Genomic DNA, 56,163 nt, shown 5'->3' with positions numbered 1-56,163 from the left:
TACGCGGATCGACCAGCGTCTCGGTCAACACACCGGTTATGATACCGATTGGCGCGGCCGATACTATGAGGCCTATCGTCGCCAGAACCGTGCCTTCCTCCGCTTCGTCGAGACCCGGAAATTTCCGGAGATCGCATCGAGTTGCTGGGACGGCTACTGCGCGGCCATCGTCGCGGAAGCTGGCGCCAAAGCTTTGAACGAGGGGCGCAAAGTCGCAGTCGAAATGATCAATAAGCCGGAGTTCTATGCATGAAACTGGGTTTCGTATCCGACAGCCTTGGCGGCGTGCCATTCGATCAACTGCTCGATCACGCCACGCGCATGGGCCTATCCGGGGTGGAGGTCAACACTTGCGGATGGTCGACCGCGCCGCACTTCAATCTGAAAGCAATGCTGGGTAACCGGGATGCGCAGAAATGCTTTCTTCAGGGATTTGCCGACCGCGACCTTGAGGTGATCAGCCTGAACGCAAACGGCAACCCGTTGCATCCGACAGACCCTACGCAAGGTGAAGGGCTGAAGGATACGATCCGGGTCGCTGGCGAAATGGGAATTAAAACCGTCTGCACCATGTCAGGCCTGCCTGCCGGCAGCCCCAACGACACGATGCCGAACTGGGTCGTCTCGTCTTGGCCGCCAGAGACACAGGTTATCCTTCGATATCAGTGGGAAGAGAAGTTGCTTCCATTTTGGGAGGAGATCGTCGCGCTTGCGAAGGAGAATGGCGTCGAGCGGATTGCTCTGGAGCTTCATGGTAATCAGTGTGTGTACAATGTGCCGTCGCTCTTGAAGCTGCGTCAGGCCGTCGGCCCGACCGTCGGCGCGAACCTCGATCCCTCTCACCTCTTCTGGATGGGCGCAGACCCGTTGATTGTCGCCGAAGCTCTCGGCGATGCGATCTATCATGTCCATGCCAAGGACACTTTCCTCAACACTCCGAAGCAGGCTGTTACGAGCCTCCTCGAAAACGGTAGCCTGATGGATGTCCCTGCTCGCAGCTGGTCCTATATCACGCTGGGCTTTGGCCACGGGGAAGAGTGGTGGCGTCAGTTCTGCTATCGCCTGAAGATGGCCGGATATGACGGCTGGCTTTCGATCGAGCATGAGGATGTGCTCTTGAATTCCATGGAAGGCCTGGAGAAATCGGTTGCCCTCCTGCAAGGCGTAATGCCCAGCGCTACGGCTGACTTCAGACCTCAGGCGATCTAGGCACCCGGGCGCGATAGCCCGGCTTCTGCCGAACGGGTCGCGGCGACCGAGGCCGATGTGCAGATGTTCTGGGGCGAACCACTTGATGGCGTGCGACAGCGGATCGATCGGCTGAAGACGCTCAGCAACACACTTGATCGCGATCTGCCGCCACCGGAATTCGGCCGGAGGATCACCGCTCTTGTTCGCGACACGACGCAGCAAGCCTGGGCGGATGCGGAAGCGAAAGTTGCCAAAATGGCCAAAGGAGCGGCGGGAAGCTTGCAGGATCATCGCCATCAATCCGATCCGAACCCTCGCAGCAGGCGCCGGGCATCGGGCGCACAAAGGGCTCAATGATGCGGTCGAAGTCTCACAGGCCGACACGAAAGCGGGAGAAGATATTCGGCCGGTTCAAGTCACCACGGCAAGCACAGAGGTTTCTCACCGCCCACGACCAGATCAATCTGATCTTCCAACCCCGCCGCCACAAATCAACGCCTCGTCTTGCCGCCACGCCAACCGGGCCGAAGAGGATGTCGCTGGTCAGGGGCACAGAGATCATGTCGAGCGGAATGCTATCGCGCAGCCTTATGCCGGCGTCGAAACCCTCAGCCACAATATCGATCAGGACCCCTGCGAAACGATGTCTACCCAAAGGTCGGGATGCCGGGCTCGTAGCCTCGGGATGACGCGCGTGAGGAGCAGTTGCGGCCCTCGTGGGGGCATTGGTGCGGGGCGTTCCCTTCACCTCATCACGATAATCTCCGAGGTCATCAATAGCCGTTGTCATAGCGCAGCGTAGCTGCCTCGACCATGTCGCCATTGGCCGCCGCCCACGAGCACAATGCCTCAAACGGCTCCCGCAGGGAATGGCCCAGAGGAGTGATTGCATATTCTACGCCGATCGGCTGCGTTGGGAGCACGGTTCTCGTCACAAGGCCGTTTCGCTCAAGCCTCTTCAGGGCATCGGCCAGAGCCTTGTGGGTGATCCCATCGAGACGCCGCTTGAGTTCGTTGAAGCGCGCAGGCTTCGGGCAGATCACCGTCAGTATCAGGATAGTCCATTTGTCAGCGATCTTGTCGAGCACCGGGCGAACCTGCGCCATGTCGCAAAGTGCGCGATGAGAAAGGACTTCCAGGTCGGTATACTCGTCCATATCTAGGCTATTCCAGGTGCGTAATTGATATCAGATACCCACCGTATATCATCTCGAGACCATTCAGTGAAAGGATTTACGATGGCTCGAATGAATAACAAAGTGGCTTTGGTCGTTGGCGGCGCGAAGGGTATCGGCCTGGCAATTGCAGAGCGACTTTCTGCCGAAGGCGCACATGTCTTCATCACCAGTCGTAGAGGTGAAGATGCTGAAAAGGCGGCCAACGGCATTGGAAATGGCGCCGTCGGCCTGACCGCTGACGCAAGCTCTCCGGAAGACATGGTAGGTGCCGTCGAAACTGTGCGCACGGCATACGGTCGGATCGACGCGCTTGTTTTAAATGCAGGTCTTTCCGAGCCTTCGCAGATCGCCGAGATTACGCCGGAGCACTTCGACCGCCACTTCGACGTCAACGTCCGAGGAATGGTGTTCGGCCTCCAGGCAGCTCTACCCGCAATGATAGAAGGCGGCTCGGTCGTCCTCGTCGGGTCCATAGCCGGCAACGCGGGCTACTCGGGTTATGGGACCTACTGCGCAACCAAAGCGGCCGTTCGATCTTACGCTAGGACCTGGACGGCAGAACTCGCACCCAAAGGTATTCGGGTCAATGTCGTTGCCCCCGGCCCCACGGATACGGACATGATGGCTGCTGTGGCGGAGGACACGCGCGCGGCAATTGTCGCTCCGATCCCGATGGGTCGCATGGCCCGGCCTTCAGAAGTGGCTGCGGCCGCTTTGTTCTTATTGAGCGATGACGCAAGCTACATTGCCGGTGTCGAACTGTGTGTGGACGGCGGCCTGCGGCAGGTCTAAGGATCTGTGGAAAAGTTGTACCCGATCTCGAATAGGTCGGGTACAGCGAACGCGCTCGATGACAGGCTCCAGGTCGTGCCCCGTAGTGCTCCAAACATCAGATGCACCGGGCGCCTGTTGTTCAGATGGGTTTCCGATTACCAACCCTGGAGGTCTGATGATGACTCACTCGATGACCACCAGTTCATCCACGCGATCGCTCGACCTGTCGTCACTTTATGGAGCTGACTGCCTCAAGAATGACATCAGCTGTCTCCTGTGGGTGGGACATTTAGGCCATGTGACGTGATTTCACGTCGGTCACCCTCGTGGCTGTGCGCCCATATATCCGCCGTAGGAAGTCGGGTGAGAGGACCTTATCTTCGGTCGTCACGATGCCGAACGATGGCTTGTTGTCGTTTTGCAGTTAATCGGGGTCTTCCTCACTTTGTGTGATGGTGGAATTTGCTGTGGGTGAATGCTGGGCGCCGTACCGGCCAAAGAGAATTCCGGTGAAATAGCGGCCACTCAGAGATCAGATCAGTTGATTGAAGACGATCAAATGGGCGCTCAGAACTGGCCCGGACGAACGCATGCTATCGCTCAATTGACGGGGTCACCACAAAGTGAGGAGGACCCCGATTAAGTGCGAAATGACAACCCAGTTCGTCACCTTGTACTTCATCTTTCCAATGTGGTGACGAGCGGCATTAGGTTTGTGTGGCATGGGTGATCAATCAAGCTGCCTCGATCGCAGCCAAATAGGCGGAAACTGTGGAAATCTTATCCGTGCACCAGCGCCGCTGGATATGCTTGGAAGGATATGGTGGGACTTGGGACCTTACGGGCTACGGTCAGGCTGCCCAGCTGCGTTCCAGTACGGAGACCCAGTTCTCATAGGCGATCTTCTTCATTTCCGCATCGTTGAAACCGTTGCGGCGAAGTGCTTCGGCGAGGCGCGGCAGACCAGCGGCATCCTTCATCTCGGTCGGAATGGTCGTACCGTCGAAATCCGAGCCGAGCGCCACATGGTCGATCCCGATGCGCTCGGCAATATAGGCGACGTGGCGGACAAGCAGGTCGAGGCTGGTATTCGGGTCCCGGACGCCATCGTCGCGCAGGAACAACACACCGAAATTGATGCCGACCAGGCCGCGCGTGTCGCGAATCGCGTCGAGCTGGCGGTCAGTCAGGTTGCGGCTGTGCGGGCAAAGCGCATGCACGTTCGAATGGGACGCCACCAACGGTGCCTTGGAGATCTTCGCGATCTCCCAGAAACCGGCTTCGTTCATGTGCGACAGGTCAACCATGATCTTCAGCTCGTTGCAGGCGCGGACCAGGTCCCTGCCCGCGTCGCTCAGACCCGGACCGATATCCGGCGATGACGGGTAGCGGAAGGGAACACCGTAAGCAAAAATGTTCGGCCGGCTCCAGACCGGACCCAGCGTGCGAAGCCCGGCCTGATTAAGGACGTGAAGCGCATCGAGATCTGCGGCGATAGCTTCGGCGCCCTCGATGTGGAAAACGGCTGCAAAACTTCCGTTTTCGATCGACTGGCGGATGTCCGAGGCCGTTCGGCACACCGTCACCCCACCCTCTGAGCGTGCCTCGATATCGAACAGCATCCGCGCCATGGCGAGCGTTTCGTTGAGCGCTTCCGGCTGCGCCGGCGTCGGGAAATCGCCATTGGCATCCTTGGTCATGCTCGGCGACGGCACGTAGATGGCGCAGAGGCCACCCGCCAGGCCACCGGCCCTTGCGCGCGGCAGGTCGATATGCCCGACCTCCTCGCCTTCGAGAAAACGCCTGACCGGGTCCTCTCCGCCAGCGCGCCTGAGGCGCAGCAGCACGTCGTTATGGCCATCGAAGATCGGGAGCGAATTGTTCAGCATTTTCTGAAATGTCCTGCCGGAGCCTGGGAATTGCGTTTACCGTTAAGTACCGGGCGCGGCGGCCGCAAATGCAAACCGCGCATAACCCATTCGAAAAACGGAATTGGTCGCCTGAAATCGCGCCTGATAAGAGACCTGCATCTTTTTGCGGCAAAATCTTGCCGGCTTCCGGCATTCCGGAGGACCGGTCGTTCAAGGGGAATATAACAATGGTATCCAGACGCAATTTTCTGCTCGGCGGCGCAGCCCTGCCCTTCCTGTCCTATATCGAACTGGCAGACACCGCCTTCGCTGCCACGCCAAAGGATATCCTCGTCGTTGCCCAGCAGCTCGACAACATGACCAGCCTTGACCCGCATGAGGGTTTTGAGGCTGTCGGCGGCGAGGTGATGAGCAACATGTACCAGAAGCTGGTGCGTGCCAACAGCGACAATCCCGACCAGGTTCTACCCGTCGTCGCCGCGTCATGGGAAGCCGATGCCGACAATAAGGTGTTCACGTTCAAGCTCGCCGACGCCAAGTTCGCCTCCGGCGCTCCGGTGACCGGCGAAGACGTGGCGTTTTCGCTGCAGCGCGCCATCAAGATGAACAAGAGCCCCGCCTTTATCATCAATCAGTTCGGCTTCACCGCGGAAAACGTTGAGAGCCGCATCGTCGCCAAGGACGCAAAGACCGTCACGCTGACGACCGAACAGCCGACCGCGATTTCCTTCCTGCTGTTCTGCCTCTCGGCAAATATTGGCGCGATCGTCGAAAAGAAGGTCGTTCTCGCCAATGAGACGAATGGCGACCTCGGCAACGCCTGGCTGCAGAAGAACAGCGCAGGCTCCGGTTCCTTCAAGTTGCAGGCCTGGAAGGCTTCGGAGAGCATCACCCTGGCGCTCAACGAAAACGGTCCCTACAAGGGCAACCTGAAGCGCGTCATCATCCGCCACGTCGTCGATCCTTCGTCACAGATGCTGATGCTGCAGAAGGGCGACGTCGATATCGCCCGCGACCTGACCTCCGAACAGCTGAAGGCTCTGCAGTCGGACGACAGCATTGTTTTGGTACGCAAGCAGATCGCCTCGCTGGTGCTGATCTCGCTCAACCAGAACAATGCCAATCTTGCCAAGCCGCAGGTCTGGCAGGCCGTCAAGTGGGCCCTCGATTATGACGGTATGCAGAAGAACATCGTGCCCCTGACGCACGCCGTTCACCAGAGCATGGAGCCGGCCGGCTTCCCGGGCACGGTCACCGACACGCCATTCAAGCAGGATCTCGAAAAAGCCAAGGCGCTGATGGCCGAAGCCGGGCTGAAGGACGGTTTCGACATCACCCTCGACCACTATTCGGCGCAGCCCTATCCGGACCTCGCCCAGGCGATCCAGGCCAATCTCGGCGCGATCGGTATCCGCGTGAAGCTGCAGTCGGCCGAAAACCGTCAGGTCCTGACCAAGATGCGCGCCCGCGGCCATGAAATGGCGCTGTCGGCATGGGGCACGGACTACTTTGATCCGAATTCGAATGCCGAAGTGTTCTGCATCAACAAGGACAATTCGGACGACGCCAAGAAGAAGCCTTTCGCATGGCGCTCAAGCTTCAAGAGCGACGAGTTTACCGCCAAGGCGGAAGCCGCCCGCGACGAGAAGGATCCGGCCAAGCGTCTGGCTCTCTATGAAACGCTGCAGCGCGACTTCATGGCAAACAGCCCGTTCGCGGTGATGTTCCAGACCACCAAGACGGCGGCCTGCCGCAAGAACGTCAATGGTTTCCAGCTCGGCGTTCTCTCGGAAGGCAATTCCTACCTGGGGACCAACAAGGCGTGAACCGACGTTTCAAGAGTCTTGCAGCAACCCTGAGCAGCGTCCTCCTGACGCTGTTCGGTTTGACTGTGCTGACATTCCTCATCGGCCGGGTCATGCCGGTCGATCCGGTCATTGCCGCCGTTGGCGACAATGCACCGGAGGACGTCATTCTTCGCGCTCGCACCGAAATGGGCCTTGATCAGCCCATTCCGGTGCAGTTCCTGCATTATGTCTACCAGCTCGCCCACGGCGATTTCGGCATGTCGGTTCTGACCAAGAATCCGGTGGCGCAGGATATCGTGCGTTTCTTCCCGGCGACGTTCGAACTTGCCACGGCCGCCCTCTTGCTGGCTGCCCTGGTCGGCATTCCGCTCGGCGTCTGGGCCGCCGTCCGCCAGGGCTCGTTCACCGATCAGGCCATCCGCGTCGTCTGCCTTGCCGGCCATTCGGTGCCGGTCTTCATGCTGTCGCTGATCTCGCTCCTGGTCTTCTATTCGGCGCTCGACATCGCGCCCGGCCCCGGCCGCCAGGACATCATCTATGACGGGATGATCGACACGGTCACCGGCATCCTGACGATCGATACGCTGATCGCCGGCGATTTCGACGCCTTCCGGGATGCACTGGCGCATATGGCGCAGCCGGTCATCATCCTTGCCTATTTCTCGATGGCCTATATCGCCCGCATGACGCGCGCCTTCATGATCGATGCGCTGAAGGGCGAATTCGTCATCACCGCCCGCGCCAAGGGCCTTACGCTGGCCAAGGTCATCTGGGGCCATGCCTTCCCGACCGTTGCCGTCCAGCTCGTCACCGTCATCGCCCTGACCTATGCCGGCCTTCTCGAAGGTGCCGTCGTTACCGAAACCGTATTCTCGTGGCCGGGCATCGGCCAGTATCTGACCGTATCGCTGATGAATGCAGACATGAACCCGGTCATCGGTACGACGCTGCTGATCGGCCTGATCTATGTCGGCCTCAACCTGATTGCGGACATTCTCTACCGCGTCCTCGATCCACGGGTAAAATAATGATCGCCACCTTCCGAAACTGGGCGCTGGATGAAAGTCCGTCATCGCGCCGGCAGGCCGCCTGGGGCAACCGCTACCGTATCTGGCTGAACCTGCGCGGCAACGCGCTCGGCATGATCGGCCTGACCATCGTTCTCATATTCATCGGAATCTCGCTGTTCGCGCCGCTGCTGGCGACGCATGATCCCGCCGCCCAGGAACTCGGCAATCGCCTTGCCGCGCCGAGCGCCGCCCACTGGTTCGGCACGGACGAACTCGGCCGCGACATCTATTCGCGCCTGTTTTACGGCGGCCGCGTCACGCTTGGCATGGTCATCGCCGTCGTCGTGCTCGTCGCGCCAATCGGGCTCGCCATCGGCTGCATCGCCGGCTATTTCGGCGGCATCGTCGATACGATCCTGATGCGCATCACCGACATCTTCCTGGCCTTCCCGCGCCTTGTTCTGGCGCTCGCCTTCGTGGCAGCGCTGAAGCCCGGTGTCGAAAGCGCCGTCCTCGCCATCGCACTCACCGCCTGGCCGCCTTACGCGCGCATGGCCCGCGCCGAAACGCTGACGGTGCGCGGCAGCGACTTCATCGCCGCCTATCGCCTCACCGGTGGCTCTTCGTGGCGCATCATCTTCCGGCATATCATGCCGCTCTGCGTACCGACGCTGATCGTTCGTGTCACGCTCGACATGAGCTCGATCATCATCACCGCCGCCTCGCTCGGCTTCCTTGGCATGGGCGCCCAGCCTCCGTCGCCGGAATGGGGTGCGATGATCGCCACCGCGAAACGCTTCATCTTCGAACAATGGTGGGTTGCGGCCATTCCCGGCATTGCCATCTTCCTCGTTTCGCTCGCCTTCAACTTCCTGGGTGATGCCTTGCGCGATGTTCTGGATCCGAAGGGGAACTGACGGATGCTGGTCGAAATCAACAATCTCAAGATCGGTTTTCAGTCGCGTACCGGCTTGCATCAGGCGGTGAAGGGCGTCTCGATGACGCTCGGCACGGAAAAGCTCGGCATCGTCGGCGAAAGCGGTTCGGGCAAGAGCCTCACCGCCCGCGCGCTGATGAAGCTGCTGCCGAAGCAGACGGTCATCGAAGCCGACAAGCTCGCCTTCGACGGGATCGACATCCTGGCTGCCTCTGAAAAGCAGATGCGCTCGATCCGCGGCAAGCGCGCCGGCTTCATTCTGCAGGACCCGAAATATTCACTCAACCCGGTGAAGACGATCGGCAGTCAGGTGGCCGAATCCTGGCACACCCACAAAGGTGGCAGCAGGCGACAGGCGCTGGAAGCCGCAATCATGCTGCTGGAACAGGTGAAGATCCGCGATCCGAAAAAGGTCGCGGCCTCCTATCCACACGAGGTTTCGGGCGGCATGGGTCAGCGCGTCATGATCGCCATGATGCTGGCACCCGATCCGGAACTCTTGATCGCCGACGAACCGACCAGCGCGCTCGATGCGACCGTGCAGGCCGAAATCCTGCGCCTGATCGAGGAACTGGTGTCGGAACGCGGCATGGGTCTTCTGCTGATCAGCCACGATCTGCCGCTGGTCTCGCATTTCTGCGACCGCGTCGCCGTCATGTATGCCGGCCATGTGGTGGAGGAGCTGAAGGCGTCTGAACTACTCTCCGCCCAGCATCCTTATACGCGCGGACTTCTGAACTGCATGCCCTCGCTGATCCATCCGAAGGAGCGCCTGCCTGTGCTGACCCGTGATCCGGAGTGGCTGAAATGACGATCGAGATCGACAATCTGCGCATCAGCTTCGGTGACCGCGAAGTCGTCAAGGGCGTGTCCTTCAATGTCGCCAAGGGCGCCAGTTTCGGCATCGTCGGCGAAAGCGGATCCGGAAAATCCACCGTCTTGCGCGCCATGGCCGGCCTCAACAACGAATGGTCGGGCCGCATCGCCTTTTCCGGCGAGGACGCACCGCTGAAACGCCCGCCGGCCTTCTTCCGCAAGGTGCAGATGGTATTTCAGGACCCCTACGGTTCGCTGCATCCGCGCCAGACGATCGACCGTATCCTGTCAGAACTGCCGCTCGTGCACGGCATGGACAAGATCGACGACCGTATCGCAAAGGTCTTGTCGGCAGTCGCCCTGCCGCTGAGCGCGCGTTTCCGTTATCCGCACCAGCTCTCCGGCGGCCAGCGCCAGCGCGTGGCGATTGCCCGCGCGCTGATCGCCGATCCGGAAGTGCTGCTGCTCGACGAGCCGACTTCGGCGCTCGACGTGTCGGTGCAGGCGGAAATCCTCAATCTGCTTGCGGATCTGAGGGCCGAGCGAAACCTCACCTATGTGATGGTCAGCCACAATCTCAGCGTCATCGCGCATCTTTGCACCGAAGTCGGCGTGATGATCGACGGCAACATGGTTGAACAGGTGACCGCCGAGGATCTGAGACTTGGCAATGTCAATCATGCTCATACCCGCGAATTGCGCAGCCTGAGCGTGGAGCTCGAAGAACCGGCCTGACCTTAGAAGGGTCTGGCCACCCGGTCCGGTCAAAAGCAGTCAGTGGAGAAGAGCATGTCGATCACGACCTATTGGGAGGCGGCACAGGAAGTCGCTGGGAAATTCGCTGGCGGTTGGGGCGCCGACCAGCCTGGAGGCGCGGTGATCGGCTTCGATGCCAATGGCATCCGCTTTGCGGAAGTCGGCGGCGTCGGAAGTCTCTCCACCATGGCCCCGTTCTCGGCCGAGACGGTGGTGCGTTATGCCTCCGTAACCAAGCATGCCCTCTGCGCCATGATGTTGTCGCATCCGGATGTAATCTCCCTCGACGACACGCTCGGCCAGCATCTGCCCGAATTGCAGGAACCGTTGGCAAGCGTTACGGTCGGCCGCGCCCTCGACATGAGCGGCGGCCTGCCCGATACGCGCGAATGCCTGTCGCTGCTCGGCCTGTCGGTCTATACCGAAACCAAGGCCGGCCCCCTGATGGAGTTTCTCGCCCGCCAGACGCGCCTGAACTATGAGGCAGGCACGGAGATTTCCTATTCCAATACCGGCTACCGCCTCGTCGAGACCGCGCTCGAGCGCAAGGGATTGTTCTTTCGCGATTTCATCCGCAAGGCGGGTGCCGACGCCGGCGCGATCCTCGATGCCCCTGAGGTCTGGAACGACGCCGTCGACGGCCTCGTGCCCGGCTACTGGCGTGACGGAGACAAGTGGCAGCTGTCCGCCGCCGGCCTGCATATCTCCGCCTCCGGCAGCATGACCGGCAGCGCGATGAGCCTTGCCAACTGGTTGCGCCTCCTGCTTCGCGGCGATGCGCCCTTTGCCGGCATGCTCGACCGCCTCGCCGCGCCGCGCGCGCTGAAGGATGGCCGTGAAAGTGGTTATGGCCTCGGCCTGCGCCACACGCTTCTCGGCGGCCGGAGGTTTACCGGCCATGGCGGCTCGCATCCGGGCTACAAGTCCTATTTCCTCCTCGACCACGAAAGCAAAAGCGGCTTCGTCATCGTCTCCAACCGCGAAGACACGAACGGCAACAAGATTGCCCAGGAAGCCATGGCAGCCCTCTTGGGCCTTGCCCTGCCCGTCCCTTCCCCCACGCTCAACGACGGCATCTATGTCTCAGAAACCGGTCCCTTCTGGGCCGAGGTCAAGGGTTCGACCGTCACCTGGCTCGATTCCGACGATACGGTTTACCAGGATGACGGCGAGTTCGTATCGTCGTTTTCGGCCTCGTCGCCGATGCGCCTGAAGATGGATGGATCCGCCATCGTTGGCGAGATCGGCCATACTGTGCGCCGCCTGCTGCCATCAGTCGATAGCGGTGTGCCGGCCTCGCTCTCTGGACGCTGGTTTTCCGATGAAGGGGCTTTCTTCGAGATTACTGGCGATGTCGTCGTGATGGGCGTTGGGCCGGTGCGTCATCGCCTGCCGCTCATGGCGCTGGGCGGCGGCCGTTTTCTCTTCACGCTGAAGGATGGGCCGTGGACGAAGCGTGTCTGCCTTCACCTCCTGTCCGAAAATCGTCTCGAACTCGTCTTGGCTCGTGCGAGAATGATCGAATATAGCCGCGCCGGCTGATTGCATTTTTCCATCATTCAGACCAATGGAGAACCGCGGTCGGTTTCCAGTTGGAGCTTGTGGTGGAAGTCAAATGGCTTGAAGATTTCCTGGCGTTGGCCCAGGCGCTAAACTTTACCAAGGCGGCAGAAGAGCGCCACGTCACCCAATCCGCCTTCAGCCGGCGGATCCGGCAGCTGGAAGCCTGGGTCGGAACCAGCCTGATCGATCGCGCCACCTACCCGTCGCGTCTGACCGATGCCGGCGAACGCTTCGTGCCGATCGCCGAACAGACCCTGCAAAGCCTCTATCAGGCCCGCCGAAATCTGCAGCACGAAGAGGGTAGTGACGCGCGTACGGTCACCGTGACGGCGCTGCATACTTTGTCCTTCACCTTCTTCCCGAACTGGCTGAACGAGCTCAACGCGAAGCTCGGACCAATCGTTACGCATATGCGGCCCGATTCCGGCAGCATGGAGGAGAACCTCAACTCGCTCATCGACGGCGATTCAGATTTCCTGCTGACCTACCAGAACCAGCATGTGCCGATGCTGCTCGATCCGCAGTTCGAACATCATCAGCTGGGCGCAGAAACGATCATCGCAGTTAGCGCCCCCGACGCCTATGGACTGCACCAACACCATATCGAGCCGGGTTTCGCACATGTCAGCTATCAAAAAATCTCGTTCTTCGGACAGCTCGTCGCCGGCGCCATGGGGGATCGGCTGCCGGTGGAAAACCGTGTCCATGTCGGAAGCATGTCAGTCGGCCTGAAGGGCATGGTCATGGCGGGCTGGGGGCTTGCCTGGATACCGGAAAGCCTGGTTACCGCGGAACTTGCCGATGGCCGACTCGTCAGGGCGGCGGAGCCTGACTGGGATATCGATGTCGAGATCCGGCTTTATCGTTCAAAAGAAAACCGGCGGCCGATCGTCAAACGGATCTGGGACGTTCTGGCCGCTGGCTGATTTCATCAAACCGCGGTGCGGCGGGCGTTGTCCATGTATAACCTGCGTAAGCGCTTGAACATCGGACCAGCCTTGCCATCGCTGACCGGCTTGCCGTCGATCGAGGTGACAGGCACAATGAAGTTCGAGGCGCTGGTCAGGCAGGCTTCACGCGCAGCCATGGCTTCCTCAACCGAGAACGGGCGCTCTTCGATCGTCAGGCCCTGTTCGCGTGCGAGATCGAGCAAGGCAAGGCGAGTGCAGCCCGGCAGCGTGGCATTGCCGTTGCCGCGGGTGACGATCTTGTCGTCATGGGTGATGATATAGGCCGTCGACGACGCGCCTTCGGTGATGAAACCGTCCTCGACCATCCAGGCCTCGTCACAGCCTTCGGCCTTGGCTATACGCTTGGCGAGAACCTGCGGCAGAAGACAGACGGTCTTGATGTCGCGGCGTTCCCAACGCTGGTCCGGCACGATCTTGACCTTCAGGCCCTTTTCGACGGCGGCCACATGTTCAAGCGTCTTTGCCTGGGTGAAGAGCAGCAGGGTCGGCTCGAGATCGTCCGCATAGAGGAAATTGCGATCTTCGGCACCGCGCGTATATTGCAGATAGATCACGCCTTCGGTCAGCTTGTTTTCCTCGACCAGACGCTTTTCGATTGAAACGATCTCATCGGTCGAAATCGGCAATGTGCCGCCGATCTCCCGCACGCTACGCTCCAGGCGAGCCATGTGCAGCGGGCTGTCGATCAGCTTTCCGTCGAGAACGGCAGTCACCTCGTAAATCCCGTCGCCGAACAGAAAACCACGATCGAAGATCGAGATATGCGCGTCGTTTTCCGGCAGGAAGGCACCGTTGAGGTAAACGGTGCGGGGCATTTCGGCAGGCATGGGAACTCCAGTCTAAAAGTCAGCGGCGCTTGAGGGCGTCGAGGGAAATCGCGTGAATGGTCGAAGGCTTGTCGGTCCCGGCATTGTAGCCGTGCGTGGTCGCCGCCATCGTCATAGAGTTGAGAATGGCCTCCTCGCTCGCCTCGATGACGGCTTCGAAGAGCGGCGAGACGACGTCGTTGGAGAGAACGGGATAATTGGCGACCGCCTTGCGGCGCTCCGGCGTACGACGCACCTCTTCAGCCGTCGAGAAGGCGAGCGCATAGTCGCCGGACCCGTTACTGAGCGCCGCGCCAGTGCGTGCCAGACCGCCAAAACAGCGTTCGGCAAGACGGTTGAGGTTTCGCGAGCAGAGCGGTGCATCGGTCGCGACGATCATGACGATCGAACCGTCCTTGTCATGGCCTTCCGCCTCGTAAGGTCGGCCGGCGACGGTCAGCTTTCCACCGTAATTCGACTGAACGAGAATGCCGACCACATAGGACGTGCCAGCGACCGGCACGATGCGCGAGCTGGTTCCGATACCACCCTTCAGTCCGAAGGCGACCGTGCCAGTGCCGCCGCCGATTGCGCCTTCCTCGACCGGGCCGGCCTTGGCAGTGGAGAGTGCTTCCAGCATTTCATCGACGCTCGGACGCGCCGCGCGGATATCGTTCAGCCGGGAATCGTTGGTCTCGCCGACGACTGCATTCAGCGAAACGATGCGTTCGTTGCCGGTCTGTGCCAGCGTATGGCGGTTGATAGCTTCGATTGCGCGACCGACGCCCAAAGTATTGGTGAGCAGGATCGGCGTCTCGATCTCGCCAAGCTCGACGATCTGGGTCGAACCCGCGAACTTGCCGAAGCCGTTGAAGACGGCAAGTGCCGCCGGCACCTTGTCCTGAAACAGATTGCCGGCATGCGGCAGGACGGCGGTTGCGCCCGTGCGGATCCGATCGCCTTCGACGCAGGTGACATGGCCCACTGAAACACCGGCAACGTCGGTGATCGCGTTCAGCTTGCCCACAGCATAGTGGCCAACGGATATACCAAGCGAACGCAAAATGGCACGATTTTCGTAAGTCATTGAATGAGCTCTGATATCGAAGTTACCTGCAGGTTACTTCAGACGAAGCGGTAGGGACATGATAAAAATGGAATAGTTTCATGCCGGCTTTGCAATAGCCGCCGTGGTTGACCATCGCGGCCATCGACGCTGCCCGGCACATGCGACAATCCTCGGGGGATGTGCACAAAATCGCCATCAAGCCCCGTCCATTCCCTACCGGCGCTGGTCAAGAGGATTCGGGATAAGGACTGTGTCGTGTAAGTTGTCATCGTCTCATTGAACTCGGCTTCACCCTGGCGCAGCGACACAACTCTCATCTCCGGCCTTCGGCACGCCGTTGAAGCATAACAGAGATTGCGCATTAAGCGGGGATGACACTTCTGTTGCCGCCTTATCGCCAGTGCGCCATCGCATGATCCTCGCGACCCCGGAAACCAGCCGAGTGTACGAGCATGCAACGATGAGTTATGGCCATGAGACACCACTTGGAACCGGGGCAGCAATTACTTGCTCGATTGAGAACCGTCCGAGCCCGGCGCAACCGCAGTGTCCCCGGGTCGCAACTGCTACCACGCAAACAGCAATGCTCATCTCGAAGTTCGGCGCGTAGCTGACATCGGACCCCGAAGATTAAGTGTCCCATTGCGCCGATTAAACGTATTCACGCCTTGAACCGTGACGTGCGTCATCTTCGCAATGCGATTTATTCCCAGATCGGCGGGTGGGACGCACCCGCCTGATTAAAATGGTGACGAGAGATCAGACCGTCGGAAGAGTGCCGCCGTCGATGACGAACTCGGCGCCGTGAATCGCGGCAGCGCGATCCGAGGCCAGGTAGGCGATGAGGTCGGCGACCTCATGGGGGTCGGCCGGACGCCCAATCGGGATACCGCCCAGGCTGTCAAGAACGATTTGCCGCGCGTCCTCGATCGTACCGCCATTGGCGGCCTGCAGACGTTTCAGCAAGTCCTGGGATGACTCTGTCATGATCCAGCCGGGGGAAACGACGTTCACTCGCACGCCCTTGGGACCAAGCTCCTTGGAGATCGACTTGCTGTAGGTCTTGAGTGCGGCCTTGGCGGAGGCGTACGCGGTGGTCGCCTCTGGCAGGGGAAGGACGGACTGAATGGAAGTGACGTGCACCACCGCGCCGCTGCCCCGTGCGATCATCTGCGGGATCAGGAGACGATCCAGGCGGACAGTGGCCAAGAGGTTCAGGTTCAGTTCTGCCAGCCAGTGGTCATCTGTCAGGGCACCGAAACCGCCGCCCGGTGTCGACGATCCGCCGATAATGTGAGCCAGAATATCGATGCCGCCCATGCGCTCGAGCGCGGCCTTGGCAAGGGTTTCCCCGCCCTCGGCCGTCGTCAGGTCCGCCTGTATGAACTCGAGACCGTCAATGGGTTCCGGTGCTCCCCGAGCGGCGGTGATGACTCGGGCGCCGCCGGCCAGGAAACGGTCCACAGTGGCACGACCAGCACCCTTGGTGCCGCCGCTGACAAGCACGCGCTTTCCTGCAAACTCGGTCGGATCAGCTTTGATGTTCATGCCGTGATCTCCAATGCTTTGATGGTGTCGTTCTCGAGCGTGAACCGGTAGGTGAAACGGATCGGGCTGCCTTTGAAGTCGCCGTGGGCAGGACCCTCGACCACGACCTGATCATCCTCGTAACGAACGCTATCCGGCGTAAAGATCGCCTTGGCGGGAATCACTGCCTCTTCGAACAAGGTTCGCAGCTCGGCATGGCCTTCGTGACGGCCACCGTTATCCAGGACCACAGTATCGTCCGCGAAAGGCTTCAGCATGCCGTCCACGTTGAGTTGTGCATTAGCCTCGACATAGGCCGCTATGGGCTTGGGTAGTGCTGGTGTCATGATCGTTCTCCATTGCTCGGGATGACATTTAGCACTGGACAATTGTAGGGATAAGGAGGACGAAACGGCATGAAGTGATGAAACGGGACAATGGATCAGGCGACCCTAAAAGAACTTGAAGCTGCCATTGCGATCGCACGGCGTGGGACATTCCGCGCAGCATCCATCGATCTGGGGTTGTCGACCACGGCACTGAGCCACACGATCGGCAGGCTCGAGGCTGCGCTGGGCGTGCGACTGTTCAATCGCACCACGCGAAGCGTCTCCCTCACGGACGCTGGACGGCTTTTTATGCAGCAGGTCGCTCCATCACTTCAGGATCTGCATGCAGCACTCGGGTCGGTGCGCGAGCAACGTGAGACGCCTTCCGGCACGATACGGATCAACGCCGCGCCGTTTGCAGCACGCTCGATCATCAAACCGCTCGTGCTTGAATTCCTGCGCCGCTATCCCGACATGAATGTTGATATCGTCACCGAAGGGAAGATGGTGGATATCGTCAGGGACGGGTTCGATCTCGGCGTTCGAGTGGAAGGCCTCGTTCCTAGCGACATGATTGCCGTTTCGCTCGGCAGGCCTCAACGACATGCCGTGGTCGGATCCCCCGAATACGTCGAAAAGCGCGGGATACCGATAGTCCCCCCGGATCTCCTTGCTCACAGTTGCATTCGCGTTCGTCTGCCTGATGGCTCCCTGTTTCGCTGGCGGTTTGAGAAGGGCGGCGAGCAAGTTCAGATAGATGTTCGGGGGCAGATCACGCTGGATGAGGCCAGCCTCACGCGAACTGCGGTGCTTGATGGCGCCGGCTTGGGCTACCTCTTTGAGCAAGACATTCTTCCAGAGATCGAGGTCGGACAGGTTATTCGTGTATTGGCGGACTGGACGCCGTCTTATCCTGGGCTTTGCCTGTACTATCCCGGACGCCGAAATCTATCGGCCGGCGTGAGAGCTTTTCTAGAGCTGGCTCGTGAGCTTTCGCGTACGGGTGACACCCGTGCGAAATCCTGAACGATCCGGGCGCCTTGATGGGATATGGCTCGGCGACATATCAATCGAGCACCAGCCATCGACAAGCAATCATTGTCTTACGACGACTTGGCGCGTTAGCAGCGTTATGCCCGCCCGCCCCCAACCATGTAATTGAACGCAGCCATGGTGATCCCATGCCTCAACGGATACTAAACAGCCGCTTCGTCCCTCACGCATAGGACCTTAAGCGCAATCAAGCAGAAAAGCTCTTGCTCAGAAATGGCGTCAGCATTGCAAGAACCTCCTCGGGCGCATCTTCCGGCTGCAGATGACCACCCGATGTTGCTCCGCCGGTGACGTCGTCTGCCTACTGCCTCCACACTTCAATCGGACTCGTGCCGTCGGATTGTCTATTTCCTTTAGGGCAGGATACGAGAACAGGGCAGCGAAGTTTGCGCCCTTCCCTGCGATCAGCCCGATCATGTTCCAGGTCCTCACGCAGTGCAGATCGATAGTCTTCGACGATGGCGTGTCGTACGCTCCGTCGGCCGAACGCTTCGTGATAGGCATCAGTGACCTCCTGCTCCAGGAAATCACGCCGCTCTGTCATCCTTGCCAGAACGCGCTCGAGACAGCCGGGCGGATCCAAATCAAGCAGATGTTCAGCAAGGTCATCCGGTTGCGCGAACAGAAACCAGTGAAAGTTCTTCAGAGCGAACTCGGGATCGACGGAAGACATGGCATCAAGAGTGGGAACCACTGTCAGCGACGCAAATGCCCTAACTCGGTCCGGATGATCGAGCGCCAGGCGATAGCCAACGCGCGCGCCGCGGTCGTGACCGACCACACCGAACGTCTCATGGCCGAGCGCTGTCATGAGAGACGATACCGCCCGCGCCACGCGGCGTTTGGTGAAGCGTTCAGAGCGAGCGAGAATTATGCTCCTGCCATATCCCGGCAGGTCTGGAATGACGAGGCTGTAGTCGCGAGAAAGAGCCGGCGCCATGCGGCGCCAGGCAATATGTGTTTCGGGAAACCCGTGCAGAAGAAGGACCGGTGGCCCGGAGCCACCGACCACTCCACTGAACTGAACCGCGTCCGCCTCCATCTGGAGCGGCCGCCAACCTGGATAGAAGACGCAATCTCCAACGACGTCACGATTGCTCATCTCATCACCTTTTCTCCGAAGGGTGAATTCGTCGATATCGAAGCCATCGGCGCTAAGCGGGATGCCGTAAAAATGGAGCCGACATTTTCATACCGGCTCCTGATGCTACTTGCTGCCTTCGGCAGAAACCGCGAATTCGGTCAGATCCTTGTTGAACCGTGCCGCTTCCTCGAGGAAAGGCGCATGGCCGGAGTTGTCGTAGATCTTCGACTTGATCTGCCCGTTCAATGACTTCGCGCGAGTAATGCTCGCCTCAGGCCGTACCAGATTGTCTTTGCCGCCATAGATCAACAGAACCGGCACTTTTGCCTTGGGCAGGCCCTCTTCCGCCTGAACCGCGATCGACGGGACAGTGCGGGTCATCACCCACGATGCCGTGGCTGCGTTGGAAAGCAGCCGTTCGAATGTTGCCGGGTCTGGCTGCGTCTGGAAGCAGAGAGCCAGGAAGGTCCGCACCGTATCGAGATGTGTTCGCAGATCTTGCGACGCCAGCCCAGCGTAGACCTCCGGGTGTGGCGTGATGAGGTCGGGCTTAAGTTCGATGACACCATCGACATAAACGAGACCGCCAATCCCGGCGTCGCCATGAGCGGCAAGGTAATTAGAAAGTACCACGCCCCCCAGAGACCAACCAACCAGCACGGGGTTCTTGGCTTTGCTCTCTTTCAGAACCGCAGCAAGATCGTCTGCCCATCGGCGACCTTCCTGATAGGCCTCTGCATCATCCGGTTTTCCTGAAAGCCCGTGTCCCCTAAGATCATAAGTGATCAACCGAAATTTCTGCAGGTCAGGGTCGGTCGTCTGCTTGTCCCAGTTGATGCGGCTGCCAAGCAGTCCATGGACGAACACGATTGCCTGTCCCGCAGGATTTCCGGTTTCCTCCACGGCGATAACCACACCATCGGGCGATTTGACGGTGTATTCCTTGTCGGCAGCCGCAGCAGCCGACGCCGCCATCAGCAGTACGGCAGCCGCAAACATGCCCCTTGCTGTCCTAACGAAACAATTCCCGGTCACATCTTTCTCCTAATCATTATATTTAGTGATCACTACAAACTAGCCCCTTGATTTCCCGTGTCAAGCAGTCTTTAGTGATCGCTATGGATAAGCAGATCAAAAAGCGGCGCAGCCGGCCGCGTACGTTTAAGCGGGAAGAGGCGATCGACATCGCCATGCGACTTTTCTGGCGGTACGGCTATGAAGGTGTATCGCTCAATGACCTGACGGCCGCGATCGGGATTGCACCGCCGAGTCTCTATGCTGCGTTCGGGAGCAAGGCCCAGCTATATCGTGAGGCTCTGGACCGATATGCCGGAATTCCAGGCGCGCTTCTCAACCTCGATGAAGCGTCAACACTGGATGACACCGTTGCGGCCATCTTGCGTCAAGGTGCCGATGCCGTGACCGACCCTGGAGGAGAGCGTGGCTGCATGGTCTCAAGCGGGATGCTCCAATGCGCAGAGGAACACGCCGATCTCGCGTTGGTGTTGACCCGGCGCCGCGATGCGATGCGAGAGACGATTGCGGAAGCGCTCGGACGTTGGCTCGAGCCAGATCGAGCCCGTTCCCTCGCTCGCTTTCTGGTGGTCGTGCTGCAGGGCATGTCCGTCCAGGCCCGGGACGGCGCGACTCGCGAGGAACTCTACGCGGTCGTCAACGAAGCTTCAGAGGCTTCTCGGACTCACTAGTGCGGTACTGACCAGAGCAGCGCATTGCGTTTGGCCCGCGGTCCGTCGGTGTCATTGCTCCGACGCTCTGGCAGCCGTGGTGGCCTTCTTCCGACCACGCCAGTTCATCCAAACCCTGCGCTAAAGTGAGCACACTCGGCTCAATGTCCTCGATCGGATTGTTGCCACCTCTCCGGCGCGACCGCGATGAAATGTCCGCGGCCAATATGGACAGCCGCGTGAGTGGCCACCAGCGGCAATTCCGTGCCAATCGTCCTCAAATGTTCAACCGCGCGCGATGCGCCGACACCACCATAGCCAGGCGAGATAAAGGGCTGCCGGATCCACTCGTGACAGGTCTGCTCCAAAGCGTTCTCCAGAGCTGAATACGCCCGTTCGGTTAGCCTGCGAAATATCGCGTCGGCGTTTTCCCGAAGGTCTTCGTGAACATCACAATGCAGGCAGTGACGGACCGGTATCTGGAGACGCTACTGCTAACATGTTCCCGTCACGGGCGTGCCATGTTGACGATTATCCAGTGCCGAAGTGGACACCGAGAATGCAGGCCGTGAGGAAGCAGCCGCCGCTTGCAAGAACGAGGAACCCAGAGGCGATGCCGAGGAAAACAGACAGTTTCTCTTTTCGCTCGAGGTTTCCCGCGTTCATGCCTTCAGTCAAGCCTGCGAATGCAGTTGCCGAGACGGCACAAGCTGCACCGATGGCGAAAACGGTGACGGCCCACTTTGCGCCCTGTTGGCTGACTAGATGAATATCAATGTCGCTTTTCGGCTGGCCGCCGAAGAGGGTCATAAGCGCCGTCGCAGAGCCGGCGTTAAGCAGGAAGAGGTTCGCGAACGTCAACTTCATGAATTCTACATAGGCGTTGAAGAGTGCGGCGGGGTCGCGAGATTTTCCGACTTCTACAGGTTTGGTTTCCATTGAGGTTTCCTGTTGTCACCAACGAATGCACTGCTGGTTGCTTGGTATTCACTGCCGCTTGGGCATGTCTTCTCAGGCTAGAGCCTGCTCATGGTTTCATCAGATTGAATGGGCATAAAGTAGCGTGAAAGCATAAAGTCCCATGGCAGCTGCCAGGATGGCTCGAGCAGGCCTGTACCATGCGGGGTCGAGCCGCCGGATGGCGGTCATTGAGAAAATCCGACCCATCAGGGTGAACCAGGACAGCGCCATTACGAAGATGAGGCAGGAGGCTGCTCCCCCCATTCCGGTCCGAAAGTCAGGCTGGGCGATGTAGATGCTGACGAAAAACGGGATCGACAAAGGGTTACACAGTGCTGTTGCCAAGCCCAAGCCATAGAGCCTGAGGTTTACAGTATTTGATTCGACCTCCCGGGATGGGTTGGAGCCGGAGGGATGCCGCAACAGCCGGATCGCCGAGTAAAGGAGGATAAAGGATAGGACCATGGAACCCCAGGATTCCAGGCCCTCCCCCGTGTAAACGGTCGCTGTTCCCATGGCAGCTAGACAACAAGCAATGGCGGCTCCCGATGCAATTCCGGCGGCCACACTGAGCAAGCGGCCCCAGGATGGATTAACCGCCACTCGCAGGACAACAAGAAGGTTCGGGCCTGGTGCAATGAGGACTAGCGAGTACGAGAGCGCGAGCGAGGTAAGCAGCGGCATGACATCAATCTCGGAGCCTTCGATCGAGGGGCCGAAGATTGGTGATTTTTGTTGGTTTGGCGTCACCCGGCTGGGCGATAACTTGTCAGCTACGGTTCCACAAGGTGTAAGGATCCTCCTCCTCATGGCACCGTTTTCAACGCATTACTCTGAGCCGCGACTGTCCGCCTGTTACACGGGAGTGAGGTGCTCGACCACGCTCAGTCGGACGAAATGCTGAGCGCCGCCGCCGGGAGCGATTACTTCGCCCCATCTGCAATGATGTTCCGCTTCGGCTAGTCACCAGCCGCAGTTAATCTTGACCTAATTCCAGAATAGGAGAAGAATTCTTGACGTCACCCGATTGGGTGACGTCGGCGGCTTGAGTTCGTCTTAGACAAGCAGCGCTTGATTAAGTGCATCAGTAGCGGCGGTTGGCGGGCTTGTTCCGCCATGATGAGAGGCGCTGACATGGAACATGCCCAGATCATCGATGCCATCTACCAGGCGTCCATCCGATATGAACTATGGCCACGGACCCTGTGCACGATCGTCGATTATGTCGGGGCCGTCGCAGGAAATATCGTTTATCAGGCGCCGCCGGGAGGACGCGGGAGTTTTCTCATCCCGGGCAGGATGCGGGAAGACCTGAATACCCTCTATCTGCAGGAATATGCTCAGAACCCGTACGCACGCGCCTACGAAAAAATAAAGCCTGGCAATGTCGTGCTTGGCAACACCATGATCGATCTGGCCGCGATCCAGAAGTCTTCGTTCTATACCGACATCTGCAAGCCCCAAAACATTCACAACCAACTCTTCATGCCGCACACCAGCCTGCACGAGCGGGGCGGCATCGGAGGCGTCGCACTCTTTCTGTCTCAACGGCAAGACGAGCATGCCGAGCTTGCGCTCAATCGACTGACCGAGCTGGCGCCGCATCTTGAGCGCGCAATCGACCTGTCTTTGCACATCACCCGCATTGACCATGGCCCCGACCTGGCGCAGCGGCTGATCAACGCGATGCCGGATGCCGCCGTCTTGATCGGAAGCCGAGGGGAGGTCATCCTTCTCAATGCGGCGGCTGAAACGCTACTAAAACAGGCCGACGGCATCTCGATCAGCCGATCGGAGCGCTCGCTTCTCAGGGCACAGGTTGCAGAAACCGCTTCTCGCATGACAACCAGTATCCGACAGGCGCTTATGGTCGCGAATGGCGCCGCCACGCCTTTCGATGGAGCTTTTCCCATTGTCCGGCCATCAGGCCTTCCTCCTTACCTCGCGACGATCACACCGCTGGCGCCAACATCATCCGCCATATGGGACGCAACAGATAGCCAGGCACGGATTCTCTTGCAGATTGTCGATCCGGAAACAAAGACCCGGCTGCAGGCTCGACGGTTGCAGACGATGTTCGACTTGACGGATGCAGAGACGCGGGTTGCAGCGTTGATCGGCAGCGGGATGAACCTTCATGATATCGCCAAAGCGCTCGGCGTGTCGCCCAACACAATCAAAACGCACGCTGCCCGCTGCTTCGGAAAGGTCGGGGTCCGATCGCAACCTAGTCTAGCGCGCGTCATCGCCTCCATTCCGGCTTAGCCTCCGGCACATGGCCGCCCGATGCTGCTGCTACCGCCTTAAACATCAGCACAACCTCACCCGATCGGATGATGACGGCTCCATCCCGAAACGTGAATATGAGGTCCCAACCTTGTTCGGTTCGAGCGTTCATCGCGCTCGAACCACCTTTTTGAAGGTGGTCGAGACATCGAGGTGATTTTGCTGGAGCCGATGATGTCACCCGAAAGCCTGGCACCACAATTATTTTCTCGGGCATGGGCCGCAGGTCTGCAGACTGTGCGCGAGAAGGCAATTTGCTCCTTTGAGCATATGACCGTTATCCCCAATTTGTCGCTTTCTTTTTACAAGCTTTCTTGTCCGGAACTCAGAAGTGACATGGAAATCATCCTCCAGATCGGCCTTTCGCGGCTGCTTGCCGATGGCGAGGTCAAAACCGGCCCTGCCGGCTATTCCATGGCATCTGCCAATTGCGGCTTGTTTCCGAAAGTCTCAGCAGATGGCCGCCAAAGCGCCGACTAGCTGGGAGCGTTCATCGATCTATTCCCTATCGCCGCTTGGACCGGCGGTCAGAGATTGGAGTACCCCGTTTCGGGATAAAAAAATGATGCCTCGAGCTGCTGCATTCCGCCAGAGGTTGCCCTAGGTGTTTGGTCCTGGGAATTGATGGATCGGATCGAGCCTGAATCGTTCGGGCTCTTTTGTCCAGATGCTGCAGATGTATTCATACGGCGTGAACATGCTTGTTATAGCACTTATGGCGTCAGCCAAATGCGGACTGCCCCCACCTGAAAGGTCGGGGGCAACGGCACAACCATCCCTGACGCTTATTCCACCTCCGTGTCTTCGACCGTGATGCCCGACTGAAATGTCAGGAAGCCCGGAATGTTGGTGAAGCCTTTGACCTTCTTGTTTAGACCGAAGCTCTGGTCACGCCACATCAAATAGACGAATGGTGACTGCTCCAATGCACGATCCACGAACTGGCCGTAGATTTTCTCGCGCTCGCCGGCATCGAGCGTGACACGTCCCTTGTCCAGGAGGTCATTGATCACCGTGTCGTTGAAGTAGGCGGAGTTGTTGAGCCGTACCAGCTGCTGGCCACCGTAGAAGAAGTTGCTGAGCCAGTCGGGGTCGGCGATGTCCCCGGCAGTACCTGCGACCAGGAAATCGTAGTCGCCTGCATTGTTCTTGGCGATACGACCCGACCAGTCGGGAAGATCCAGCTTTGCCTTGATGCCGATCTTGGCAAGCTCGGCCTGGACGGCGATCGCGGTGTTGTTGTGGAAGCCGTATTGCGAAGTGGCGAGCAGCCGGGCTTCGAAACCGTCCGGGTAACCCGCCTTGGCGAGCAGTTCCTTGGCCTTTGCGACGTCATACTTGAAGAAGTTCGCCTTTTCCTTCGAATACCCCATGTATCCTTCGGGCACGGCGATACCGAAGAGCGGCGTGCCGCGGCCGTTGAAGGCGGTGTTGATGACGGTCGCGCGGTCGATTGCGTAGGAAATCGCCTGCCGCACTTCCGGCTTGGAGAAGGGCTCGAACTTGGTGTTGAACTGCAACATCATGAACGGGCCGGTGGTGCTCGCCAGGTTCAGGTCCGAGCTGCCTTCGATCGACCCGGCATCCTTCCAGGGAACGTAGTCGATGATATCGACGTCGCCGGATTTCAGCGCGTTCACGCGGGTGTTTTCGTCGCCGTAGAAGACATAGTGCACGTCATCGAGATGCGGCTTGCCCTTCTTGTAGTAGCCGTCGAACTTTTCGACGGTCAGCTCGCGGCCGCGCTCCCAGGTGGCGAACTTGAAGGGGCCGGCACCGACGGGCGCCGCATTCGGGTCCGTGCCGTGCGCCTTGATCCAGGCCGCCGGAATGATCGCCGATTCCGGAAGCGCCAGATAATGCACCAGCGGCACGAACGGCTTGGAAAGCACCAGCTTCACGGTCTTGGCGTCCGGCGTCTCGATCGACTGGATGACGCCGAGTTCGTTCCGGTAGGTCGCCTTGCTGTCCTTGGCGGTCATGCGCTCGATGGACGCCTTGACGTCCGCCGACGTCACTGGAGAACCGTCATGGAACTTCGCTTCGCGCAGCCTGAACGTATAGTTGAGCGCATCAGGAGCGACGTTGTAGCTCTCGGCGAGCTCCAGCGAAAGCTTGCCGTCGGCGCCATAGTTGAAGAGGCCGCGATGGATTGCAAGCCGGATGGTACGCGCCGGCGTGCCCGCATTGATGGTGCTTTCAAGCGTCGATGGCTCGCCGGAAATGCCGAAATAGAGCGTGCCACCATCCGCAAGCGCCTGTTGAGCGAAGACGCCCGATGCCAGGGCCAAGACGAGCCCGAAGATCTTCCTTTTCATGCTGTACCCCTTTTTTGCTTCTGTTTGTTGATGCGAAATTGCCATGCCCGTTACTCCTCCCTGAGTCGTGGATCGAGAATGTCGCGCAGTCGGTCGCCCACCACGTTGATGGCAAGCACCGTCAAGGCGAGAAGAAGGGACGGCCAGATCACGTACATCGGGTTCTGGCCGAGATAGCCGCGCGCGGTTCCGATCATCTGGCCCCAGGACGGCTCCGGCGGCACGATGCCGAGGCCGAGGAAGCTGAGGCCGGATTCCAGAAGGATGGCGGCCGCGACCGTCAATGTCGCCTGCACGACCAGCGGCGACAGGATGTTCGGCAGGATGGCGGTGAAAACGACGCGGCGGGCTGACGCACCCATCGCATGTTCGGCCTCCATGAACTCCATCCGCGAGACCTGCAGCGTTGCGGCGTGTGCGACGCGGGCGAAATGCGGGACGTAGAGAACACCGATGACGACGGCGAGGCTGAAGATTCCGCTTTCCCAGAACCCGACCGCCAGCAGTGCCAGCAGGATGGGCGGAAAGCTCAGCATGATATCCACGCTGCGCATGATGAGGAATGCGATCAGCGGCCGGCCATAAGCACCCGCGATGCCGATCATGGTTCCGAGAACTCCGGCGATCACGGTCGCGCCGATCGCAACCAGCAAGGTCGGCTGGACCCCTATCAGCAGCCGGCTCAGCAAATCGCGGCCGAATTCGTCGGTGCCCAGCCAGTGGGCCGTGGTACTGCCCTGGTTGACGGTCTGCGGATTGAGCAGGAACGGGTCCTGCGGAGCAAGCCAACTGCCGAACACGCCGATGAAGACCACCGCGACGAGCAGCACGATGCTGGCAAGGAAGGATGGCTGGTTGCGGGTCGCGCGGAAGATTGCCTGGGGTATCACGAGCGTTTCCTCCGGATGCGCGGATCGAGCAGGCTGTAGAGCAGCTCCACCACCAGGTTGATCAGGATGAACGCTGCGGCGATGGCCAGCATCGCCCCCTGGACCAGAGGATAGTTACGCGCCGATACCGCGCCGACGAGCAGCGTGCTGAGGCCCGGCCAATTGAACATGGCTTCGACGAGAACCGTGCCGCCCATGAGGTTACCGAGCTGCAGGCCGATGATCGTGACGATCGGGATCGCGGCGTTGCGCAGCACGTGCTGCCAGATGATCCGCCGTTCGGACATGCCTTTGGCACGCAGCGCGCGGACGAAATCGCGGCCGAGGATTTCCAGCATGGAGGAGCGCGTCATGCGGGCGATCGACGCTGCCAGACCGAAGCCCAGAGCCAGCGCCGGCAAGGCCAGCTTGCGGAAATGCTCCAGTATATTGCGCGAGATATCCGTGTAGCCACTTGCCGGAAGCCAGCCAAGCTTCAGGCTGAAGAACAGCACCAGCAGCGTGCCCATGATATAGACCGGCACCGATATGCCGATCGTCGCGATCGAGGTCAGCACCGTATCACGCATGCTGCCCCGCTTGAGTGCGGCCGCAATGCCGAGCGGGACGCCGATGAGCGCTGCAATGACGATCGCCGCGAATGCGAGCTCGAGTGTGCGCGGCAGGTTCTGCATCACGTAGTTGGCGACCGGATAACCGTTGGTCAGCGACTTGCCGAAATCGAGATGCAGCGCGTTCCAGAGCCAGATAAAATATTGGGACACCACCGGCTGGTCGAGGCCGAGCTGGCTGCGCATCGAGGCGATCGCCTCCGGCGACGGATTGCTGTCGGCGCCGAGCAGCAGGAGCACGGGATCGCCCGGCATGATGTACATGACGGAGAAGATCAGGGTGGCGACGACCACAAGCTGGATTAAAGCGGTCAGGAGCTTTCGCGCGGCAAGGAGCAGAGCCCCAATCGAGGCGTTCATGCGCCCTCCTTTCCGCCGCGAAGCGAACCGACGGTCGGCACGGCATCCAGCAAAATGCGGGTATAAGGCTCCATAGGATTGCCGAAGATCTCCGCGGCAGGTCCGTACTCGACGATCCTACCCTTCTGCATGACCGCGACCGTGTCGCTGACATGCTCGACCACGGAAAGGTCGTGGGAGATGAAGAGATAGGTCAGGTCGAACTCCGCCTGCAGGTCCTTGAGCAGGTTCAGCACCTGGGCCTGGACGGAGACGTCGAGCGCGGAGACCGCTTCGTCGCAGATGACAAGCGACGGGTTGAGGGCAAGCGCACGTGCGATGGCAATTCTCTGCCGCTGCCCGCCGGAGAATTCATGCGGGTATTTCTGGGCCGCGGCAGCGGGCATGCCTACGGCGTCGAGCAGCGAGCGGACCCGCCCCTGACGCCCCGCCGCATCGCCATCGGCGAAGATGAGCATCGGCGCCTCAACGATCTGGGCGACCGTCTGGCGCGGGTTGAGCGAACCGTAGGGGTTCTGGAAGACCATGGCGATCTCGCGCCGGAACGGCCGCATCTCCTTGTCCGAGAGCCCCGCAATATCCTTGCCCTTGAAGAAGATCTGGCCGGAATCGGGCTTGTAGAGCCTTATGACTGCACGGGAGAGCGTGCTCTTGCCGCAGCCGGATTCGCCGACGAGGCCAAGCGTGGTACGCGGCGCGATCGACAGGCTGACGCGATCGACGGCACGCATCTCGACCGGCATGGCGAGAGGCGAAGGTTTTACCCAGTAGGACTTGCAGAGATCGCGGATTTCGAGAAGCGGAGGATCACCCCCTGCCGGAATGGGTCCCGAGGATGCGGGGCGGGGGCGCGGTTCCGGCCGGACGCTGCGCACCTTGCCCGATGAATCGCGCTCGATCACCGGCAGCCGCTCGGCGTCGCGGCCAAGCGACGGCATGGAATCGATCAGCGCCCTGGAGTAGTCGCTTTGGGGGGCGGAGAAGAGATCGGCGGTCGTCGCCTCCTCCATCTTGTTGCCGGCATACATGACCACGACGCGGTCGGCGACTTCGTAAATGACGCCGAGATCATGCGTTATCAGCAGGATCGCCGCGCCGACTTCGTCGTTCAATTCGCGGAGCAGGTCGAGCACCTGCTTCTGCACGGTGACGTCGAGCGCGGTGGTCGGCTCGTCGGCAATGATGACGCGCGGCCGGCAGGCGACCGCCATGGCGATCATGATGCGCTGGCACTGGCCGCCTGACAGCTCGTGCGGATAAGCCCGCATGGCGCGATCGGGATCGGGGATCAGGACCTTTTCCAGCAGGTCGCGAGCCTTCCGGCGCGCATTCGCGCGGCCGATGGGGTTATGCAGAAGGATGGCCTCGATGATCTGGTCGCCGCAGGTGAAGATCGGATCGAGCGACGCTATCGGATCCTGGAAGATCATGGCGATATGGCCGCCGCGCAGCTTGCGTAGTTCCGCCGGCGGCAGCTTCAGGATGTCGATGCCGTCTACCAGAACCTCACCACCGGTGATCACCGCGTTCGGCGGCAGGAGTCCCATCACGCCGAGCGAGGTGATGGTCTTGCCGCTGCCGCTTTCACCGACGAGTCCGAGGATTTCGCCCGGCCGGATGGTGAAATCGATATTGCGCACGGCCGACTTCAGCCCCGCACTGGTCTTGAAGGCGATCGAGAGGTTTCTGACTTCGAGCATCCGCCCCCCTCTCAGACGTGTTCGTCGGTGGTGATGGGAGCGGCATGACCGAATGCGCCATCGACCCCGCAGATTTCGGCTGCAAACTTGCTGCCTTTTTCCATGGCGATAACGATGGCTTCCGCCGAAGGCCGGTTCCCGCGCGTCCAGCCTGCCGCGAGCAGCGAAAGGAGCGTCGCTGTGATGAATGCATCGCCGGCGCCGAGCGTATCGACGACATTGGCAGGCGTGGGCAGAACGGAAACGAAGTCCTCGCCGTTATAGGCCGTGGCGCCTTCCGGTCCGAAGGTCGCCAGGGCCAGGCTGCAGCCGTTGGAAATGGCTTCGCGCAGGACAGCAAGACCGCATTCACGACCGACGTCGCCCGCCGAAAGCGCTGCAAAATCAAGATGCGGCGTTACGGGGCCGATTAGATCGTCCACCTGCCAGCGATAGGAAAAATCATAGGAAAGCAGAGCGCTCGCGTCCTTCAATGCCGCCAGATGCGGATTGAGATGGCTGTAGCAGCTCGTGTGCACGAGGCGGAAACCGGCAATATAGTCCAGATCGGCCTGGACCGGTGTGAAGGGATTTTCCCGCGCAACGCCGCCCTTGTTGGAAAACACGAACTCGCGGTCTCCATCAACGACGCGCACATCCGCATGGCCGTTCTCGCCTTCGACCATCCGGCAGAGCGGTGTCGGAATGGCAAGCTCTTCCAGCGTGGAGCGCACATGGCGTCCCGCAGCATCCGTGCCGAACGTGCCGAGAAAAGCGGCATCCGCGCCGAGCATCCTGGCGTAGGCCGAAAAATTGAGTGCATTGCCGCCCGGGTACATCTTGCCCGTATGCAGGTAACGGTCGACAACATTGTCGCCGAGCCCGAGGACCTTAAGGCCCGAATATGTCTTGTCTGGCGTCATCATTTCTCGACCGCCTTCCCTGTCGTGCGGTGCCGAGACGGGTGGGACATCCGCCAAACGCGCAGCCCGATCCGGCGCAAAACTCTCACGCCGGGATTGTAGGCGATGTCGGCGGACGTCTTCGTCATCAGTAGTCGACTTTCCACATGTAGCGGCGCACGCTGAGCGGATGCTCGCGCAGAACCGAAAGCGTATGCGCGAACCAATACCAAGTGACGCCGATCACGAAGGGAGACAGCAGCGGCGAGACATCCTCGTAGCGGCCGGCATCGAAGGTGATGATCTTGTCCGTGACGCGGCGGGTGAACTTCAGCGCCCGCTGGTCGATCTTGCGGTTCTCGCCGTTGTCCATCAGGAAAACGTATGCCATCTCCGGATCGGCGACTTCGAACGGGCCGTGGCGGAATTCGCCCGAATGGATGTCGGACGCGTCGAGCCACAGCATCTCGTTGAAGATGCAGATCGAGTACTGGTAGTTCAGCGCCGACAGAATGCCGCTCGAAAGAACATAGTAGATGTTCTCGTCCTTGTAACGGCGGGCGAGTTCCATGCCGCGCTCGCGCTCGGCATTCTTGATGTCATGCAGCTTGGCCGGCATCGCTTCCAGATCGGCGATGAGCTGGGCGCCGACCGGGTTGCCGAGGCGCTTTAGGAAATGGGCGGCGAAGAGATAGGCGATCATCGTCTTCGGCATGCCCGGCAACTCCTTGCTGTAGGGCAGCAGATAGTCGCAGATCTTCGCAAGGCCGCTGTCGTGACCCGAGGTCAGCGCCACGGTGACGGCGCCGGTCGTCTTGGCCCAGCGGGCGGCGACGACCGTGTCTTCGGTCTCGCCGTTATGGGACGTGAGGAGCACGATGGCCTTTTCATTGACGGGCTTCGGACGGCGCGTTTCGAGTTCCGTCGAGTTGATGCGCTCGATCCTGAGGTCGCAATATTTGTCGAGGATGTATTTGACCGGCTCGATATAGGAGTTCGAGCCGCCGGCACCGACCAGATAGATGGAGTCGATCTGGCGCGAAGAGAAGATTTCATCGACCAGCTTTTCGGCAACCGGGTTGCCGTCGCGGAAGGTCATCTCCAGGACGCCCTTCAGATAGTCGCCTTCGAGGTAGTTCGGGTTCGGAGCGGACTTGATCTGTTCGTCGCTCGGCGTCAGGTTTTCGAGAGCCATGTCATTCATTCTCCAAAGGGAATTCAGGAAGCGCGGCCGAAGCCACCGCCGCCCGGCGTTTGCAGGAACAGGCTGTCCCCGCGGTTCATCAGGATGTTGGTGATCGAGATGTCGTATTCCTTGACCGTGCCATCTGCATTCGCGAACTTCAGCCGGGCGACCTCGCCCTGGCCGCCGCCGAAGACGCCGTCGGCCGGAGTCCGGAGGCCTTCGCAGGATGCGTTCGCCCGCACACCATCCGTCATCGCGACCACTTCGCGGACGATGCCCATGCCGCCCGTCGTCTGGCCTTCACCACCCGAGCCGGTGGCGAGCGCATAACGGCGCACCATCAGCGGATACTCGATTTCGAGCGCTTCGGCCGGTAGGTTCGAGGTGTTGGTGATATGCACCTGAATGCCGCTCATGCCGTCGTGGTCAAGGCTTGCGCCAGCACCGCCGCCGACGGTTTCGAGGTAGACGAAACTGCCTTCGCGCGTCTTGTGCGGACCGAAAAAGATCATCGTCGCGTTCATGTCGGCCGAGGAGGCAAAGACCTTCTCCCTCGGCAGCACGTCGGCAAAGGCCTGGAATATGGCGCGGACGACACGCTGGCAGCTGGTCGAACGGATGCCCACGGCAGCCGGGAATTTCGGCCGCACCAGCGTGCCCTCTTCCGCAACAATCGTCACGGGAAGCGCCATGCCCTCGTTCGGCGGCAGCGCCGGGTCGAGCAACGCCTTGATCGTGTAGTAGCAGGTGGCGTCGAGGGCGGTCTTGGGAATGTTGACCGCACCTCGCGCTTGAGGATCGGTGCCGGTGAAATCGAAGGTGATGCCGTCGCCCTCGACCTTGATCGCCACCTCGATGCGGCAGGGCTCGTAGCCGACGCCGTCGCCGTCGATGAAGGCTTCGCCCCTGTAGATGCCATCAGGAAGATCACTGATGCGCTTGCGCAGACGGCTTTCCGAATAGGCGATCAGGTCGTCGATCGCCTTCTCGACAGTCGCGATTCCGAACTGGTCCGCAAGCGCCACGAGTTTCCGCTGACCGATCTCGTTGGTGGCGATCTGCACCTTGAGATCGAGAATACGCTCCAGCGGGTCGCGGCTGTTGGTGCTGATGAGCTTGACGATCTGCTCGTCCAGAACCCCTTCGCGTGCGATCTTCAGTACCGGGATGCGCAGCCCTTCCGCAAATATGCTCGTCTGGCTGGGATCGCAGGAGCCCGGAACACCGCCGCCGACATCCGAATGATGGCCGAGATTGGCGGCGAAGAAGCAGAGCCGGCCATCATAGAAAACAGGTGTCAGGATCGAGATGTCCGGCGTATGCGATCCGCCGGCGAGATAGGGGTCGTTGCAGATGAACGCGTCGCCCGGCCTGATGTCCTCGAGCTTGTAGTTTTCCAGAACCGCCGCGACACCGCCCTGCAACGAACCGAGGTGGACCGGAATATGGGACGCCTGCACGATCAGCCGGCCACGGCCGTCGAAAAGACCGACCGAGCAATCCTTGCGTTCCTTGATATTGGTCGAGAAAGACGAGCGCACGAGGCTCAGTCCCATCTCATCGGTGATCGACATGAACCGGTTGGAGTAGACCTCCATCTCGATGGCGTCGAATTCGCGCGGCGGTTTGACGTGCTGCTGCATCAGGCACGGTCCTTCACAAAGCTGAGGATGATGTTGCCGTAGGCGTCGACGACGCCCGACTGGCCGGGGAGGACGTAGGTCGTGGAGGTCAGCTCCTCGATGATCGCGGGACCGGAGAACCTCTCGGCCTGCGGCATCGAGGCGCGCTTGTAGACCGGCACGGTCAGCCATCCGGTCTGCGGATCGATATAGACCTCGCGCTCGCCGACGATGGCGTCTTTGATGGTGCCGGCAACACCCGGCACTGTCTGAAGCGGCCGGCCCGCATGACCGATCGCCTGGATGCGCAGATTGACGATCTCGACCGGATGATCGTTCAGCGCATAACCATAGACGACACGATGGGCTTCGGCGAAACGCGCGGCGAAGTCTTCCGGGGTGGAAAGAATGCCCTCGACACGGATTTCATGGTTCTGACCGGCATAGCGGGCTTCGGCGATATGCTGGAGCGCACGCTTCTCATCCGGGATCGTTTCCGCCTCTAGCCATTCGCGTGCCTGGACTTCCAGACCTTCAAGGGCGGAGCGGATGTCGAGCCAGCTTTCACCCTGGACCCGCTTGATCTGCGTGGAAACGAAATCGCGCGTCACGTCCGAGAGAAGCACGCCGCGGGCGCACATCGTGCCGGGGGATTCCGGAATTATGACGGTATTCAGGCCGGTTTCTGCAGCCACCAGCGAGGAATGGAGCGGCCCGGCGCCGCCGAAAGCCATCAGTGCGAAGGGTGTGAGGTCGTGCCCCTTGTCCATCGATACCGCCCGGATGGCGCGCGCCATGTTGGCGACGGCGATGCGGATAATGCCCCAGGCCGTATCCTCGACGGAGCGACCGATCTTTTCGGCGACGGCGCCGACGGCCTTGAGGGCCGCCTCGCGATCGACGGGCATGGCTCCATCAAGAAGCGCGACCGGGTTGAGGCGCTGCAGCACGATATTGGCGTCGGAGATCGTCGCATCCGTTCCGCCCTTGCCGTAGGCGGCAGGCCCCGGTACGGCGGCCGCGCTCTGCGGGCCGACCTTCAGACCGCCGGCATCGTCGAGCCAGGCGATCGAGCCGCCACCGGCACCGATGACGTTGACGTCGACCATCGGGCAACGGATGGAATAGCCTGCCACGTCGCGGTCGGTGGAATAGGCCGGCTTGCCATTGGCGATCAGGGCGACGTCGGTGGAGGTGCCGCCGACGTCATAGGTGATGATGTCGGGGAAGGACGCCGCCTTGCCCACGAGGGATGCGCCGACAACACCGGCCGCAGGGCCTGAGAGGCAGGTCCGGACCGGATAGTTGCGCGCCGTTTCGGTGGACATAAGGCCGCCGTTGGAATGGATCGTATAGGGCTTGGCCTCGATGCCCGCCTTGCGCGATCGCGTCATGAAGCGATCGAGATAACCGTCCATGCGCGGCATCAGGTAGGCGTTCATCACCGTGGTCGAGATGCGCTCGTATTCACGGAACTCGGGCAGGACGTCGCTCGACAGCGAGATGAAAACACCGGGCAGGCGCTTGCTGATGATTTCTCCGGCGCGCCGCTCGTGCACCGGGTTGCGATAGGAATGCAGGAAGCCGATTGCGACGGCCTCCACGCCCTCTTGTTTGAAGCGTTCCGCGGCGGCTTCGACGCCCGCTTCGTCGAGCGGCACGATGATTTCCCCGGCCGGGCCGAGGCGCTCCGCCACTTCGAGGCGCAGCGGACGGACAACCAGCGGGTCCGGCTTTCGAACGCTCATGTCGAACAGGTCGGGGCGGGTCTGGCGGCCGATCTCGAGTACGTCGCGAAAACCTTCGGTGGTCAAGAGGCCGGTCTTTCCGCCGCGCCGTTCAATGACCATGTTGGTCGCAACCGTCGTACCATGACCGAAATGGATGACGTCGGAGGCCTGAAGGCCACGCTCGGCAAAACCGGCAATGCCGGTCTCGATCGCTTCGGACGGATCGTGAGGCGTCGAGGACACCTTGAAATGGCGCATGTCTCCGGTCTCGTCATCGAGGACCGTGAAATCTGTGAAGGTTCCGCCGACATCGATGCCGACCCTGATATTGCCCATGATGCTCTGGTCTTTTGCGCTGTGGCACCGGCTTCACACCGCCGCCTTGCCTGTCATGAACGACATCTAGAATTGACTCCCCAAGTTTGTAAAATTCAATTATTCAAGCTTTCCATTCCAAAATGGAATGTTCAGGGAGTACCACATCATGCGACGGATCAAGCTGAGGCATCTCGACACGCTTGCGGCCTTCATGAAGACCGGCTCAGTGACGGAAGCGGCGCTTGTTCTGCACACCACTCAGCCGAATGCCAGCAAGTCGCTGAAACAGCTTGAGGAATTCGCAGGCATCAAACTGTTCGAGCGGAGCGCAGGGAGGCTACGTCCGACACCCGAGGCCGAGCTGCTCTTTTCGCACGCGGCACGCTTGATGGATGAGCTAACGGTCTTCGAAAACCTGTCGCTTGATCTCACGGCCATGACGCAAGGCTATGTCAACATCGGCATTTTGTCCGCGTTCAGCACGGCCTTGATCCCGATGGCCATCGAGAGTTTCAACAACCAATATCCCGGCATCCAGGTGCAGGTCGATCTGCTCGACTCCGACAAAATCCATTCTTATGTCAGCCGCGGTAACTACGATTTCGGACTGGTGCACCACCCAGAACACGAGTCCGACCTGATGACGCAGACGCTGAAGACCTCATCGATGGTCTGCATCATGCCACCTGACCACATGCTCGCGCAGCATCGGATCATCCTGGCGAGCGACATTGCCGATCAGCCATTTGTTACCTATCCCCGCTCGGTGCCTTTCGGCGCGGCAATCTTCCGAGCACTGTCCGATGAAGGAGTGCGGCCGTCGAATACCCTGATTTCCAATCAAAGCCAACTCATCCGGCGGCTGGTCGAGCGAGGCCGAGGCGTGGCACTCGTCGACCAGTTCTCTGTATGGGACGCGAACGAACTGGACCACATTGTCGTCCGTCAGTTCGAGCCACGAATTCCCGTATCCGTTGGTATGATCTTGCCAAAACGCAGGCCACTGTCGCTCGCCGCGCAGACATTTGTAAACACGCTAAAAGGCGTGCTCCAACAGGACCCAACCTCATAGGTGTCGGTCGCCTTGATGGGATTCGAACCTGCGGCCCCAAAGTGATGGGGCATCAAGACTGGGTCTCGTGTTCCCGCCACCTGACGGAGCGCCGGCTTGGAATCGACGGCGTAAACGCGGCGATCTTTGCGAGTTCGAAACCAATACCACTCGAGGCGCCGGTAACCACCGCAAGGCCGGTTTTCTGTTGTGAGATTCCCATGATGATGCTCCTCCTTCTTAGGGCTTGAGAACAACCTTGATGCAGCCGTCCTGCTTGTCCCGAAAGGTCTTGTACAGGTCGGGGCCTTCCTCCAGCGAGGCCCGATGGGTAATGATGAAAGACGGATCAATCTCGCCGTTCTGGATTCGCTCCATCAAAAGTGGGAGGTAATGCTGGACCGGCGTCTGGGCCATGCGGAAGGTCAGGCCGCGGTTGATGGCCGAGCCCATCGGAATTTTGTCGAGGAAGCCGCCGTAGACGCCGACGATGGAGACTGTGCCAAAGTTGCGGCAGCAATGGATGGCTTGGCGAAGAACATGCGGCCGGTCAGTGCCCATGAAGGTCGCGACTTTGATGCGGTCTAGTCGCGAATCCCAGCTTGCCGAGGGCTCGGCTTCAGTTCCGACGGCGTCGATGCAGGCGTCAGCGCCACGACCATTGGTCAGCTCCATGATCCGGTCGTAAATGTCCTTGTCCATGAAATCGAGGGTAATCGCTCCGGATTTCTCGGCAAGCGCCAGTCTTTCCGGCACTGTATCGATGGCGATGACCCGCTCGGCGCCGAGAATGAAGGCGGACTTGATCGCCATCTGACCGACGGGACCGCATCCCCAGATGGCGATCGTATCTCCCGGCTGGATATTGCAGAAGTCTGCCGCCATGTAACCGGTCGGAAAGATGTCGGAGAGGAACAGAACCTGTTCGTCGGTGAGTCCGTCTGGTACCTTGATCGGTCCGACGTCGGCATAGGGAACGCGCAGATATTCCGCCTGGCCGCCGCTGTAGCCACCGAGAAGATGCGTGTAGCCAAACAGGCCTGCAGGTGAGCTACCCCAAAGCTTCTTCGCCTTCGACGGATCGGGATTGCTCCGTTCGCAACCAGAAAAGAACCCGCGTTTGCAGAAGAAGCATTCCCCGCAGGAGATGGTGAAGGGGACGACAACGCGGTCGCCGACTTTAAGTTTCTTATTATCCTTGCCGACTTCCACGACCTCGCCCATAGTCTCATGGCCCATGATGTCGCCACTGTGCATGTCCGGCATGATACCGTTGTAGAGATGGAGGTCGGATCCGCAAATGGCGCAGGCGGTGACCTTGATGATCGCGTCGCGACCCTCTTCGATTTTGGGATCTGAGACGCTCTCACATCTGATGTCGTGTTTGCCGTGCCAGGTTAGCGCTTTCATATGTTGCTCCCGTCCGATGGTGGCGCCGCTGAACTGGCGCTCTCATTAGCGAAACCATGGTGTGCGTAAGTTGTTCCTCACTCACCGGAGATGTCAGGGAATTCGTCGCGGTGGAAGCCGCTGTCACCTATGCGATTTTCAATCGAAGGTCCGATGGATCGCTGATGCGGGACCGTCATTCCGCGCGGGAGGTCGAGGACATCGATCTGCGGCAGTTCGAGCTCCTGCTTTCGGCAAAAGCTGAGCAACCTCTGCTTTTCCACGCTGGGCGCCTTTTATCGCGTTATAGCAGTTATGCATTCCGGAGGCATGGCGTCACCGGGTGCAGCCGCGCCTGGGTGGCTTGACGGCAGGACAATCATTTCAGGGTGATTAAATCAAACTTCATTCATGTAGTTCAGCATCAGACAGCACTGCCGCCGCACGTAAGTCCTGATCAAAGCTCACCCGGGGCCACCCGCACCAATGCCAAATTCATTTCCCTCAAAAACCAAAAGGCACCTAGCTTTCACCGTCGCCCAGTTCGCGGAGGCGACGAATCTGTCTCTGGTGTCGATCGACAGCAAGGGAAACATCGAATTCGTCAACCCGTCTGCGTGCAAGTTGTTCGGCTACACTCAGTCCGAGATGATCGGGCAGCCGATCACGATCATCATCCCTGAGCGAATGCGGGGTGCGCATATGGCAGGTCTGCAGCGAGTGGCTGAAGGACAGGCTCCTCACCTCGGCGGACGGCCGGTGGAAGTTTACGCCCTGAAAAAAGAGGGCACAGAATTCCCCATAGAGATCACCCTTTCTGTCTGGAGTGGCAAGCAAGGGTTTTGCGCAGGGGCCGTCATTACCGATATCAGCGATCGACGGGAGCGGGAAAGCAAGCTGCTTCGGCTGGCCAGTCAGGATACGTTGACGGGACTTTCAAATCGTCATCGGTTTTCCAGCCTTCTTTCGGAAGGCTTTGAGGCCGGTGGTACGGCTTCCATCATTCTCCTCGACCTGGACGGATTCAAGGAGGTCAACGATACCCACGGGCACCTGGTCGGCGACTCCCTACTTCAAGCGGTCGGCGTGCGCCTCCCCTACCTGCTCGGTCGAAATGCCGAGGTTGCTCGCATCGGAGGGGATGAATTTGCTGTCCTCCTCCAAGGCGTCAATGACCCTCTTGAAGCTCACGCCCAGGCGCAAGCCATTCTCGAAGCATTCCGCAAGCCCTTCGACGTGGGAGGGCACGTGCTGGAACTTGGAACCAGCATCGGCATAGCGTTTGCTTCCACTCACGGAAATGACGCTGAAGAGCTGATCGCCAGTGCGGATTTCGCATTGTACAGAGCAAAAGCCGAAGGCGGAAATGTCATTCGAATTTACGATACGACAATGCGCAGCGAAACTGCTGCCCGCCGCGAGCTTCGCGACGAGCTTCTTCGGGCGCTCCGGGGCGGCGAACTGGAATTGTTCTATCAGCCGCAGGTCGACCTTCTGGACAGACGGATCGTCGGGCTTGAAGCTTTGCTGCGATGGAACCATCCGCAACGGGGCCTGCTTGCCCCCGGCGCATTTCTGCCCGCGTTGGACCAAAGCGCTCTGGCGCTGGAAATTGGCTGGTGGACGCTCGATCAAGCCGCCGCGCGCGCCGGCGCCTTGCAAGCAGACGGGCATGACATCAAGGTGAGCGTCAACCTCTTTCCGAGCCAGCTGCGCGCTCCCAATCTCATTCACAAGGTCGCCAATGCCCTTCAGCGTCATTCGCTGAGACCGGACCGGCTCGAACTCGAAGTGACGGAAACCATTGCGCTGGCAAATGATGATCAGTCATTCGAAGCCATGACGGCGCTTCGTGATCTGGGAGTGGGAATTGCGTTTGATGACTTTGGCACGGGATACGCTTCGCTCAGTTCGTTGCAACGCTATCCGCTGACAACCCTTAAGATTGACCGGGGGTTCGTGCAGCACATCAACGATAAATCATCGGATCTTGCGATTACTCGCGCATTGATTGGCTTAAGTCGCGAGATGGGGCTCAAAACGATCGCCGAGGGAATTGAGACCGAGGAGCAGGAACGAGCACTCATTGACTTGAGATGTCCGTTCGGCCAGGGATACCGCTACGGTAAGCCGGTTCCATTCCGGACCATCGTTGATCTGCTTGCCCCGGAGACGGGTTCAGGGCGGAGTTGTATTGTCGCCAGCTAGCGTGTTATCGATATTTCAAAGCTTTAGCTGCTTCAGCGCGTGGAAATCCGCGCCGTTTCCGGAAAGTGTAAAGTCAATAGTCGTTATGTTGGTCTTGGCGGCGTCACGAGGCCTTTGAGGTTCTGTGTCAGTCCTGACTGGCCCAACTGCTGATGCAGGTAGAGAACCTACCTGGCAGCACCTCAGCACCGGAGCGGAACTCTCGAAAGGGCGGAAACCATTTGCCAGCGCCGTTGTCTGCCGTGCCAGCCGCGATCGGCGGACTGCACGATCACTTTCCGCAATTGGTCGACCTTGGTGCCGGCCCACTTCCGGGCGTCGTCGCCGAAGATAAGCCTGCTGAGCAGGTTCACCTCGAACTGGCGCCGCCGCCGCATCTTTTAATCTCTCTGAGCGCTTCCTTGAATAGTTCGTAAGCCCTCGTCCCGTTACGATTAGGGTAATAGGGTGATAAACGGCAAATGGCTCGCACCACGGCTCCAGAAGACGTATCAGACGGCCACCGGCAATCGGCGCCGCCACCAGCTCCTCCAGGATGTACAGGATGCCGAAACCCTCAAGGGCGGCGGCCACCAGCAGGTCGGCGTCGTTGAACACCGGCCCGCGGCCAGGCGTGACCGACACCGTTCGGCCATCGCGCTCGAACGACCAGGGAGACAGGTCGCCCTGCGCATCACCGTAGACGACCAAGCGAACAGCGCGACTTCTTCGGTGCCCATGGTTTCGACCGCCTCGACGGCGTCGACAAGCATCAGGGCCCGTGGGGCAGCGGCCTCAGCGAATTCGCCTGATCCTTGATTCAGACGACAAAAAACGCCCGCCGATCCGGCGGGCGTTCTTGTTTCAGTCCTTCGGTGCCATCTTCGACCAAACGGGCTTTGCGACGCTCTGCAGCGGTTCCGGGCCAACGCCATCGATGCGCGCCATCAGGGAGCTACCGTCTTGACGATCGTCCTCCCTCGATGTTCATTCGGACAATGTTCAAAGCCGCAAACGCTGTGCAATCAAAGTATCTCTCGACGAGGTCGCGCCGGACGTCTGGCGCCGTCTGGTCCTGCCGGTCCACTGGAACCTGGAGCATCTGCATCTCGGAATTCAGGCCGCGTTCAACTGGTGGAACTATCATCTCTATGAATTCCGCATCGGTGGTCTGAGGTATGGGGATGTCGAGATCCTGACGGAAGATGCGACCGATGACGATCCTCGGGTCTTCGATCAGAAAGAGGTTCGCTTGCTGGACTTTGATCGAGGTTCTGTCTTCAGCTACCGCTATGATTTCGGGGACGGTTGGCGGCACACCGTTGCTGTCGAGGAGGTCTTACCGCTCACTGCTACACCCAAACACGGGAGCTGCATCGCCGACGAAAGGGCGCGCCCGCCCGAAGATGTTGGTGGTGTGTCGGGATATGAGCGGTTCCTGGAGATCATAGCAGACCGGGACGAGCCGGAATATGCCGAAACAATTCGGTGGTGCGGTGGGTACTTTGATCCGGAGTGGTTCGACCTTTCGATCGCAGACAAGGATGTTCGCAATGCTCTGCGTTCGAACGTCAAACGGCGCTTATATCAACCGAAGCCGAAAGCCGTTCGAAGAAAAGAATAAGGCAATGGGTCAGGGTGAGTACCTTGAACAGATACGAACCGCCAACCCGTTAAATTTGCGAGAGGTTGTGAGCGGGCTTTAATTGAATTGAGCAAGAGATTTGGTCGCAACCTACGCTGAGAAAGTTCCTCTTCCGAAAAGCACGTCACGGGTCTTGCGGGTGCCAGATCCGTGGCGGTCGAGAACTTTCCGCGCACGCAGTCGCGCTGCTGAGAGACGAAAAAACCTGCCGCGGGAGGAGGTGCGGCAGGCTTTTCCGAAAATAAGCGAACAGCAACTGGGAGGAGGAATGTTGCCGTTCCCGCAAACGCCCTTGGGAGGAGGATTAGGACGTCTGCACAACGAACCGACGCGGGAGGAGGTGCATCAGTTCGATAACGACACCATACCGGTTCTCCGCGCCAATTAAATAGACATTGCTGCAGCGCAGTCATGCTAAAAATGCAGATCACCTGGCAAAGCAGCGAGCGCAGCAAGGAAACATCTAACTAATCGGAACAAAACGATAATCTGTTGCTTTTTGCTTGTTGAGGTCGCGTGCTGTGTCAACCGGACGTGACAGGAATGACGAACGCGATGGTTTTTCCGGTTTCTCATCGCGGCCAACGAAACGGCAGTCGAGCGTCCAACCTGTCCGGCCGTGCCTCATCCCGTCTTCATCCGAGGCGGGAGGCGGATTTGTACCGGGGACTGCCATGGCCAGCGACAAGCTCTCGACCTACAAGCAGAAACGCGATTTTCAGAAAACGCAGGAGCCGAGTGGCGCAGCAAAGCTGAAGGCGTCGAACCGCAGGCGCTTCGTCATTCAGAAACACGACGCCACGCGGCTGCATTATGATCTGCGGCTCGAACTCGATGGCGTCTTCAAGTCCTGGGCCGTCACCAAAGGACCTTCGCTGGATCCGCACGACAAGCGCCTGGCTGTCGAGGTCGAGGACCATCCGTTGGACTACGGCGACTTCGAAGGTACCATACCGAAGGGCCAGTATGGCGGCGGCACGGTCATGCTCTGGGATCGCGGCTACTGGGAGCCGGAAGGCAACAAGACGCCCGAACAGGCGCTCGCCAAGGGTGATTTCAAGTTTACGCTGGACGGAGAGCGTCTGCATGGCAGTTTCGTGCTGGTGCGGATGCGCAACGATCGCGACGGCGGCAAGCGCACAAATTGGCTGCTGATCAAGCATCACGACGATTACTCAGTCGAGGAGAATGGCGCTGCCATCCTTGAGGACAATGCAACCTCCGTTGCATCCGGCCGAACCATGGAGGCGATCGCCGCCGGCAAGGGCAGGAAGCCAAAACCGTTCATGGTGCAGAGCAGCGACGTTCAGGCGGATGCCGTTTGGGACAGCAATCATGGACTGGCGGCGGAGGAACGTGCCGCGGACACGACGACAAAGCGAAAACCAGCACCAAAAAAACCGGCAAAGTCCGCGATGCCGGAGTTCATACCGCCGCAGCTTTGCGAAACGCTCGATCGCCCGCCTTCAGGCGATGGCTGGATCCACGAGATCAAGTTCGACGGCTACCGCATCCAGACGCGCATCGAAAACGGCGAGGTGACGCTGAAGACCCGCAAGGGCCTGGACTGGACCGCCAAGTATCCGGCGATTGCGACATCGACCGCAAACTTGCCTGATGCCATCCTCGACGGGGAGATCTGCGCGCTCGATGAAAACGGCGCGCCGGATTTCGCAGCACTTCAGGCCGCACTGTCGGAAGGCAAGACCGACGAACTGGTCTACTTCGCCTTCGATCTGCTGTTCGAGGGCAATCAGGATCTGCGACCGCTGCCGTTGACCGAACGCAAGGAACGCCTGCAGACACTGCTGGCTGATGCCGGCGAGGACCCACGCCTGCGTTTCGTCGAACATTTCGAAACCGGTGGCGACGCCGTTCTCAGATCGGCGTGCAAGCTGTCGCTGGAAGGCATCGTCTCGAAACAGGCCGACGCGCCCTATCAATCGGGCCGTACCGAGACCTGGGCGAAGTCCAAGTGCCGCGCTGGCCATGAAGTCGTCATCGGCGCCTATGCCAAGACCAACGGCAAGTTCCGCTCGCTATTGGTCGGTGTCTTCAGGGGTGATCACTTCGTCTATGTCGGCCGGGTTGGAACCGGCTACGGTGCCAAAACGGTCGATACCATCTTGCCGAAGCTTCGGGAGATCGAGGCCCAGAAATCACCGTTCACGGGCATCGGCGCGCCTAAGAAGGATCCCAATATCGTCTGGGTCAAACCCGAACTGGTCGCCGAGATCCAGTTCGCCGGCTGGACGGCGGACGGACTGGTGCGTCAGGCGGCGTTCAAGGGAATGCGCGAGGACAAGCCTGCAGCCGAAGTCGAGGCGGAAAAGCCGGCATCTCCGGCAAAGACCGACACGCCGACGCCGGCCGTGACAAAGCCATCAAGACCGTCGCGCGGCAAGAATGCCAAGGCCGAGGTGATGGGCGTGATGATCTCCAGCCCGGACAAGCCGCTCTGGCCCGATGCCAATGACGGAGAGCCGGTGACCAAGGAAGATTTGGCCCGCTATCACGAAGCCGTTGGTCCATGGCTGATCGACCATATCAAGGGACGGCCATGCTCGATCATCCGAACGCCGGATGGCATTGGCGGCGAACAGTTCTTCCAGCGACATGCGATGCCGGGAACCTCGAACCTTCTCGAACTGGTCAAGGTGTTTGGAGACAAGAAACCCTATCTGCAGATTGATCGGGTCGAGGGCCTTGCCGCCATCGCCCAGATCGGCGGCGTCGAACTGCATCCGTGGAATTGCGAACCGGGCCAGCCTGAGGTGCCAGGCCGTCTTGTCTTCGACCTTGATCCCGGTCCGGATGTCCCGTTCTCAACCGTCATCGAAGCCGCTCGGGAAATGCGCGACCGGCTGGAAGAACTCGGCCTCGTCAGTTTCTGCAAGACCACCGGCGGCAAAGGCCTTCATGTCGTAACGCCGCTGGCGGCAGCGAAGGGCAAGAAGCTCGCCTGGCCGGAGGCCAAAGGCTTCGCGCACGACGTCTGCCTGCAGATGGCACGCGAGAACCCTGAGCTCTATCTGATCAAGATGGCGAAGAACCAGCGAAACGGCCGGATCTTCCTCGACTACCTGCGCAACGACCGGATGGCGACGGCGGTCGCGCCGTTGTCGCCACGCGGGCGACCGGGCGCCACGGTCTCGATGCCGCTCACCTGGAGCCAGGTAAAGACGGATCTCGATCCGAAACGCTTCACAATCCGAACCGTGCCCGCGCTCCTGGCGAACACGACGGCCTGGCAGGATTATTGCGATGGGCAGCGTTCGCTGGAGCAGGCTATCAAGCGGCTGGCGAAGTCGATGAAACAGGCCGCGTGAGATCCCCTTGATCAGGCGCTATAGCGCCGATTAAGTTCTCTGAGGGCAGCCTGAACCTCATCGATGGAAACCGGCTGCGGTGTTCCAGGGATATGGCCGAAAGCCGGCTTCGAGTCGACCGCGTAGAAGTCCGAGGCCATGAGGCTAGATGATCCGTTTGTCGTCTGCGGAGAGTGCGATCGCTTTCACCACGTCAAGCGGCCGCTCAATCTGCATGCCCTGAAGCAGGATCGTCGGACCCATCGCAGCGGCACTGCTTGCGGCCTGCTGCAAAACCTCGTGCATGTCGGCCTCCTTAGCGAACGTGCGGATCTTTGTCACGCCGGCGACTGGAGGCGGCGATCACCTTGGTTTCCGGCGCCAGCAGATCGTGCTTCTCAGCGAAGGCGGCAAACAGGCCGCGCACGGTCTCGGCTTCGATCTCGCCGCGCAGTGCCGCACTACAGGCTTTCAGCGCGATGGAGTGTGCCGCGTCGCGCATTGATGCTGGCCATTCGGCAAGATGCCGGTAGGCATCCATGACGCTCCCAACCTCAGCTGGGAAGCCAAGGCCGACAAGGATGGTAACAGGTTGTCTGAACATATCGGGTTTCATGACTCTCTCCTTCCCAATCCGCGATGTCGATGGGCGCCGCGGCGGCGGCGCCCATTTTCCAAGGTTTCGATCACGCAGCCTTCTGCGCTTCGATCTGCGCCGGGGCGACCTTTTGTGTAAGAGCCGGGTTGGTCTGGATATCGATCCTCCGCGGCTTCAAGGCCTCAGGGATCTCGCGAACGAGATCGATCGACAGGAGACCGTTGCTCAGGTCCGCGCCGTCGACCCTGACATGGTCGGCAAGCTCGAACCGGTGCTCGAACGGCCGGCCGGCGATGCCGCGATGCAGATAGCCGTCATTGGCGGTCTCCTGCTTCTTGCCGGTGACGGTCAAAAGATTGGACTGGAAGGTAATGTCGAGATCGTCCTGGGCAAAACCTGCGACCGCGATCGAGATGCGATAGCTGTCATCACCGGTTTTGACGATATCATAGGGCGGCCAGTCGCTGATCGAACGGGCGCGCTGGGCGTTTTCGAGAAGGTTGAAGACCCGATCGAAGCCGACGCTCGAGCGGAAGAGGGGTGCATAGTCGTAAGATGTTGCCATAACCATATCCTCCTTGAAGCAACATGGGTACGGGAGGGCCGAAAGACGGCGCCTCCAGCAAGGCCAGCCCTGTCCTCAGCAGCTGGCGGGAATCGATTTGGTTTTTGAGAATTTCCGATTCAAGAGCACAGTCCGAAAAAATTTTAGGCCTCGCCGACGGACTGAAACCCCTTGCTCAGTCGAGTTCATAAACCGCGGCGTTGTCCTGAATATCGCGCAGCCCTTTGTAAGATGCGTGCCGCAGATTGCCGTCGTCGGTCCAGCCGCGGAATTCAATCTGGGCGATCAGGGTCGGCTGCGCGAAGACATAGTTTTTGCCCTTGACTGGCACGACTGGGGTCTTGGTCTTCAACATATCCAGCGTCTTCTTCAGGTATGTGGCGTCCTTTTCCTTGAAGCCCGTGCCAACGGCCCCGACGGATACCCAATCGTATCCGCGCCGGGCGGCGAGCAGCAGACTGCCAATCCCGCCGCGGGCAACCGCCGACTGCTCGTAGCCGACGATCATGAAGCTCTCGCTCTGCACGCACTTGATTTTTAGCCAGTCGCCTGTCCTGCCCGAGCGGTATGGACGGTCCCGGTGCTTAGCGATGATACCTTCCAACCCAAGCGAGCGGGCGTTTTCCAGAAGTTCGGCGCCGTCACCCGCCACCTCCTCGGACAACTGTATGGCACCGACCGCGCCCTCGAGCAGATCCTCAAGCAGATGGCGACGGACCGATAGCTCGGTCCGGGTCAGATCGTGGCCATCGAAGTAAAGAAGATCGAAGGCGAACAAGACGGATTCCGTCGAAACCCGCCTGCCGCCGCGCCCGCCGAGCGAGCGCTGCAACGCTCCAAAGTCCGAGCGTCCTTCGCTGTTCAGCACCACGGCCTCACCGTCGAGGATGGCTGTCGAAACGCCCAGGTTTCTGGCGGCTTCAGCAATCGTCGGGAAGCGATGCGTCCAATCATGGCCTCCGCGGGTGATGATCCGCACACCCTTCGGCTCGATGTGGATCGCCAGACGGTATCCGTCCCATTTGATTTCATAGGCCCAGTCAGGGCCGGTCGGCGGCGTGGCCTTCAGGAGCGCCAGGCACGGCTCGACCCGGTCTGGCATTGGATCGAACGGAAGATTCGGCTGAGCGGGGTCGCGCTTGCGGCGCGGCTGCGATTTCGCGGTGAAGCTATTGTCCTGCAGAAGCGGCTTGGCAGGGCGTCTCATTTGCTGGACCGGGTCTCGGCTGCGACCGACTTCTTCAATGCATCCATGATATTGATGACGTTGCTTGGCGTGGGTTTCCCCGGCGCTGGCGGCTTGGCTTTCGCCGGCTTTTTCATCGCGTTCTTCTTGGCGGCGATGATGTCGCGCAGCCGGTCCTGCACCGGGTCGATTACCATGTTCGCATCCCAGTGCTTCGTCTGCTTCTTGATCAGCTGCTGCACCAAAGGCATCATATCGGAATCCGCCGTCTCGTCGTCGTCGATGCCTGCGAAATAAATATCCTCGTCACGGACTTCATCCCCGTAGCGCAAGGTCCAAAGGACAATACCTTTGCCGCGTGGCTCCAGCATGACGGCGCGTTCCCGGCGCGAGATCACCAGCCGCGAGATACCGACCATCTCTTGGGCCTCCATCGCGTCGCGGATGACGGAGAAGGCTTCCTGTCCGACCGGATCGTTGGGCGACAGATAATAGGGCGTGTCGAGCCAGATCCATTCCACACTGTCGCGCGGCGTGAAGGTCGATATGTCGATCGTCTTGGTGCTTTCGAGCGCGACGTTTTCCAGCTCTTCGTCCTCCAGCATGATGTATTCATTCTCGCCACGCTGGTAGCCTTTGACCTCGTCTTCGTCCTTGACCTCCTTGCCGGTGACAGAATCGACATAGTGGCTGACCACGCGGTTTTGGGTCTCGCGGTTCAGCGTGTGGAAGCGAACCTTCTCGCTCTCGGAGGTCGCCGGCATCATCTGCACCGGGCAAGTGACGAGCGAGAGCTTGAGGTAGCCTTTCCAATAGGGACGGACAGCCATGTTATCCTCCGATCAACCGGCGCGGCGGGTCTGCGACGCCGCAGGCTTGGTTTTGGCAGCGGCGGGCTTGGCGGCCTTCTTGCGCGACGTGCCCTTGTTGACATTGGCAGCCGTCCGCTTCGGCTCGGTCTTCCTTCCAATGCCGGCGCTTTCTCTAAGCGCCTGCAGAAGGTCGCTGGGTTTCGACGCGGCCGGCGCCTTCTTCTTCGGAAGCGCCCTCCCCTCGATCTTGGCCTTCACCAGCTCCGCGACGGCCGCCTCGTAGCGATCGTCGAACGTACTGGCGTCGAAGCTGCCCTTCTTGGTGCCGATGATGTGCTCGGCGAGCTGCAGCATCTCGCCTTCGATCTTCAGATCGGGCAGTTGCTCGAACGCGTCTTCGGAGGAGCGAACCTCGTAATCGAAGTTCAACGTCGTGGCGATCAATCCCTTGCCGTGCGGACGGATAAGCACCGTGCGGACCCGCCGGAACAGGACCGTGTGGGCGATCGCCGCGACCTTGGCTTTCTTCATGCCGTCACGCAGCAGCACGAAGGCGTCGGTGCCCATCTTGTCGGGCGCCAGGTAGTACGGCTTGTCGAAATAAATGTCGTCGATCTCATTGCACGGGATGAAGGCATCGATCCTGAGCGTCTTGTCGCTGTCGGGAACGGCTGCCGCAACTTCGTCAGGTTCGAGGATGACATATTGGCCATTCTCGATCTCGTAGCCTTTGACCTGCTCGTCCCGCTCGACCGGGTCGCCGGTCTCGCTGTCGACAAACTCCCGCTTCACCCGGTTACCGGTCTTGCGGTTTAGCGTGTTGAAGGCGATCCGCTCCGACGACGATGCGGCCGTGTAGAGAGCCACCGGACAAGCGACCTCTCCGAATTTGATGAAGCCTTTCCAATTCGCTCGTGGGGCGACCATGACGCAGAACTCCTGACACAACCAGTGCGATTCAAGCGAATCAGCATGTAATTGTTCCGAGTCGAAACGAATCATTTTTCAAGGACTTATGACAACCAGCACCACCCGTTTTGCGAGTCGTCGTTAGCCTTCTGATTCGCATGCATCTTTCGGCGGTGACGCGCGTTTTCTTCGGCAGCAACCAAAAAGGAGTCCTGCCATGAGCAAACGCGAACTGATCGATACCGGAACCTGCAAGCGCTATGTCCGCCGTGATAAGGAAGGCAAGTTCAAGGAAAGCGTCGACGTCTCCCGATCGCTGTCCGCAGATGCTCGCCACGACGCGAAGCATGATGCGAAGCCCGGCCAGGGGGACAAAGGCGATCGCAAGCACTGACGGAAACGCCGGTGAAGCTCGCCACCTATAACGTCAACGGCATCAACGGCCGGCTTGAGGTCCTGCTCCGGTGGCTCGCTGAGGCGAAACCTGATGTCGTCTGCTTGCAGGAGCTAAAGGCGCCGGACCAGAAGTTTCCGCGCCGCGAGCTCGAGCGTGCCGGTTATGGCGCCATCTGGCACGGTCAGAAATCCTGGAACGGCGTGGCGATCATTGCCAGGGATCAGGAGCCGCGCGAGACGCGACGCGGCTTGCCGGGCGATCCTGACGACAGTCACAGCCGTTACATCGAGGCTGCCATCGATGGCATCATCATTGGCTGCCTGTATCTTCCCAACGGCAATCCAGCACCAGGGCCGAAGTTCGACTACAAACTTCGCTGGTTCGAGCGCATGCATTCCTATGCCGCTGAACTGTTCGAGCTCGACGTGCCTGTAGCTCTGGTCGGCGACTTTAATGTGATGCCGACAGATCGCGATGTCTACAAGCCGGAGCGCTGGCGGGATGACGCCCTCTTTCGACCTGAGATTCGCGCAGCTTATGCCGAGCTCATTGCCACGGGCTGGACGGACGCCATTCGGTTCCTGCATCCAGAAGCACGGATCTATACGTTCTGGAAGTATTTCCGAAACGCTTTCGCACGCGACGCCGGGCTGCGCATCGACCATTTCCTGTTGAGCCCATCGCTACGGGAAAGACTACAAACCTGCGGCGTCGACAAGTTCGCGCGGTCCTGGGAGCACACCAGCGATCACGCCCCGGTCTGGATTGAACTAAACGATGAATAGCTCATCTTAGATGAAGAGGGTCAGTTTGCCTGGCCGTGCATTAAGAGGCCGCTCGTCTGGCTCGATCGAGCCAAGGCGTCTCGTCTGAGAACGATCAACTGTCACCAACGTGGCGCGATGAGGTTTGGTGGCGAGCAAATTACGGCGACAGACACTCGTCGCAAATACGTAGCAGTCTTCGTCGGATGACGCAGGCCGTCCGCAACAGGCGCAAACGGGCGTCGCCGGATCAGCGAGGTCTCCGGCGGAAGGACTTCAATCTCGGTGTCATCGAGAGGTGATGGGTCTATTCTTCCATCTCGATGCTCCAGGTCGAGTACTCCGACTCGAGATAGTTGCGCCAGCGACGATCTCGGGTTGGACTCCAGAGCGAATTAGGACTTCGACTTCACGCGTGAATCGTAGAGCCACCTGCGAACCTTCGTCGCTGAAATTTTACTAGCGTCTGGATGTAGCGGATTGAGGAGCACATTCGACTCGTCTGGTACGATGACCGAAGGAACCAAGAGACAGGCCGACCGACGTTCAGCCAGCCAAGTCGAGCCAAAAGCCAAACTGGCCCGCCCCGCCGGTAGCGCATCCCATCCTACCGGCGCTGTTTTGGCATCCAGCCGCTCGCTTGCGTCCCAGAGGTCTTGAGGTATGTCGATTCTGACGAGGTAGCGGTTTAAAGGTAAGCTAGACGCAGCAAAATGCACGAGCGTTTCCATCGCCGCGAGCGAGATGTTTTCCGCGCAGTAGAGCACGGCGAAGCCCGGCGCATTCCACCTCCCCCCGGTAACTTTTGCGCCCGTTCCTGTGAGGTCGTCTGTTTCATAATCTGGAGTGTCCGCCGCGATCCGCCAAATTGCGGGCATCAGGAATGGGCCCCACTCTGCATCCGGGCGAGTAATTGCGACACCATTGCTTGCCCCTCAAGTGTATCAATGAAATCGAGTGGACGGGCACCCCCAAGAGCCGGAACGGACTGCTGTAGCCAAGCGGCCAGCCAGCTTGCTGCGTCAAAGCCTCGCGCATCGCCAGACTGTCGCACTATCTCAGTAACTTGGCCGACGAGCTTGGAAACGCCCAACACGCGCTCGCTATCTTCCGGGGATAGGTTTTCCTGCTTACTCACCTTGCGGTTCAACGTGGCGGTCGACATCCTGAGGCTTTCCAGAAGCAGACTCTGAGGTATGCCAAGCCGCTCCTGCAGATGCTTTACGTCTCGTGCGCTGATCCCTTCGCGAATCATCTCAATCCGCTGCCAAGCCGGTGCTCGGAAGATTTCCTCGAAGTCGAAAACAGAAACAGTCTTTTTCCGTTTGCCGCGACGCCCGGATTCCGACTTCTCGCCGAAAATCGCCCGCAGGAGCTTTTCCTCCGGGTTCATCTGATCGAAATCGGATTTGACTTCGAGCGTCGAAGTATCTCTTGCTGCTGCCGGGTCCATATGAATATCACGACATCGCTTGTCGTGCTCCTTTGAGCATTAAAATAACTCAAATGATTATACATTCAAGCGCCATTGCCGCTGATTGGCTACAGACCAACCGGTCGAATTCGACGACATTCTTGAGCTTGCGGTCGCGCACCACGTCCGGGAAAGCCGAAAATAATAACCTACACAGCATGAAGCCGTTCCATTTGACGGCCGCTTCACGCTCGATTGACGGCAAGATTGTTATGTGCACTTGCCAACAGACTGCTGGGTGGCTCGAACGGGAAAAACGGTCGAGCCACCTCTTTTGTGGCCAATACTGTGTGGGTATGGGGTGGGGCTCGCGCTCGTGCGAACCAGCGAGAGACTTATCGTTCGCGGTTGGGCAACGGCAATTGGCGGTGCGGGTGACGTTACTTTCCTTCACCTGCGGTTCGCTCTCTTTTCCTTCAGCCGCTTCTGGACATGCAGCGTCGCCCAGCCTCAATCGCCCTGTCAAGAAAGCGCCCTGTACAATCATGGTAGCATTATTCACCTCACTGGTCTTGCCATGAAGCCCTCATGGCATCGCGTGATGGCCGTCGCTGCAGGCATCGCATGTGGAGCAACGGTTGCTTGCTTCCTCGCAGCCTTCGGCGCCTCGACCTTCGAGAAGTTCGATAAGCTCGAGACCGTGAGTCGGATCCTGCTGGCCTGCATCTTGATCCATTCGGCTTTCCGCCTAATCAGGCGACATCCAGCGTCCTCGCCTCCCGAAGCATCCACACCTGAAACCCTGGCCATAAGGCTCTTCGCCCTTGGTCTGGCGACGGCTCTCTCCAATCCCCTATCCGTACCGTTCTTCGTAAGCTTCTATCTGGCCGCCCCATCCTTACGAACATCAGGGGGAGTAACCGTTGCCTGTTGCTTGATATTTTCGATGGCGTTCGCGTGGTATGTCGTGGCTGGACGGCTATTTTCGCTCTCTGCCATCCGGCGCAGGGGCGGCCGATGGCGTGAGCTCGTGCGTTTCTTACTAGCAGGTTCGATGAGCGTTTTCGCCCTATGGCTGCTGGCGAAAGGAGAGTCGCTCTCGCGCGGATCATCAGGTATCGACTGAAAGCTAGGATGCGTGCCAATCATGGACCACGCGGAGCTCCTGCAATCACGCGAGATTGCCATTCCAATCAGCGCCGCGAGATGGACACCATCGATTTCACACCATGCTGGCTTTCTGGCGTCAAAATGTCGCTGGCCGCTTGATCAACGCAGCGAAGGCGGTCGGCGGGTTTCTTCCTGCTGGGGTATACTCCGGGACGTGGCGGATGTGCCATTGCTGGAAGAGACTACCGCAGCGGAGAATGTGGTATGGCAGGCGGCGCCAGTCTGTAATACCCAACAAACAGCGACTTTGAACCGCCGAGGCCTTGGAAATAGAACCATGTTGGCGTAGGTCAGATGATGAAGCTCAAGGTAGCCACAGAGCGCGATAGCGCCTGCCCACTCGGTCTGCCTCATGTCACCGGAAGAGTTCGCGCGGTAAGCTTGTTTCCGTCAGGGTCTCGAAGATATGCAACGAAAGCACCGTTTGAACGCTCCATAGGGGGGCTCTCGATTGCCGTCCCGCCATGCGCGGTGCCGGCGGCATGCCACGCCAGAACATGATCGCGGCTCGCTGCGGCAATGCCGATCGTCCCACCGTTGGCGGCAGTCGCTTGCTTGCCGTCGATCGGCTTGGTGATCATCAACCGGCCTCCCTCGTGATCGTAGATCAGTCGGCCTCTTGCATCCAACACGCCAGGCTTGCCACCTAATGCAGCGAAGGTAGCGTCGTAAAAGCGTCTGGCTCGCTCCAGGTCATTGCTGCCGATCATCACATGAGTGAACATACTTCGTCTCCTGTAACATGCTGTTTTGAATAAATTCCGCCGATCTGGTCAACCTTCTCAGCTATTGGCCAGGCGATGCTGGGCGCTGGACGCTGTGCAATCGATAATACTCGCGCTAATGTCCGCTAATGGAAAATGCAAAACAATGCCATGGGCAACATACACTCGTTGGCGGCGGCGAGGCTGGCGATCTCATTCGACATAAGGATTGGGGAGCGACCCCGCTGGGGCCGATCGAGTCGTGGCCGTCAGAGCTGAAGGCGAACGTTCAGACCATCCTCGCATCTCCTGTTCCAATGGTAGTAATTTGGGGCCCTGAAGGCATCCTCATCTATAACGATGGCTATGCGGCAGTGTGCGGACCTCGCCACCCGGTCGCTCTCGGAGGAAAGCTGCTTGAGGTTTGGCCCGAAGCCGCCGAATTCAATGCTTTGGTTATTTCTGCCGGACTGCGAGGCGAGTCACTGAGTTTTCACGCGCAGGAATTGGAGCTCTGGCGGCATGCCAGAGCCGAACAGGTCTGGATGGATCTGGAGTATCTGCCGATTAGAGATCGGGACGGTCGGCCGATCGGCTCGATAGCAATGGTCTTCGATATCACTCAGCGCGTGCTTGCTGAGCGCCGGCTTGCACAGAGCGAAGGGCTCTACCGGTTCCTTGATGAGCTTGGAACTGCGGTAGTCGGCCTGCATGATGCGGATGAGGTCCTTGCTGTGACGACGCGCATGGTCGCAGCCCATCTCGAGCTTTCCAACTGCGCTTTTGCCGACATGGATGCCGACCAGGACGGTTTTACGATCCGCGGAAATTGGCATGCGTCCGGGTCCCCCTCGATCGTGGGGCACTACAGCCTGGCCGATTTCGGCAAGCTTGCCGTCCAGGAATTGTCCGCGGGCCGTCCGCTGATCATCAACGACAATTTGAAAGAGATAGCGCCGGAGGAGGCGAAGACTTTCCAGGACATCGGCATTGCGGCGACGATCTGCATGCCGCTGGTAAAAAATGGCCGCCTTGCGGCCTTGATGGCCATTCATGACAACAAGCCGCATCAATGGTCCGACTACGAGCTTAATGTCATTCGCCAAGTCACAGAACGATCATGGGCGCATGTCGAGCGGGTCGGTTCCGAAGCCAACCTTCGCGCGAGCGAAGAGCAACTTCGTCTCGCCATCGACGCCGCCGAGATCGGTCTATGGGACGTGGACGTTGTCGCAGACACCTTGTTCTGGCCGCCCCGGGTCAAGGCGATGTTTGGAATCTCGCCGGACGGGCCCGTCTCGATGGAAGACTATTATGCCGGCATCCACCCGGAGGACTTCGAAAAGACTGCTGCCGCCTACGCAACCGCGGCAGATCCTGAGCGTCGTGCAGTGTATGATGTCGAATACCGGACAGTCGGCAAGGAGGACGGTCTCGTCCGCTGGGTCGCGGCTAAGGGGCGCGGCGTCTTCGAGAATGGCCGGTGCCTGCGGGTGATCGGAACCGCGATCGATATCACGGAGCGTAAAAAGACCGAGCTCGCCTTGCGTGATCTCAATGAGACACTTGAAGCGCGGGTTGCCGAAAGCCTGGCGGAACGCAAGCTTCTAGCCGATGTCGTCGATAACACGACGGCGATCATCTTTGTCGCGGATCAAGAGTTCAGGTGGCTGGCGCTGAACAAGGCAGGAAGCCAAGCCTTCGAAAAGGTTTACGGTGTACGTCCCAGGGTCGGAGCGTCGATGCTGGATGTGATCGATCATCTCCCCGAGCACCGCGAACATGTGCGTCGCACATGGGCTCGCGCGCTTGCGGGGGAAGAGTTCACGCTGGTGGAGGAGTTCGGGGACGAAAAGTTCTCAAAACGCTGGTTCGAACTGAATTTCAACGTCCTGAGAGACGCCGCCGGGCGCCAGATCGGGGCGTATCAAATCGTGTACGACGTTACCGAGCGCATGGCGGAGCAACGCCGTTTGGCGGAGGCCGAAGATCAGCTTCGACAGGCGCAGAAGGTCGAGGCCCTCGGTCAGCTCACAGGTGGCGTGGCGCATGACTTCAACAATCTGCTGACCCCGATCATCGGCGCGCTTGACATGCTGGTGCGAAGACAGATTGGCAACGATCGAGAGAAAAAGCTGATCGGTGGTGCACTGCAGTCCGCAGAGCGTGCCCGCACTCTCGTGCAGCGACTTCTTGCCTTCGCCCGCCGGCAACCCCTTCAACCGAGGGCAATCGATGTCAGAGAGCTGATATCGGGCATGGGTGAGTTGATCCGCAGCACGACTGGCCCCCAGATCCAGGTCGTCATTGACGCCCCTGATAATTTGCCGGCCGCTCGCGCCGACCATAATCAGGTGGAGATGGCACTCCTCAACTTGAGCGTCAATGCCCGGGACGCAATGCCCTTGGGAGGTACCTTGCGGATCAGTGCAAGCTCTTGTGAAATCCTCCCCGGTGAGCAGGAGGAGTTGAAGCACGGCCGCTACGTCGTGATCTCCGTCGCTGATACCGGCGAGGGAATGAGCGAGGAAGTCGTCGCGCGCGCAATCGAGCCGTTCTTCTCCACGAAAGGCGTAGGGCAAGGAACCGGGTTGGGCCTTTCGATGGTCCATGGTCTCGCTCAGCAACTGGGAGGCGGTATCCGGATTTTCAGCAAGATCGGAGTCGGGACCAATGTTGAGCTTTGGTTGCCGCAGGCGGCCGACACTGCCATTCAAAACTTAGTCAGCTCGAATGGTAGCACCGTATCCATCGATCCTCGTGGCAAAGTGTTG

54 protein-coding genes and 3 pseudogenes (2 of these 57 only partly in view) are annotated in these 56,163 nt (G+C 59.7%); 25 read left to right on the top strand and 32 right to left on the bottom strand.

The window, feature by feature from the left end:
• The 4 genes and pseudogenes from ACZ9EJ_RS25095 to ACZ9EJ_RS25080 form a co-directional block, all read left to right on the top strand.
• On the top strand, positions 1-253 hold the final stretch of the coding sequence (locus ACZ9EJ_RS25095) for a Gfo/Idh/MocA family oxidoreductase (protein WP_046641295.1). Its footprint begins 752 nt before the window's first position; the window shows 253 of its 1,005 coding nt (coding positions 753-1,005); its start codon lies off the left edge, out of view; its stop codon occupies positions 251-253.
• Positions 250-1,209 carry a sugar phosphate isomerase/epimerase family protein gene (locus ACZ9EJ_RS25090; protein WP_046641294.1) on the top strand — a complete coding sequence of 320 codons (960 nt, stop codon included), beginning with the start codon at positions 250-252 and terminating at the stop codon, positions 1,207-1,209. Before ACZ9EJ_RS25095 ends, ACZ9EJ_RS25090 begins: the two co-directional genes overlap by 4 nt.
• 24 nt (positions 1,210-1,233) lie before the next feature.
• Positions 1,234-1,485: pseudogene (locus ACZ9EJ_RS25085) on the top strand (LLM class flavin-dependent oxidoreductase); the annotation flags it as partial.
• Positions 1,486-1,492: 7 nt separating this feature from the next.
• Positions 1,493-1,708: pseudogene (locus ACZ9EJ_RS25080) on the top strand (IS6 family transposase); the annotation flags it as partial.
• A gap of 256 nt (positions 1,709-1,964) precedes the next feature.
• Here the strand turns inward: ACZ9EJ_RS25080 and ACZ9EJ_RS25075 are convergent.
• Entirely contained in the window at positions 1,965-2,348 is a 384-nt protein-coding gene (locus ACZ9EJ_RS25075) for a winged helix-turn-helix transcriptional regulator (RefSeq protein ID WP_046641291.1), read from the bottom strand.
• An 81-nt stretch (positions 2,349-2,429) separates the two neighbouring features.
• Here ACZ9EJ_RS25075 and ACZ9EJ_RS25070 point away from each other — a divergent pair, with 81 nt between their 5' ends.
• Positions 2,430-3,161, top strand: a complete 732-nt coding sequence (locus ACZ9EJ_RS25070; RefSeq protein ID WP_046641290.1) for an SDR family NAD(P)-dependent oxidoreductase — start codon at positions 2,430-2,432, stop codon at positions 3,159-3,161.
• 833 nt (positions 3,162-3,994) lie between these two features.
• On the opposite strand, the gene ACZ9EJ_RS25065 is transcribed toward ACZ9EJ_RS25070, so the two are convergent.
• Positions 3,995-5,032 carry a dipeptidase gene (locus ACZ9EJ_RS25065; protein ID WP_046641289.1) on the bottom strand — a complete coding sequence of 346 codons (1,038 nt, stop codon included), beginning with the start codon at positions 5,030-5,032 and terminating at the stop codon, positions 3,995-3,997.
• A 209-nt stretch (positions 5,033-5,241) separates the two neighbouring features.
• On the opposite strand from ACZ9EJ_RS25065, the gene ACZ9EJ_RS25060 reads away from it, so the two are divergent.
• The 7 genes from ACZ9EJ_RS25060 to ACZ9EJ_RS25030 all read left to right on the top strand — a co-directional run bounded on the left by ACZ9EJ_RS25060 (position 5,242) and on the right by ACZ9EJ_RS25030 (position 12,830).
• Positions 5,242-6,840, top strand: a complete 1,599-nt coding sequence (locus ACZ9EJ_RS25060) for an ABC transporter substrate-binding protein (RefSeq protein ID WP_046641288.1) — start codon at positions 5,242-5,244, stop codon at positions 6,838-6,840.
• The gene (locus ACZ9EJ_RS25055) at positions 6,837-7,850 is read left to right on the top strand and encodes an ABC transporter permease (RefSeq protein ID WP_046641287.1); all 1,014 of its coding nucleotides are present in this window, start codon (positions 6,837-6,839) and stop codon (positions 7,848-7,850) included. Before ACZ9EJ_RS25060 ends, ACZ9EJ_RS25055 begins: the two co-directional genes overlap by 4 nt.
• Entirely contained in the window at positions 7,847-8,749 is a 903-nt protein-coding gene (nikC, locus tag ACZ9EJ_RS25050; RefSeq protein WP_255736876.1) for a nickel transporter permease, read from the top strand. Before ACZ9EJ_RS25055 ends, nikC begins: the two co-directional genes overlap by 4 nt.
• 3 nt (positions 8,750-8,752) lie before the next feature.
• Positions 8,753-9,580: an ABC transporter ATP-binding protein gene (locus tag ACZ9EJ_RS25045; protein WP_046604925.1), complete on the top strand. Its 828-nt coding sequence runs from the start codon at positions 8,753-8,755 to the stop codon at positions 9,578-9,580.
• Positions 9,577-10,320, top strand: a complete 744-nt coding sequence (locus ACZ9EJ_RS25040; protein WP_046630088.1) for an ABC transporter ATP-binding protein — start codon at positions 9,577-9,579, stop codon at positions 10,318-10,320. The genes ACZ9EJ_RS25045 and ACZ9EJ_RS25040 overlap by 4 nt, the downstream gene beginning before the upstream one ends.
• A gap of 54 nt (positions 10,321-10,374) precedes the next feature.
• Entirely contained in the window at positions 10,375-11,883 is a 1,509-nt protein-coding gene (locus tag ACZ9EJ_RS25035; RefSeq protein WP_046641286.1) for a serine hydrolase domain-containing protein, read from the top strand.
• A gap of 62 nt (positions 11,884-11,945) precedes the next feature.
• The gene (locus ACZ9EJ_RS25030; protein WP_046630398.1) at positions 11,946-12,830 is read left to right on the top strand and encodes a LysR family transcriptional regulator; all 885 of its coding nucleotides are present in this window, start codon (positions 11,946-11,948) and stop codon (positions 12,828-12,830) included.
• Positions 12,831-12,835: 5 nt separating this feature from the next.
• Here the strand turns inward: ACZ9EJ_RS25030 and ACZ9EJ_RS25025 are convergent, their stop codons facing one another.
• From ACZ9EJ_RS25025 to ACZ9EJ_RS25015, 3 genes are read right to left on the bottom strand one after another with little or no spacing between them, the layout of a single operon-like run.
• Positions 12,836-13,702 carry a D-amino-acid transaminase gene (locus ACZ9EJ_RS25025; protein ID WP_046641285.1) on the bottom strand — a complete coding sequence of 289 codons (867 nt, stop codon included), beginning with the start codon at positions 13,700-13,702 and terminating at the stop codon, positions 12,836-12,838.
• Between the two features lie 19 nt (positions 13,703-13,721).
• On the bottom strand, positions 13,722-14,768 hold the full coding sequence (locus ACZ9EJ_RS25020) for a DmpA family aminopeptidase (protein WP_046641284.1): 1,047 nt from the start codon (positions 14,766-14,768) through the stop codon (positions 13,722-13,724).
• Positions 14,769-14,806: 38 nt separating this feature from the next.
• Positions 14,807-15,058 (bottom strand): hypothetical protein, encoded by a 252-nt coding sequence (locus tag ACZ9EJ_RS25015; protein ID WP_255742369.1) that lies wholly within the window; start codon positions 15,056-15,058, stop codon positions 14,807-14,809.
• A 357-nt stretch (positions 15,059-15,415) separates the two neighbouring features.
• On the opposite strand from ACZ9EJ_RS25015, the pseudogene ACZ9EJ_RS25010 reads away from it, so the two are divergent.
• Positions 15,416-15,490 (top strand): annotated as a pseudogene (locus tag ACZ9EJ_RS25010) (MarR family transcriptional regulator); the annotation flags it as partial.
• 19 nt (positions 15,491-15,509) lie between these two features.
• Here ACZ9EJ_RS25010 and ACZ9EJ_RS25005 read toward each other — a convergent pair.
• The gene (locus tag ACZ9EJ_RS25005; protein WP_476100040.1) at positions 15,510-16,298 is read right to left on the bottom strand and encodes an SDR family oxidoreductase; all 789 of its coding nucleotides are present in this window, start codon (positions 16,296-16,298) and stop codon (positions 15,510-15,512) included.
• Positions 16,295-16,624, bottom strand: coding sequence for a nuclear transport factor 2 family protein (locus ACZ9EJ_RS25000; protein WP_046636235.1), 330 nt, complete (start codon positions 16,622-16,624; stop codon positions 16,295-16,297). Before ACZ9EJ_RS25000 ends, ACZ9EJ_RS25005 begins: the two co-directional genes overlap by 4 nt.
• A gap of 90 nt (positions 16,625-16,714) precedes the next feature.
• Here ACZ9EJ_RS25000 and ACZ9EJ_RS24995 point away from each other — a divergent pair, with 90 nt between their 5' ends.
• The gene (locus ACZ9EJ_RS24995) at positions 16,715-17,632 is read left to right on the top strand and encodes a LysR family transcriptional regulator (RefSeq protein WP_251090040.1); all 918 of its coding nucleotides are present in this window, start codon (positions 16,715-16,717) and stop codon (positions 17,630-17,632) included.
• A gap of 328 nt (positions 17,633-17,960) precedes the next feature.
• Here ACZ9EJ_RS24995 and ACZ9EJ_RS24990 read toward each other — a convergent pair whose 3' ends face one another.
• Positions 17,961-18,761: an alpha/beta fold hydrolase gene (locus ACZ9EJ_RS24990; RefSeq protein ID WP_255743335.1), complete on the bottom strand. Its 801-nt coding sequence runs from the start codon at positions 18,759-18,761 to the stop codon at positions 17,961-17,963.
• A 105-nt stretch (positions 18,762-18,866) separates the two neighbouring features.
• Positions 18,867-19,742 (bottom strand): alpha/beta fold hydrolase, encoded by an 876-nt coding sequence (locus ACZ9EJ_RS24985; RefSeq protein ID WP_046642424.1) that lies wholly within the window; start codon positions 19,740-19,742, stop codon positions 18,867-18,869.
• A 119-nt stretch (positions 19,743-19,861) separates the two neighbouring features.
• Between ACZ9EJ_RS24985 and ACZ9EJ_RS24980 the strand changes: the two genes are divergently transcribed.
• On the top strand, positions 19,862-20,449 hold the full coding sequence (locus ACZ9EJ_RS24980; protein WP_046642425.1) for a TetR/AcrR family transcriptional regulator: 588 nt from the start codon (positions 19,862-19,864) through the stop codon (positions 20,447-20,449).
• A 510-nt stretch (positions 20,450-20,959) separates the two neighbouring features.
• Here ACZ9EJ_RS24980 and ACZ9EJ_RS24975 read toward each other — a convergent pair.
• Entirely contained in the window at positions 20,960-21,367 is a 408-nt protein-coding gene (locus ACZ9EJ_RS24975) for a hypothetical protein (RefSeq protein WP_046635674.1), read from the bottom strand.
• Positions 21,368-21,466: 99 nt separating this feature from the next.
• Positions 21,467-22,072 (bottom strand): LysE family transporter, encoded by a 606-nt coding sequence (locus tag ACZ9EJ_RS24970; RefSeq protein WP_046635696.1) that lies wholly within the window; start codon positions 22,070-22,072, stop codon positions 21,467-21,469.
• Positions 22,073-22,522: 450 nt separating this feature from the next.
• Between ACZ9EJ_RS24970 and ACZ9EJ_RS24965 the strand changes: the two genes are divergently transcribed.
• Both ACZ9EJ_RS24965 and ACZ9EJ_RS24960 read left to right on the top strand, forming a co-directional pair.
• On the top strand, positions 22,523-23,653 hold the full coding sequence (locus ACZ9EJ_RS24965) for a helix-turn-helix transcriptional regulator (protein ID WP_052754218.1): 1,131 nt from the start codon (positions 22,523-22,525) through the stop codon (positions 23,651-23,653).
• 174 nt (positions 23,654-23,827) lie between these two features.
• Positions 23,828-24,154 (top strand): hypothetical protein, encoded by a 327-nt coding sequence (locus tag ACZ9EJ_RS24960; RefSeq protein WP_476100035.1) that lies wholly within the window; start codon positions 23,828-23,830, stop codon positions 24,152-24,154.
• Between the two features lie 305 nt (positions 24,155-24,459).
• Here the strand turns inward: ACZ9EJ_RS24960 and ACZ9EJ_RS24955 are convergent, their stop codons facing one another.
• The 8 genes from ACZ9EJ_RS24955 to ACZ9EJ_RS24920 form a co-directional block, all read right to left on the bottom strand.
• Positions 24,460-25,992 (bottom strand): ABC transporter substrate-binding protein, encoded by a 1,533-nt coding sequence (locus tag ACZ9EJ_RS24955; protein WP_046635670.1) that lies wholly within the window; start codon positions 25,990-25,992, stop codon positions 24,460-24,462.
• 50 nt (positions 25,993-26,042) lie between these two features.
• Positions 26,043-26,882 (bottom strand): ABC transporter permease, encoded by an 840-nt coding sequence (locus ACZ9EJ_RS24950; protein WP_080954282.1) that lies wholly within the window; start codon positions 26,880-26,882, stop codon positions 26,043-26,045.
• Complete coding sequence (locus ACZ9EJ_RS24945) at positions 26,879-27,853, bottom strand: ABC transporter permease (RefSeq protein ID WP_046635668.1); 975 nt, start codon at positions 27,851-27,853, stop codon at positions 26,879-26,881. Before ACZ9EJ_RS24945 ends, ACZ9EJ_RS24950 begins: the two co-directional genes overlap by 4 nt.
• Entirely contained in the window at positions 27,850-29,553 is a 1,704-nt protein-coding gene (locus ACZ9EJ_RS24940; RefSeq protein ID WP_046635666.1) for an ABC transporter ATP-binding protein, read from the bottom strand. The genes ACZ9EJ_RS24945 and ACZ9EJ_RS24940 overlap by 4 nt, the downstream gene beginning before the upstream one ends.
• A gap of 11 nt (positions 29,554-29,564) precedes the next feature.
• The gene (locus ACZ9EJ_RS24935) at positions 29,565-30,458 is read right to left on the bottom strand and encodes a fructoselysine 6-kinase (RefSeq protein WP_052754216.1); all 894 of its coding nucleotides are present in this window, start codon (positions 30,456-30,458) and stop codon (positions 29,565-29,567) included.
• A gap of 124 nt (positions 30,459-30,582) precedes the next feature.
• A complete protein-coding gene (locus tag ACZ9EJ_RS24930) occupies positions 30,583-31,629 on the bottom strand; it encodes an SIS domain-containing protein (protein ID WP_046642426.1) in 1,047 nt (348 codons plus the stop codon).
• A gap of 23 nt (positions 31,630-31,652) precedes the next feature.
• A complete protein-coding gene (locus ACZ9EJ_RS24925; RefSeq protein ID WP_046635662.1) occupies positions 31,653-33,263 on the bottom strand; it encodes a hydantoinase B/oxoprolinase family protein in 1,611 nt (536 codons plus the stop codon).
• Positions 33,263-35,308 (bottom strand): hydantoinase/oxoprolinase family protein, encoded by a 2,046-nt coding sequence (locus ACZ9EJ_RS24920; protein WP_046642427.1) that lies wholly within the window; start codon positions 35,306-35,308, stop codon positions 33,263-33,265. Before ACZ9EJ_RS24920 ends, ACZ9EJ_RS24925 begins: the two co-directional genes overlap by 1 nt.
• Before the next feature lie 148 nt (positions 35,309-35,456).
• Here ACZ9EJ_RS24920 and ACZ9EJ_RS24915 point away from each other — a divergent pair, with 148 nt between their 5' ends.
• Entirely contained in the window at positions 35,457-36,362 is a 906-nt protein-coding gene (locus tag ACZ9EJ_RS24915; RefSeq protein WP_255743345.1) for a LysR family transcriptional regulator, read from the top strand.
• Positions 36,363-36,581: 219 nt separating this feature from the next.
• On the opposite strand, the gene ACZ9EJ_RS24910 is transcribed toward ACZ9EJ_RS24915, so the two are convergent.
• Together ACZ9EJ_RS24910 and ACZ9EJ_RS24905 are read right to left on the bottom strand one after the other, a co-directional pair.
• A complete protein-coding gene (locus ACZ9EJ_RS24910; protein WP_046642429.1) occupies positions 36,582-37,751 on the bottom strand; it encodes a zinc-dependent alcohol dehydrogenase in 1,170 nt (389 codons plus the stop codon).
• Between the two features lie 77 nt (positions 37,752-37,828).
• Positions 37,829-38,014 (bottom strand): hypothetical protein, encoded by a 186-nt coding sequence (locus ACZ9EJ_RS24905; protein WP_255743347.1) that lies wholly within the window; start codon positions 38,012-38,014, stop codon positions 37,829-37,831.
• Positions 38,015-38,216: 202 nt separating this feature from the next.
• Here ACZ9EJ_RS24905 and ACZ9EJ_RS24900 point away from each other — a divergent pair, with 202 nt between their 5' ends.
• Positions 38,217-39,938 (top strand): putative bifunctional diguanylate cyclase/phosphodiesterase, encoded by a 1,722-nt coding sequence (locus ACZ9EJ_RS24900; protein WP_046642430.1) that lies wholly within the window; start codon positions 38,217-38,219, stop codon positions 39,936-39,938.
• 15 nt (positions 39,939-39,953) lie between these two features.
• Here the strand turns inward: ACZ9EJ_RS24900 and ACZ9EJ_RS24895 are convergent, their stop codons facing one another.
• Positions 39,954-40,628 (bottom strand): type 2 periplasmic-binding domain-containing protein, encoded by a 675-nt coding sequence (locus ACZ9EJ_RS24895; RefSeq protein ID WP_255743348.1) that lies wholly within the window; start codon positions 40,626-40,628, stop codon positions 39,954-39,956.
• A gap of 313 nt (positions 40,629-40,941) precedes the next feature.
• Here ACZ9EJ_RS24895 and ACZ9EJ_RS24890 point away from each other — a divergent pair, with 313 nt between their 5' ends.
• Both ACZ9EJ_RS24890 and ligD (ACZ9EJ_RS24885) read left to right on the top strand, forming a co-directional pair.
• On the top strand, positions 40,942-41,541 hold the full coding sequence (locus tag ACZ9EJ_RS24890) for a plasmid pRiA4b ORF-3 family protein (protein ID WP_476100507.1): 600 nt from the start codon (positions 40,942-40,944) through the stop codon (positions 41,539-41,541).
• 695 nt (positions 41,542-42,236) lie between these two features.
• Positions 42,237-44,891, top strand: a complete 2,655-nt coding sequence (ligD, locus tag ACZ9EJ_RS24885) for a DNA ligase D (RefSeq protein WP_046642609.1) — start codon at positions 42,237-42,239, stop codon at positions 44,889-44,891.
• Positions 44,892-45,035: 144 nt separating this feature from the next.
• Here the strand turns inward: ligD (ACZ9EJ_RS24885) and ACZ9EJ_RS24880 are convergent, their stop codons facing one another.
• The 6 genes from ACZ9EJ_RS24880 to ku (ACZ9EJ_RS24855) form a co-directional block, all read right to left on the bottom strand.
• A complete protein-coding gene (locus ACZ9EJ_RS24880) occupies positions 45,036-45,176 on the bottom strand; it encodes a hypothetical protein (RefSeq protein ID WP_370649760.1) in 141 nt (46 codons plus the stop codon).
• A 10-nt stretch (positions 45,177-45,186) separates the two neighbouring features.
• Positions 45,187-45,486, bottom strand: a complete 300-nt coding sequence (locus ACZ9EJ_RS24875; RefSeq protein ID WP_046642608.1) for a DUF982 domain-containing protein — start codon at positions 45,484-45,486, stop codon at positions 45,187-45,189.
• Between the two features lie 70 nt (positions 45,487-45,556).
• Positions 45,557-46,033, bottom strand: a complete 477-nt coding sequence (locus ACZ9EJ_RS24870; protein WP_046642607.1) for an Hsp20 family protein — start codon at positions 46,031-46,033, stop codon at positions 45,557-45,559.
• 175 nt (positions 46,034-46,208) lie between these two features.
• Positions 46,209-47,240, bottom strand: coding sequence for a non-homologous end-joining DNA ligase (ligD, locus tag ACZ9EJ_RS24865; protein ID WP_046642606.1), 1,032 nt, complete (start codon positions 47,238-47,240; stop codon positions 46,209-46,211).
• Complete coding sequence (gene ku, locus ACZ9EJ_RS24860) at positions 47,237-48,049, bottom strand: non-homologous end joining protein Ku (RefSeq protein ID WP_046642605.1); 813 nt, start codon at positions 48,047-48,049, stop codon at positions 47,237-47,239. The genes ligD (ACZ9EJ_RS24865) and ku (ACZ9EJ_RS24860) overlap by 4 nt, the downstream gene beginning before the upstream one ends.
• A gap of 12 nt (positions 48,050-48,061) precedes the next feature.
• A complete protein-coding gene (gene ku / locus ACZ9EJ_RS24855; protein ID WP_046642604.1) occupies positions 48,062-48,958 on the bottom strand; it encodes a non-homologous end joining protein Ku in 897 nt (298 codons plus the stop codon).
• 199 nt (positions 48,959-49,157) lie between these two features.
• Between ku (ACZ9EJ_RS24855) and ACZ9EJ_RS24850 the strand changes: the two genes are divergently transcribed.
• Both ACZ9EJ_RS24850 and xth read left to right on the top strand, forming a co-directional pair.
• The gene (locus tag ACZ9EJ_RS24850) at positions 49,158-49,334 is read left to right on the top strand and encodes a hypothetical protein (RefSeq protein WP_255743349.1); all 177 of its coding nucleotides are present in this window, start codon (positions 49,158-49,160) and stop codon (positions 49,332-49,334) included.
• Between the two features lie 11 nt (positions 49,335-49,345).
• Positions 49,346-50,122, top strand: coding sequence for an exodeoxyribonuclease III (gene xth / locus ACZ9EJ_RS24845; protein WP_046642603.1), 777 nt, complete (start codon positions 49,346-49,348; stop codon positions 50,120-50,122).
• Positions 50,123-50,496: 374 nt separating this feature from the next.
• Here the strand turns inward: xth and ACZ9EJ_RS24840 are convergent, their stop codons facing one another.
• From ACZ9EJ_RS24840 to ACZ9EJ_RS24830, 3 genes are read right to left on the bottom strand one after another with little or no spacing between them, the layout of a single operon-like run.
• Positions 50,497-50,979 (bottom strand): RES family NAD+ phosphorylase, encoded by a 483-nt coding sequence (locus ACZ9EJ_RS24840; protein ID WP_046642602.1) that lies wholly within the window; start codon positions 50,977-50,979, stop codon positions 50,497-50,499.
• Entirely contained in the window at positions 50,979-51,554 is a 576-nt protein-coding gene (gene parS / locus ACZ9EJ_RS24835; RefSeq protein ID WP_255743350.1) for a type II RES/Xre toxin-antitoxin system antitoxin, read from the bottom strand. The genes ACZ9EJ_RS24840 and parS overlap by 1 nt, the downstream gene beginning before the upstream one ends.
• Before the next feature lie 49 nt (positions 51,555-51,603).
• Positions 51,604-52,062, bottom strand: coding sequence for a hypothetical protein (locus ACZ9EJ_RS24830; protein ID WP_255743351.1), 459 nt, complete (start codon positions 52,060-52,062; stop codon positions 51,604-51,606).
• 30 nt (positions 52,063-52,092) lie between these two features.
• On the opposite strand from ACZ9EJ_RS24830, the gene ACZ9EJ_RS24825 reads away from it, so the two are divergent.
• A complete protein-coding gene (locus ACZ9EJ_RS24825; protein WP_370649759.1) occupies positions 52,093-52,641 on the top strand; it encodes a LysE family translocator in 549 nt (182 codons plus the stop codon).
• Positions 52,642-53,035: 394 nt separating this feature from the next.
• Here ACZ9EJ_RS24825 and ACZ9EJ_RS24820 read toward each other — a convergent pair whose 3' ends face one another.
• A complete protein-coding gene (locus ACZ9EJ_RS24820) occupies positions 53,036-53,410 on the bottom strand; it encodes a VOC family protein (RefSeq protein WP_046642510.1) in 375 nt (124 codons plus the stop codon).
• Positions 53,411-53,538: 128 nt separating this feature from the next.
• On the opposite strand from ACZ9EJ_RS24820, the gene ACZ9EJ_RS24815 reads away from it, so the two are divergent.
• Positions 53,539-56,163, top strand: the 5' portion of a protein-coding gene (locus ACZ9EJ_RS24815; protein WP_080955876.1) for a PAS domain S-box protein. The gene runs 348 nt beyond the window's last position; only the first 2,625 of its 2,973 coding nucleotides appear in the window; its start codon is at positions 53,539-53,541; its stop codon lies beyond the right edge, outside the window.

Source organism: Neorhizobium sp. USDA 3394 (genome assembly GCF_056280385.1).
Note: the sequence above shows the minus strand (reverse complement) of the source record. Positions and strands in the feature narration are given on the sequence as shown.

Excerpts from the sequence above, each read along its gene's own strand:
- ACZ9EJ_RS25005 (WP_476100040.1), bottom strand. The coding sequence starts at position 16,298 with ATGAACATCAAAGCTGATCCGACCGAGTTTGCAGGAAAGCGCGTGCTT.
- ACZ9EJ_RS25040 (WP_046630088.1), top strand. The coding sequence starts at position 9,577 with ATGACGATCGAGATCGACAATCTGCGCATCAGCTTCGGTGACCGCGAA.
- ACZ9EJ_RS25060 (WP_046641288.1), top strand. The coding sequence starts at position 5,242 with ATGGTATCCAGACGCAATTTTCTGCTCGGCGGCGCAGCCCTGCCCTTC.
- ku (WP_046642604.1), bottom strand. The coding sequence starts at position 48,958 with ATGGTCGCCCCACGAGCGAATTGGAAAGGCTTCATCAAATTCGGAGAG.
- parS (WP_255743350.1), bottom strand. The coding sequence starts at position 51,554 with ATGGACCCGGCAGCAGCAAGAGATACTTCGACGCTCGAAGTCAAATCC.
- ACZ9EJ_RS24990 (WP_255743335.1), bottom strand. The coding sequence starts at position 18,761 with ATGAGCAATCGTGACGTCGTTGGAGATTGCGTCTTCTATCCAGGTTGG.
- ACZ9EJ_RS25045 (WP_046604925.1), top strand. The coding sequence starts at position 8,753 with ATGCTGGTCGAAATCAACAATCTCAAGATCGGTTTTCAGTCGCGTACC.
- ACZ9EJ_RS24875 (WP_046642608.1), bottom strand. The coding sequence starts at position 45,486 with ATGAAACCCGATATGTTCAGACAACCTGTTACCATCCTTGTCGGCCTT.
- ACZ9EJ_RS24910 (WP_046642429.1), bottom strand. The coding sequence starts at position 37,751 with ATGAAAGCGCTAACCTGGCACGGCAAACACGACATCAGATGTGAGAGC.
- ACZ9EJ_RS25090 (WP_046641294.1), top strand. The coding sequence starts at position 250 with ATGAAACTGGGTTTCGTATCCGACAGCCTTGGCGGCGTGCCATTCGAT.
- ACZ9EJ_RS24965 (WP_052754218.1), top strand. The coding sequence starts at position 22,523 with ATGGAACATGCCCAGATCATCGATGCCATCTACCAGGCGTCCATCCGA.
- ACZ9EJ_RS24940 (WP_046635666.1), bottom strand. The coding sequence starts at position 29,553 with ATGCTCGAAGTCAGAAACCTCTCGATCGCCTTCAAGACCAGTGCGGGG.
- ligD (WP_046642609.1), top strand. The coding sequence starts at position 42,237 with ATGGCCAGCGACAAGCTCTCGACCTACAAGCAGAAACGCGATTTTCAG.
- ACZ9EJ_RS24820 (WP_046642510.1), bottom strand. The coding sequence starts at position 53,410 with ATGTTCACTCATGTGATGATCGGCAGCAATGACCTGGAGCGAGCCAGA.
- ACZ9EJ_RS24840 (WP_046642602.1), bottom strand. The coding sequence starts at position 50,979 with ATGCCCGCAATTTGGCGGATCGCGGCGGACACTCCAGATTATGAAACA.
- ACZ9EJ_RS24880 (WP_370649760.1), bottom strand. The coding sequence starts at position 45,176 with ATGCACGAGGTTTTGCAGCAGGCCGCAAGCAGTGCCGCTGCGATGGGT.
- ACZ9EJ_RS24945 (WP_046635668.1), bottom strand. The coding sequence starts at position 27,853 with ATGAACGCCTCGATTGGGGCTCTGCTCCTTGCCGCGCGAAAGCTCCTG.
- ACZ9EJ_RS24970 (WP_046635696.1), bottom strand. The coding sequence starts at position 22,072 with ATGCCGCTGCTTACCTCGCTCGCGCTCTCGTACTCGCTAGTCCTCATT.
- ACZ9EJ_RS24830 (WP_255743351.1), bottom strand. The coding sequence starts at position 52,062 with ATGATTGTACAGGGCGCTTTCTTGACAGGGCGATTGAGGCTGGGCGAC.
- ACZ9EJ_RS24935 (WP_052754216.1), bottom strand. The coding sequence starts at position 30,458 with ATGATGACGCCAGACAAGACATATTCGGGCCTTAAGGTCCTCGGGCTC.
- ACZ9EJ_RS25000 (WP_046636235.1), bottom strand. The coding sequence starts at position 16,624 with ATGACACCAGCACTACCCAAGCCCATAGCGGCCTATGTCGAGGCTAAT.
- ACZ9EJ_RS24915 (WP_255743345.1), top strand. The coding sequence starts at position 35,457 with ATGCGACGGATCAAGCTGAGGCATCTCGACACGCTTGCGGCCTTCATG.
- ACZ9EJ_RS25035 (WP_046641286.1), top strand. The coding sequence starts at position 10,375 with ATGTCGATCACGACCTATTGGGAGGCGGCACAGGAAGTCGCTGGGAAA.
- ACZ9EJ_RS25065 (WP_046641289.1), bottom strand. The coding sequence starts at position 5,032 with ATGCTGAACAATTCGCTCCCGATCTTCGATGGCCATAACGACGTGCTG.
- ACZ9EJ_RS24995 (WP_251090040.1), top strand. The coding sequence starts at position 16,715 with ATGGATCAGGCGACCCTAAAAGAACTTGAAGCTGCCATTGCGATCGCA.
- ACZ9EJ_RS25020 (WP_046641284.1), bottom strand. The coding sequence starts at position 14,768 with ATGACTTACGAAAATCGTGCCATTTTGCGTTCGCTTGGTATATCCGTT.
- ACZ9EJ_RS24920 (WP_046642427.1), bottom strand. The coding sequence starts at position 35,308 with ATGGGCAATATCAGGGTCGGCATCGATGTCGGCGGAACCTTCACAGAT.
- ACZ9EJ_RS24825 (WP_370649759.1), top strand. The coding sequence starts at position 52,093 with ATGAAGCCCTCATGGCATCGCGTGATGGCCGTCGCTGCAGGCATCGCA.
- ACZ9EJ_RS24870 (WP_046642607.1), bottom strand. The coding sequence starts at position 46,033 with ATGGCAACATCTTACGACTATGCACCCCTCTTCCGCTCGAGCGTCGGC.
- ACZ9EJ_RS24980 (WP_046642425.1), top strand. The coding sequence starts at position 19,862 with ATGGATAAGCAGATCAAAAAGCGGCGCAGCCGGCCGCGTACGTTTAAG.
- ACZ9EJ_RS24900 (WP_046642430.1), top strand. The coding sequence starts at position 38,217 with ATGCCAAATTCATTTCCCTCAAAAACCAAAAGGCACCTAGCTTTCACC.
- ACZ9EJ_RS24955 (WP_046635670.1), bottom strand. The coding sequence starts at position 25,992 with ATGAAAAGGAAGATCTTCGGGCTCGTCTTGGCCCTGGCATCGGGCGTC.
- ACZ9EJ_RS25070 (WP_046641290.1), top strand. The coding sequence starts at position 2,430 with ATGGCTCGAATGAATAACAAAGTGGCTTTGGTCGTTGGCGGCGCGAAG.
- ACZ9EJ_RS24850 (WP_255743349.1), top strand. The coding sequence starts at position 49,158 with ATGAGCAAACGCGAACTGATCGATACCGGAACCTGCAAGCGCTATGTC.
- ACZ9EJ_RS24975 (WP_046635674.1), bottom strand. The coding sequence starts at position 21,367 with ATGGAAACCAAACCTGTAGAAGTCGGAAAATCTCGCGACCCCGCCGCA.
- ligD (WP_046642606.1), bottom strand. The coding sequence starts at position 47,240 with ATGAGACGCCCTGCCAAGCCGCTTCTGCAGGACAATAGCTTCACCGCG.
- ACZ9EJ_RS24930 (WP_046642426.1), bottom strand. The coding sequence starts at position 31,629 with ATGGCTCTCGAAAACCTGACGCCGAGCGACGAACAGATCAAGTCCGCT.
- ACZ9EJ_RS24985 (WP_046642424.1), bottom strand. The coding sequence starts at position 19,742 with ATGTTTGCGGCTGCCGTACTGCTGATGGCGGCGTCGGCTGCTGCGGCT.
- ku (WP_046642605.1), bottom strand. The coding sequence starts at position 48,049 with ATGGCTGTCCGTCCCTATTGGAAAGGCTACCTCAAGCTCTCGCTCGTC.
- ACZ9EJ_RS24925 (WP_046635662.1), bottom strand. The coding sequence starts at position 33,263 with ATGCAGCAGCACGTCAAACCGCCGCGCGAATTCGACGCCATCGAGATG.
- ACZ9EJ_RS25075 (WP_046641291.1), bottom strand. The coding sequence starts at position 2,348 with ATGGACGAGTATACCGACCTGGAAGTCCTTTCTCATCGCGCACTTTGC.
- ACZ9EJ_RS25025 (WP_046641285.1), bottom strand. The coding sequence starts at position 13,702 with ATGCCTGCCGAAATGCCCCGCACCGTTTACCTCAACGGTGCCTTCCTG.